This window comes from Rhizobium etli 8C-3 (assembly GCF_001908375.1).
Lineage (GTDB): Bacteria > Pseudomonadota > Alphaproteobacteria > Rhizobiales > Rhizobiaceae > Rhizobium > Rhizobium etli_B.
Window position 1 is genome coordinate 459,367 of record NZ_CP017241.1, and the last position, 56,297, is coordinate 515,663.

A 56,297-nucleotide genomic window follows, 5' to 3' on the forward strand; every position below is an offset into this window, starting at 1 on the left:
GCGTCACCGGTGACTTGTCGGTGAGCTTGGCGCCTTCAGGCGCCGTCCATACGGTTGAGGGACCGGGAACTGCTCCGGTCTGGTCGCTGCCGATATAGCCGAGTTCGGTGAAGTAGCCGTCCTTGGTGTCAGCCGGCGAGAAAAGCGTGATGATCGGGCTGCTCTTGTCGACCGTCTCGTGATAGCCTTTGAGCTTCAGGTCGTCGAGGCGAGCACCTGCCAGGTTGATGGAGCCAGAGAGCGCTTCGGTGTCGATGGCGATGCGCGGCGCCTTAGCAAGCGCTTCCTCGCGCGTTGCGGTCGCTGCGGCCTGGCCGGTCGGGGCAGCGCCACTTGTCTGCGGTGCGGGCTGGCCGCCTGCAGCAGGAGCCTGTGTTTGCTCGCTCTGCTGCTGCGCTTTCTGAGCTTCCTGCGCTTTGCGCTGTGCTTCGATGCGCGGGTTCATGTAAAGAAACTGCCAGCCGAGAACGATCAGCACCGAGAGAGCGATCGCAATGAAATAATTGCGGTTGTTTTGCATCATACGTTCCTGGGGCGTCCGTCGGAGGATCGCCTGTGTTTCGGCTTGTTTTCGACGCGTGCCTTAAGCTCCGCGCTCAATTCCTTGAAGGACGCTGTCAGGCAGTCTCTTCGCGCGACAACCACATAGTCGTGTCCGGGCTGCATTGCAAACCCCACATGAAGCCGCACCGCCTCTTTGATGCGGCGGCGCATGCGGTTGCGCTCGACCGCGTTGCCATGTTTTTTTGTGACGGTGAAGCCGACGCGGGCTTCGGTTTCGGGCTCTTTTCGGTCGAGAACCTCGAGCAGGAAGAGGCGGCCCTTGCGTTTTTCGCCGTTGCGGACAGCAAGAAACTGCGGGCGGCTTTTCAACCGCCCTGCAGTGTTTTTTTCAGTGGTCGTCAATTCGCCCGCCATCTGTTATCGGGCAATCCGGCCTCAGGCCGAAAGACGCTTGCGGCCACGCGCGCGGCGGGCAACGATGACCTTGCGGCCGCCCTTGGTAGCCATACGCGCACGGAAACCGTGGCGGCGCTTGCGGACAAGCTTCGATGGTTGGTAGGTACGCTTCATTTATTTAAACACCGCGGAGTGCGGCCCTTCTTGAATTTGCATATTGCAAGGAGCGTTGTTTTTCGAACGGGCGAGGCCAAAGACCGAAGTGACCGAACGTGCGGCGGCTTATACGGATGAAGCCCCAAAGAGTCAATTATCGCCGTTTAATCATCTCTCGGCCGGGCCAGACAGCAATAATTCGCATTCTGGTGTTAACGATTGCGTTGAACACGTCGAAAAGTTGAATTTTGCTGATTTTGGCGTGGCAGACATGCCATCGATGATATTTTTACTCGAGTCCATGCAATTTTTGCGAAGAATGGCGTCGATGGGCGGATAATATGGGTAATTTTTTGTAGTACTAAACCATCGCATTCGAAATGTAACATTAAGACATTTAGCCGATCTTCATTCTATCGGCTGGGAATTTGCTTTCCAGACTGTCGTTAGACCCTCAGGAGGCATTCCGTTGAAAATCCGCGGCAAGATCAATTTGCTCGTTTCCGTTATGGCAGCTGTCGCCCTTGTGATTGGCGCAACTGCCCTTGTCGCCATGAACGAGTACAACAACAAATTCAGCGCCTACAAGAGCGCCTCACAGCGTGCCTATGCCGGCGAGCGGCTCAACCGCTTCGTGACTGCGACAGTTATGGAAGCCCGCGGCATCTACGCGGCGAAGGAAATCAAGGATACCGGCAACTTCGCCAAGGGGCTGATGGCGAATCTCGACGAGATCGACAAGGTGATCGCCGGATGGGCGCCGCTCGTTCCCGAAAGCCAGAAGGAAAGCTTCGGAAAGCTCGTCGAGCGCGCCAGGGAATTTCGCACCTTCCGCACCGAAACGGTCCGTCTCGGCACTGAAGTCGGGCCGGCAGCCGCCAACACCCAAGGCAATAATGAGGCCAACCGCGCGAACCGAAAGGCCTTCCAGGCCGAGATCGATGCGATCGTCAAAACCGACAAGGCCGAGTTGCAGGCCGTCGACGCCGAGATCGAAGATTTCCGTGCCTCGCTGTTCTGGCTCGTGCTTGCCATTGCCGGCGTCGGCATTTCGACGGGCGTCGGCATGGGCTTTTACATCGGTACCAGTCATCTCAGCCGTCCGATTAAGCGTGTAACGACCGCCATCAATGAGGTCGCCAACGGCAATTTCGACGCGGATGTGCCTTATGCCGGCCGTAAGGACGAGATCGGCGAGATGGCAGCCGCCGTCGCCGTCTTCAAGGAGAACGGCTTGGCCATCAAGCGCCTGCATGCACAGGAAGCGGCCATGCGCACCAAGAGCGACGACCTGCAGTCGAGCATGTCCGTCGTGGTCGCAGCCGCGGCTGCTGGTGATTTCAGCCGTCGTATCGAAAAAGACTATGAGGACGAGAATCTCAATCAGTTCGCAGGCAATATCAACACACTGCTTTCCAGCGTCGATGCCGGCGTCGGCGAAACCCGCCGCGTCATTGCAAGTCTTGCGGATGGCGATCTGACACAAACCATGCGCGGCGACTTCCAAGGCGCATTTGCCGAGTTGCAGCAGAACGTCAACAACACGTTCCAGACGCTGCAGACGACCATGCGCGAGATCCGCGAGACCACCGAAGCCATCAACGGCAACACCAACGAGCTCCGCGTTGCCAGTGACGACCTTTCGAGGCGCACGGAACAGCAGGCGGCAGCACTCGAAGAGACTTCCGCAGCGCTCGACGAGATCACTGCCGTCGTGCAGAACTCGACGGAACGGGCGCAGGAGGCCACCATCATGGTCTCGGAAGCGAAGGAAAATGCGGGCCGCTCCGGCGTCGTCGTCCGCAACGCGGTCGATGCGATGGGCCGTATCGAACAGGCATCGCGCGAAATCAGCCAGATCATCAACGTAATCGACGAGATCGCTTTCCAGACCAACCTTCTTGCACTCAATGCCGGCGTCGAGGCGGCACGCGCGGGAGAAGCAGGCAAGGGCTTCGCGGTCGTGGCGCAGGAGGTTCGCGAACTCGCCCAACGCTCGGCAACGGCCGCAAAGGACATCAAGGCGCTCATTACCAAATCCGGCGATGAAGTTCATGTCGGTGTGAAGCTGGTGCAGGCAACCGGCGAGGCGCTGGGCGAGATCGAAACCCGCGTCATTGCGATCAACGATCACATTCATTCGATCGCGACCGCGGCAAAGGAGCAATCGACCGGTCTCAAGGAGGTCAACACTGCCATAAACCAGATGGACCAGGTGACGCAGCAGAATGCGGCGATGGTCGAGGAAACCTCGGCGGCGACCCACAAGCTCTCCGCGGAAGCCGACGGTCTTGTCAATCTTATTGCCCATTTCAGGATATCGAATGCTGCTGCAGTGCCGCTCGCCGTTGCCCGGAGCGAAGAACACCGCCCTGTGGCCTCGCCGGCGCGCCGTGTGATGAAGACCGTGTCGCGGGCCTTCAACGGCAACACGGCGGTTGCCGGGCAGAATTGGGAAGAATTCTGAGCATCTTCGACAGTCAGAAATCGCCGCCTTGGGGCGGCGTTTTCTTTTGTGGCGGCTTGGCATTGCTCGCGAAGATTTGAAAGCGCGCTTCGATCGGCTAATATAGAAGTCTGGTTTCAGGCGCTTAGCCGATCGGAAATGACGATGCCGGAGCAACAGCAAGGCGAAAATTCGACTGTCGACAGCGCCGCGGACGGCGCAAACCGTCCGGCGGGTGCGTTCGGCGGCCTGTCGGGGAAGCTGCTTTGGCTGACTGTCCTGTTCATCATGCTCGCCGAAGTGCTGATCTTCTTCCCTTCCATCGCCAGCATGCGCATACGCTGGCTGGAGGACAAGCTGAACACGGCTGCTGCCGCCGCCATCGTTATTGATGGCCTGCAGCCCGTCGAACTGCCGTACGCATTGCAGAAGGAAACATTGGCGGCGACCGGCACGAAGGCGATCGTTCTTCGCAAGGAAGGCACCTCCAGGCTTCTGGCGATGAGCAGCATGCCGACATCCGTCGATGAGCAGTATGACCTGACCAAGGCCACGCCGATCAGTTCCATGGGAGACGCATTGGATACGCTGCTTTTTGGCGGCAACCGCATCATCCGCGTTTACGGTCCGGTCGGCGAGACGAACATGGGCGTCGAAGTGCTGATGAAGGAAAAGCCGTTGCGCACGGCGATGCTCGTCTATGCACGCAATGTTCTGCTCCTCTCCGTGCTGATTGCGCTCTTCACCGCGACGCTGATTTTCTTCGTCATTAATCGCATCCTGATCCGCCCGATCCGTAGGCTGACCGGCAACATGCAGCAGTTTTCGGCCGATCCGGAAAACCCGCAGCATATCTTCGTGGGCGATGGCGGGCGCGATGAACTGGCGGTCGCGGGACGGCGTCTGACGGCAATGCAGATGGAACTACAAAAGACGCTGAAGCAGCAGAAGAATCTTGCGGCACTTGGCCTTGCGGTTTCAAAGATCAATCATGACATGCGCAACATCCTTGCCTCGGCACAGCTGATGTCAGATCGTCTCGTAGATGTCGATGACCCGATGGTTAAGAGCTTCGCACCGAAGCTTCTGCGCACCATCGATCGCGCGGTCGGCTATACGACGGAAGTGCTCTCCTTTGGTCAGGCAAGCGAATCGGCGCCCCGCCGGCGGCGGGTCAGGCTCTACGATCTGACGCAGGACGTTCGGGATATGCTGGCGATCGATCCGCAGAGCGGCGTTGAGTTTGCCGAGCAGATGCCGCCGGACATAGAGATCGATGCCGATAGCGAGCAACTCTTCCGTGTGATTCACAATCTCTGCCGGAACGCGTTGCAGGCGTTGACCGGCGAAACTGCCCCTGACGGCGTCAAACGCATCACTGTATCGGCCCAGCGGGTCGGTAGCGTCGTCAGCATCATTGTTGACGATACCGGGCCGGGCATGCCGATGAAGGCCCGGCAGAATCTCTTTGCGGCCTTCCGCGGTTCGGCCCGCAGCGGCGGCACAGGCCTCGGACTTACGATCGCGCGCGAACTGGTCCTGGCGCATGGCGGCACGATCGCCCTCGTCGAGAAGCCCGCGGCCGGCACGCAGTTCCGCATCGAAATCCCGGACCGGCCGGTTTCGCTGGAGGACTACCGTTCGCGCACCCAGGCGGAAAAGTGATGCAAATTCCGCATCTCAGCCATCTGCAACCAAAGTCGTGATTTTTTTCGAATTGCTATTGCATTCGCCAAAAGGACGCTTTAGAGGATCGCCCACGCAAGCGGCACGGCCGCTTTGGTACGCACCCGTAGCTCAGCTGGATAGAGCACCAGACTACGAATCTGGGGGTCAGGAGTTCGAATCTCTTCGGGTGCGCCATTACTTCCCATAAACAAATACTTACGCAGAGCCCTTTGGGCTATTGTTCTGTGCCCATTCACGCACATGGGCGTCGTCGCGCGCTTCGAAGCCAAAGGACGATCGCGACGAAGCATCCCGCATCGCGCTTGTCCGCCGTCTTTGGTGCGAAGCAACCGACCCGCGTGTGCCGCTTGTCTTTCACGACTAAAAAACGGCCGCGGGTCATGACCTCATCAATTCAGGCCTGGAAGAGCTGCAGGCGCAATCTGAGGCAATGGACGATCCCTTGATCGCCAAAAAGCACACATAGTGGGAAAGCAATGGCCATGAGACGCGCCGCATCTGCATCGTCTCGCACGTCGGCTGCTGCGTGAACGGAACGTTCGACCGAGAACCCCTCGCTTGGGATTGCGACATTCTCAGGAGAAGGCGCCGGCGGTCATCCGCTGGCAAACGGATCAAACCGGCCTCCTCCCTTCCGCTAGTCTGACCCGTCTTTTTTTGCCCGCTCGATGAATTTCCCAGCGACCGCTTTGCCAAGTGCGGCACCGGCCTGGTTGACCGCAGGCGCGTGCGCTGTATCCGCCGCCCGCTGAGGAACAGGCGACCGTCCCGCGTTGGCCCCAGAAGTACGGCGCTTGCGGCTGACAGGTAGGCATGGGGATAGAGGTATCTTGCGATCCGGACGGCGTGTCTCAGCACGGTCGCCTCGATATCCTCGCCAGCATCGACATAGATGCCGCGCATGAGCTGGACGAGTTTTCCCGTCTCAGCCTGGTAGTGGCTACGAGCCTTATCGATGTTTTCTCCGACCAAATGCAGCGGCATTTTCCAACTTTCGCGTATCTCACATACGGGAAAGTTGGCATCTACGATGTCGAGAAAACAAGATTTTCTAACTTTCGCGTGTTTCATATACGCGATAGTTATAAATCGCGACGTAACTGCCAAGCATAATGTCGATCCAGGCGATGACATCACCTTTGTTAGTTTCGGATCACCAGAAGGCGTGACATACACGCCTCTATGGCGGTTGGGATGAAGTCAAGCTTTGTTCATTTGATTGGTCATAAGACCGGTTTGTCACCAGAATTATATACATATTTCCGCGCGCCGGGCGCGACGGTTGAGAAGTCCGGGGTGTCATGAAGTTGGTTGTACGGAGTTCGTTGGCTAAGCCTTCACGGAAAATCTGATCCGTGGTTCGGCTTCGGCCCCACAGGCGCGCATCGAACGCCAAACGGCTGCCCCCGCGCCGATCTAACTCCTTGGCCGCCCTTGGGCCTCAGCATGGCATAGGACATGAGGCGTGGGACCGAGCCCGCAGACACGTCACCCCTTCACTCGTCGATCTGATCGCGCGCCAGCTGCTCTGGATTCTTGTTGCTGTCGTTCACGTTGGTTGACTCCGGCAATTGCTCGTTGACTCCACCGGCGTACAACCTAGACGACTCATCGGAAAAGTTATACAGCCACTTCATCTGCGGCCGGCTGTCCATGAAGTCAATGAGGGCCCACCCTGTCGACCGGGATTGTGTGATCTACGGCCGGTGGCTGAAGCGGGCGATTTGCGCATCTTTCATCAGACTGCGAAAGTTAGGCCCACTGACATGCACCAGTGTCTTGTGGTCACCGCCTTCGAAATAGACGTCACTCGCCTCGCCGAGGCTCTCGTCGAGGATGACAGGCACATCGTAAGCAGATCCGATGGGTGGTACCGCGCCAATGTCGCAATCGGAAAAAAGCGAGCTAACCTCCTCCTCCGAGGCGAGACCAAGGCGCCTGTTCATCAGATCCTGCAATGTGGAGAGCTCGATCCGGTGTGTGCTCGGAACAACGGCAAGGACGTAGCCCGTTTCGTGATGGACGACCACGGATTTGGCCAGCCTGCTGCCCGGAATGTGTGCGGCTTGCGCCGACTGGCTGGTTGTTGCAGTGCGGTGATGAGCGACGGTGTCGTAAGCGATACCCTCACCGGCGATATAGTCCTGAAGTTTCCCCGCGATCGTCATCGTAGGCACTCCCTATGTTTGCCTGGGACGCATAAGGACATTTTCCTCTCATCATCCGGGAAGTCAACGACGAATGGGCGGCTGCAAGTGTAGGCGGTTGGGAGGCCGTCCTCGATCAACTTGCTTAGTTTCGCGCAATCTTGCGCAGGTATCGTCGTCCAGCGCCGAAGTGGTGCGGAGCGGGGCGCGGGGAGAATTATGAAGGCGAGAACCCAGGTTGTGATTTCGATGGCGGCGGTCGCGGTCGTTCTTGCCGGATGTGTCACTTATGACGCCAAGCCGGTTCTCTATCCCGTGGCAAGCCCGGTCAATCCGCCGTTCATTGCTCACGTGATGTGCATCGGCGAAGCCAACGCGATGTATAGCGAAGCGGCGCAGCAGTACAAACTGCGTGCACAGATGACTGGTGACTATGATAGCGCCGAAGCCGAAGCGCTCTCGCGCGATGCTGCGCGCAGGCAATATGATGCCTGCGCCTCGTCCGAAGGTTATCGCGCCGTCTACGAACGATCTGGCAGTCCGTAACGCTCTTATTGACGGTGGGGAATTGCTTGCCGGCTGGTGTGGCGGCATCTGCCCGCGACCATCTCTTGCACTAAGTGCAAAAATGCAATAGGTAAAAAAGTGCAATAAGGGATCCTTTGCCGATGGCGTCTGCAAATCGATGTTCGGGAAGCGGTGCCTGGCAGGTAAGGGCGTTTGATTCAAAAGTGGGGCCAATCAACATGACAGCGGACATGGCATGCTCGGATTTCCTGCACTTCTTCCGTTCGTGGATCACCAATCCACTTCGCGTCGCTGCAATCGCTCCCTCCGGCGTTTCGCTTGCCAAGCTGATGACGAAGGAGATCGCCGCGCTTGACGGGCCGATCATCGAACTTGGCCCCGGTACGGGAGTTTTCACCAGGGCGCTGCTTGCGCGCGGCCTCAAAGAGGCGGATCTAACGTTGATCGAGTATGGCCCGGAATTCATCGATGGCCTCAAGGCCCGCTTTCCGGCCGCCCGTGTCCTGCAGATGGATGCGGGGCATCTGGCACAGGCCGAAATCTTCCAGGGCGAGCCAGTTGGGGCAGTGGTGAGCGGCTTGCCGTTGCTTTCGATGTCGCCGCGCAAGATCACCGCCATTCTCGCTGGCGCTTTCAGCTACATGCGGCCAGGCGGTGCGTTTTACCAATTCACTTACGGGCCACGCTGCCCTGTGCCGCGGCCAATCCTCGACCGGATGGGACTCAAGGCAACGCATATCGGCGGCACGATGCGGAACCTGCCGCCTGCCGCAGTCTACAGAATTTCGCGCCGCAAGCCGCTTGAGCTGTCGCGGGAGCGCTGCAAATATCATAGCAGGCAAGCGGAGGTAAAAACGGCCGCTGGAGAGATTGGCGGCTGATGCAATCGAACGCAGATGGCTGAATCGAAGACCAGAACCGCCGAAGGGCGCCGCGAGCGCAAGCGACGCCAGACGCGCGAGCGTATCGAGCAGGCGGCAATGACGCTGTTTCTCGAACGTGGATTCGACGCCACGACGATCGAGGACATCACGGAATCAGCCGACGTGTCGAAGCGCAGCTTTTTCGATTATTTTCCCTCCAAGGAAGAGGTCGTTTTCGCCTGGCAGGATTCCTTTGCCGACCGGCTGATGGCTGCCATCGCCGCAAGGCCGAAGAGCGACTCGCCGCTCAAGGTCGTTGAAGAAGCAATCGTGGAAACGGTCGCCGCTTCCGCCAATGAACGTGGTCTCGCCCTTGGTGAACTCATTCGTCGCACGCCCGTGCTAAAAGCGCGCGATCAGATGAAATATGCAAAACTTGAGCACAAGCTGACCGAAGCCATGGTCGCAAGAGGCGGCGCAGGCAAGGACGTCCGGGCGCGCATGCGCCTTCTCTCTGCGATTGTCATCGGTGCATTGCGTGTCGGCGGAGAACGTTGGCAGGAACGTCCGCCAGAAGGCCAGCTCGAGGCTTTTGCGAGGGAGCTTTTTGCCGATCTTTGGAAGACGCTGGCGGATTTCGGCGACGAAGCGAAAAATCGGCGTTAGCCAGCTGCACTTGACAGAATTATTTTTAACCAATTGATCAAAATTGCTGCAAAATGAGGCGTCTACGTGATGCCATATAGGGAGCCATGCGTGGCGTGCATTGCTGCATTGCGGTAATAACCCTATTCTCGATCAAATCAATCGGCTATTTATAGCTTCGTAAGCAGCGCACTCCTCCTCCCAGCGCTCTTACGCAGACTGGTAACACTCCTCCTCCCAGTTGCCAGTCAGGATCAAGAGCCCGGTGCACCTCCTCCCGCGCCGGGCTCTTTTCTATTTTCAGCCCCGAAAATCACTCTGCCCATCTTTTGCGAAGCGAACCGGCTGTGTGCCTTATTTGACTCCCCTTGCGCCCGCGGCTTATTTGAGCGGCAGCCGTAGAGCGTTCAGCCAGGTGTCGATGTTGGAGTAGGGATGTTTGACGGATCGGGGGCCATGCGGAAGATGCTTGCGAGCCTGACGCTTGCTGCCTTGCTGCTATCGGCCTGCGGCGGACGGCACATCGGCGTGATGACGCCGGTTGGATCCGTGCTGCCGGGCACGTCGAAAGTCGACCTTCTCGTCGCAACAACGCGCGCACAGGACAAGGATCCCGCCGTCCTCTTTTCCGGCGAGCGCGGCACCGGCCTGATGGTCAATGCGGTCAAGGTTTCGATACCGCCGGATGCCAATCGCAAGGCAGGTCAGGTGCAATGGCCGAAGCGCCTGCCGGCAGATCCGCTTCGCGATTTCGTCACAGTGTCGGTCGATCCGCTCGAAGGAGAGCGGGCAGGCGAGGTTTGGTTGAAGAATCACATGCCGAAGAGCCGCCGCGTGCTGGTCTTCGTCCACGGCTTCAACAATCTCTACGAGGATTCCGTTTACCGTTTCGCGCAGATCGTTCACGATTCGCATGCCGACGTGGCGCCGGTCGTCTTCACCTGGCCGTCGCGTGGAAGTATCTTCGACTATAATTACGACAAGGAAAGCACCAATTATTCCCGCGATGCGCTGGAAGAGCTGCTGCGCCGCACCGCTCAGAACCCAGCCGTCAGCGATATCACCATCATGGCGCATTCGATGGGCACCTGGCTGACCGTCGAGGCGCTGCGCCAGATGGCAATCCGGGATGGGCATGTTGCAAGCAAGATCAATAACGTCATCCTTGCCTCGCCCGATCTCGACGTTGATGTTTTCGGGCGGCAATTCGTGAGCCTCGGCAAGGAGAGACCGCATTTTACCATCTTCGTTTCGCGCGACGACCGCGCGCTGGCGCTTTCGCGCCGCATCTCCGGCAATATCGATCGCCTCGGCCAGATCGATCCTTCTGCCGAACCCTATCGCAGCAAGCTCGAGGCGGCGGGCATAACGGTCCTCGATCTCACCAAGCTCAAGGGCGGCGACAGGCTGAATCACGGCAAGTTCGCCGAAAGTCCGGAAGTCGTGAAGCTGATCGGCGACCGGCTGATCGCCGGCCAAACGATCACCGATTCGCAAGTCGGTCTTGGCGAAGCCGTTGGTGCGGTTGCGATCGGCGCTGCGCAGACGGTCGGCAGCGCAGCCAGCGTTGCCGTGAGCACCCCGATCGCGATCTTCGATCCACGCACCCGCCGCAACTATGATGCCCAGTTGAAGCGCTTCGGCCGGTCGGTGGAAAATACCGCGGGCTCGGTCGGCGATACGGTCGGTGCCGGTTTGCCGGCACAATAAAATTCCTCATAGGCATTCACCTCTTTCTGATATATCACAACGCAGGTCATGCCGGCCTTGCGTTGATGGATGATGATATGACGAATGAAAGGAAGCAGACGGTCGCCGTTGTCGGCGCAGGCGTAATCGGAGCATCGATCGCCTTCGAAATGCAGCGACGCGGTTTTCAGGTGACGCTGATCGACAAGGGCGAGCCCGGCCGTGGCACGTCCTACGGGAATATGGCGAGCATCGCTCTCGATTTCGCCGCCGGTTCTGGTCCGGCGACCTGGAAGAAAATCCCCCGCTGGCTGATAGATGCCGAAGGGCCGGTTTGGTTGCGTCCGTCTTACGCACCGAAAATACTTCCGTGGTTCCTGCGTTTCCTCGCTGCTGGCCGCCCGTCCCGTTTGCGCCGGATCGAAGATGCAGGCATGAGCCTGACCCGCCGGGCGCTGGGCGATTTCCGGATCATGCTTTCGGCAATCGGCGCACCGGATCTCATGACGGAGGAGGGCTGCCTTGCCGTCTATGAGACGGAAGCCGAATTTTCTGCCGACCACGGCCATATCGAATTGATGCAGCGCTACGGCTTCAATTTCGAGATCTTGAACAGCGGAGCGATCCGCGACTACGAGCCGGAACTTTCGCCCTCGATCGCCAAGGCCGTGCTCTTGCCGGACAACAAGTCGATCCGGGATCCCTACCAATTGGTGGTCAACCTTGCGGACGCCGCTCAGGCGGCCGGCGCGCGTTTTGTCCCAGGTGTCGTGCGCAATATCGAACGCAAACCGGCGGGCAATGCTGTCGTGCTGCTCGAGGACGGCGGCCGCATCGAGGTTAATTCCGTGATCCTGGCAGCCGGCGTGCACACGCGCGAGCTTGCCGCAAAACTTGGCGAGCCGATCCCTCTGGAGACCGAGCGCGGCTATCACACGCAGATCATGAAGCCCGGAATCTCGATGCGCTATTCGGTCATCTGGCCGCATCGGGCTTTCATGGTGACGCCGACGGCCGGCGGTATTCGCGTCGGCGGCAACGTCGAACTGGCGGGGCTCGACGCGCCGCCGGATTTCCGTCGCCCGCGATTGCTCGTGCGCCATGCGCAGCGTGCGCTGCCGGGTTTGAAGATCGAAGAGGCAACCGAATGGATGGGGCATCGCCCGGCGCTGCCGGATACGATCCCGATCATCTCGCCTTCATCGAAGATGCCGGGGATATGGTATGCAACCGGCCACGGCCATCTCGGCCTGACGCTTTCGGCGACGACAGCGCAGCTGATCGCCGATATGGTGATGGGGCGCGAACCAACGGTCGACATGATCCCCTTCCGTATAAACCGATATTAGGAGGAACCGATGCCCGATAATACGAAGCCTGTAGCGCTGATTACCGGTGGCGGCCGCGGGATGGGCGAGGCGATTGCCCGCGAGCTGGCCGCGCAGGGCTATCTTCTGGCCTTGATGTCGCCCTCCGACAGCTGCGAAAAGCTCGCCCTCGAGCTTGGCGGTGTTGCCTCTCGCGGCGTGGCGGAAAAGGCCGAAGACCTCCAGGCGATTTTCGACCTGACGATGGAGACTTATGGCCGCATCGACGCTGTCGTGAACCACACAGGTCATCCGCCGAAGGGTGACCTCCTGGACATCACCGATGAGATGTGGACGCTTGGTTCCGACATGATGATCCTGTCGCTGGTGCGTATGGCCCGTCTCGTGACCCCCGTCATGCTCAAGCAGGGCAAGGGCGCTATCGTAAACATCACGACCTTCGCCGCCTATGAACCGTCACTGATCTTCCCCGTTTCCTGCACCTATCGCGCGGCGGCAGGCGCCTTTACCAAGCTTTATTCGGATCGCTATGCTGCGGATAATATCCGCATGAACTGCATCCTGCCCGGCTATATCGACAGCCTTAACCACAAGCCTGAAACCGCCGACAAGATTCCGATGAAGCGCATCGGCCACATGGAAGAGATCGCAAAGACCGCGGCTTTCCTGCTTTCCGACGGCGCGGGCTACATCACGGGTCAGAATATCCGCGTCGATGGCGGCGTCACCCGTCACGTTTGATAGGAGATAAAATGAGGTGGAAGCGTACCATCCAGCTTCTGGACGTTCACTGTGAAGGCGAGATCGGCAAGGTCGCAATTGGCGGTGTGCCGAAAATTCCCGGCGAAACCGTTGCCGAGCAGCTTCATTGGTTGAATACCGATCCCAAGGGCAGCGAGCTTCGCCGTTTCCTCTGCCTCGAGCCGCGCGGCGCGCCGATCGGCTCCGTCAATCTGCTCTTGCCGGCCAAGCATCCCGATGCCGATGCAGCCTTCGTCATTCTGCAGCCGGATCAGGCGCATGCGAGTTCGGGTTCGAATTCGATTTGCGTCACGACCGCGTTGCTCGAATCCGGCATCGTCGACATGAAGGAACCTGAAACCGTCGTCACACTGGAGACTGCGGCCGGTCTGGTAAGGGCGGTGGCAACCTGCCACGATGGCCGCTGCGAAAAGGTGCGGCTCACCATGGTTCCGGCTTTCGTCCATCAACTGGACGTCGAGATCCAAACGCCGCATTGGGGCAAGGTCAAAGCGGACATCTGCTATGGTGGCATCTTCTACGCACTGATCGACGTCCGCCAGATCAACCTGACGATTGAGAAGACGAATGCCGCAGGCCTCGTTCAGGCAGGCATGATCCTCAAGGAGATCATCAATCGCGAGATCTCGGTCATACATCCGGAAATACCGGCCATCTGGGGTGTTGCCTATGTGATGTTCCGCGATATCGAGGCGGATGGCGCGGTGCGCACCTGCACGACCATGTGGCCGGGCCGCGTCGACCGCTCGCCCTGCGGCACCGGCAGCTCGGCGAACCTGACTGCGCTCCATGCACGCGGCAAGGCCAAGGTCGGCGATATCTTCAGGTCGCGCTCGATCATCGGCTCGGAATTCGAGGTAGGCTTGCAAGCGGTGACCGAAGTTGCAGGCCGCCCGGCCATTATCCCGACGATCACAGGCCGCGGTTTCACCTTCGGCCTGTCGCAGGTCGCGCTCGACCCCTTCGATCCGCATCCACACGGCTTTGCGCTGACGGATGTCTGGGGGCCGCAGGCGGGCGAGATTTAAGGGTCAATAGTCGAATGGCTCGACCTCGGCCCTGGCGCCTTCGCCGGCAGCCTTCGGGTAGATGACGCCCTTGCGCAGGATGACGTTGGCGTAGAGACGCGGCTCGCTAGTCTGAATGACGGCGTGGGCGGCGCGAACGCGGTTATAGAAATCCTGTCCGACGAGCGGCGTCACCTGACGATGCGGCTCGTGCCTGGCGCAGCAGTCGATGATCTCCTCGTGCACGGGATCGAGCTTTTCGCGCTCGGCCTTGACTGTCGAGCGGAAGATTGCTTCCGGCACGAAATCGTCGATCGGCAGCACGCTCAGAACCGCATCGAGCACCGGTATGATGCCATGGCCGTCGAGACGGATCAGGCGCCGCCCATGCTCGAGGCCCGGATAATTGCCGTCGACGATGGCGATCTCGTCGCCGTGGCCCATTTCGCGCAGCGTCGAAAGCAGTTGCGGACTCAAGAGCGGATCAAGTCCCTTCAGCATTTTCGATCTCCTTGAATAGTACATTCTGGTCGGTCAGATAGCGCGCGAAAATCGGCAGGCTCGCGCCACCGATCGCGCGCGCTTGCGCCCCCACCGCACCCTCGATGATTTCTGGCATCACAACACCCTGCAGGTCGAGTTTCGCGGCCTCGCGGATTGTTGCGCTTACGATACGCTTGCGCACCCAGCCGGGGAAGCCGCCGTCTATGACGGCTGCGCTGAAATCGATGATCGAGGCGGCGGCAACGATCGCCTGCGCAAGGGCTTTCGCGGTATCCTGGATCCAGGTCTCCATCGGCGGGCCGAAGTCCACCCAGTCATCGGCGGAATACCAGAGCGGCTGAGGATCGATGCCTTTCTCGCGCAGCATGTTTTCGAGCACGAAGATCGAGGCAATGTCGAGAAGCTGGCGGTTCTCGCCATTCTTGCCGCGCACCGGAAGCGGGCCGATCGCGCCGGCAGTGCCGGTTCGGCCGGAGAAGATCGCCGAGTTGAGGACGATGCCACCGCCGATGAACGAGCCTATGAAAAGATAGACGAAATCCGGGTAGGATGGGCCGACGCCGAAGACGAGCTCAGCGCCGCAGGCGCTGGTGGCATCGTTTTGCAGATAGACCGGATGTGAAAGGCTGGCGGCAACTTCGGCCTGCAGGTCGAACCCGCGCCAGACATCCATCGCGCCGGCGGGCGCACCGACCTCGTCTGCCCAGTTCCAAAGCTCGAACGGCGCGGCAATGCCGATGCCTGCGATCCGGCTCCGTTGCCTCTCTTCGAGCTTGCTTTCAAGCTCCCGGATGCCGGAAATGATGAAGGCGAGAATTTCGTCGGGCAGGGGATAGGCATAGGTGCGGTGCAACTGCATGCGGATGCGCCCGACGAAATCCATCAAAACCAGATCGGCGCTGCGCCGGCCCATCTTTACACCGAAGGAATAGACGGCGTCGGGATTGAGGTGCATCGGGATCGACGGCTGTCCGACGCGACCGCGAACGGGTTCGCCTCTTGAAAGCAACCCCTCTCTCTCCAGTTCCCTCATGATGACGGAAACGGTTTGAGCAGAAAGGCCGCTGCGGCGTGCGATGTCGGCCTTCGAAAGCGAGCCGTAAAGGCGCACCAGCGAAAGGACCAGCCGCTCGTTATAGGCGCGCACCCTGACCTGGTTCGCGCCTCCCGCCGGATTTAGAATAGGTGGTGTGCCCGGCGCGTGCGTCGGACCGTCCAAGGACGACATTGGCCCACTCCTCCCGTTCATTGGCCTATGCCTGATTTGGAATCAACATGCCACATGGAATTAATAATTCAATTGGATTTATTTATTGACAAGCGAATTTCTTTTCGTTCTTAATTGCGGTCGTCAACAGTGTGGGACGGCTTCGGAGGAGGCCTTGACTGACTCTGAGGTGTCGTCCCGTGTCTCAATTCCGGTATGCCATGCGGGCGTTCCGGCTAATCTCTGGGAGGAGTTCATGAAGAAATCAGTTCTGGCTTTCGGCGCGCTTGCACTCGGCGTTGCTTTTTCCGCTCCGGCCATGGCCGCGGATGTTTCGGCCTGCCTCATCACCAAGACGGACACCAATCCGTTTTTCGTCAAGATGAAGGAAGGCGCGACGGCCAAGGCGAAGGAACTCGGCGTTACGCTGAAGTCCTACGCCGGTAAGATCGACGGCGACAGCGAAAGCCAGGTTGCTGCCATCGAAAGCTGCATTGCCGATGGCGCTAAGGGCATTTTGATCACTGCATCGGATACCAAGGGCATCGTTTCGTCGGTTAAGAAAGCGCGCGACGCTGGCCTGCTGGTCATCGCCCTCGACACGCCGCTCGATCCCGCCGATGCCGCTGACGCGACCTTTGCGACCGACAATCTGCTCGCCGGCAAGCTGATTGGTCAGTGGGCCAAGGAAACGCTGGGCGACAAAGCCAAGGATGCCAAGGTTGGTTTCCTCGATCTGACGCCGTCGCAGCCGACCGTCGACGTTCTGCGCGACCAGGGCTTCATGATGGGCTTCGGCATCGACCCCAAGGATCCGAACAAGATCGGCGACGAGGACGATCCGCGCATCGTCGGCCACGACGTGACCAACGGCAACGAAGAAGGCGGCCGCAAGGCCATGGAAAACCTTCTCCAGAAGGATCCCAGCATCAACGTGATCCACACGATCAACGAACCGGCCGCCGTTGGTGCCTACCAGGCGCTGAAGGCTGTGGGAATGGAGAGCAATGTGCTGATCGTATCGGTTGACGGCGGCTGCCCGGGCGTCCAGTCGGTCAAGGATGGCGTAATCGGCGCCACTTCCCAGCAGTATCCGCTGATGATGGCGGCTCTGGGCGTCGAGGCGATCAAGAAGTTCGCCGATAGCGGTGAAAAGCCGAAGCCGACCGAAGGCAAGTCCTTCTTCGATACCGGCGTTTCGCTCGTCACAGACAAGCCGGTTTCCGGCGTCGAATCGATCGATACCAAGGTCGGCACCGACAAGTGCTGGGGCTGAGCCTGGCTATCTAGCCATAACGACGGCCGGGGCTTGATCCTCGGCCGTTTTCGACAGACGATAAGCTCTTGCCTCATGAACCGGCGTACGAAGACCGGAGCAATATGGGCAATAGCTTCCGCGCGCGGTTCGGCGCGAAAGCGGAGGAGAAAAAATGACCGGAGCACAGGAATTCGAACGGGTTCTTGACGGCAGCGACAAGAATGTCGCGTCGTTCGAACACCAGGACATCTCATTTCTGAAACGTGCGCAGCACTTCCTGCACTCGACGCCGGCAGCGGTGCCGCTGATCGTGCTGGTGCTGGCGATCATCATTTTCGGCATGGCGATCGGTGGGCGGTTCTTCTCGTCCTACACGCTCACGCTCATCCTGCAGCAGATCGCCATCGTCGGCATCCTCGGCGCGGCGCAGACGCTGGTCATCCTGACCGCCGGCATCGATCTTTCGATCGGCGTCATCATGGTCATTTCCGCCGTGATCATGGGCAACTGTGCCATCACCTACGGAATTCCAACGCCGATTGCCGTCATGCTCGGCATGCTGGTCGGCGGCCTATGCGGGCTGCTCAATGGTTTTCTCGTCGCCTACATGAAGCTGCCGCCGTTCATCGTGACGCTCGGCACGTGGAATATCGTTATGGCGACGAACTTCATCTACTCGGCAAACGAGACGATCCGCGATGCGGACGTGGATGCGCAAGCGCCGCTGCTGCATTTCTTCGCGCTCAGTTTCAAGGTCGGCAATGCGGTCTTGACGCTCGGCGTCATTGCCATGGTGCTGCTGGTGCTTGGACTCTGGTATGTTCTCAACCACACGGCCTGGGGCAGGCACGTCTATGCGGTCGGCGATGATCCGGAGGCGGCAAAGCTCTCCGGCATCCAGACCAAGAGCGTACTGCTCACTGTCTATGCAATCTCGGGCGTCATCGCAGCCTTTGCAGCCTGGGTATCGATTGGCCGCAACGGATCCATCTCGCCGTCTTCTGCGGTCACCGATTTTAACCTGCAGGCGATCACCGCCACCGTGATCGGCGGTATCTCGCTCTTTGGCGGCCGCGGTTCCATCCTCGGCACCTTGTTCGGCGCGATGATCGTCGGCGTCGTGTCCATGGGGCTCAACATGCTCGGAGCCGACCCCCAGTGGAAAGTCCTGCTGACCGGCGTGCTCATTATCGCCGCTGTCGCAATCGACCAGTGGATCAGAAAGGTTTCGGTGTAATCATGGCTGTTGAACCCATCCTTACCGCCCGCGGCCTCGTCAAGCGCTACGGACGCGTCACCGCGCTCGACAACGCAGACTTCGACCTCTATCCAGGCGAAATCCTCGCCGTCATCGGCGACAACGGCGCGGGTAAGTCGTCGCTTATCAAGGCGATTTCCGGTGCAGTTACTCCCGACGAGGGCGAGATCACGCTGGAGGGCAAGTCGGTCCACTTCAGGTCGCCGATGGAGGCGCGAGAGGCGGGCATCGAGACCGTCTATCAGAACCTTGCGCTTTCCCCCGCCTTGTCGATTGCCGACAACATGTTTCTTGGCCGTGAGATCAGGAGGCCGGGCGTGCTCGGCAGTTGGTTCCGCATGCTCGATCGGCCGGCGATGGAAAAACGCGCCCGATCCAAACTCTCTGAACTGGGCCTGATGACGATCCAGAATATCAATCAGGCGGTCGAAACGCTCTCCGGCGGCCAGCGCCAGGGTGTGGCGGTTGCACGCGCGGCCGCTTTCGGCTCCAAGGTTGTCATCATGGATGAGCCGACAGCCGCACTCGGAGTGAAGGAAAGCCGTCGCGTGCTGGAACTGATCCTCGACGTGCGTTCCCGTGGCTTGCCGATCGTGCTTATTTCGCACAACATGCCGCATGTCTTCGAAGTCGCGGACCGTATCCACATCCACCGGCTTGGCCGCCGCCTGACGGTTATCAACCCGAAGGAATATACCATGTCCGACGCCGTGGCATTCATGACCGGCGCCAAGACGGTCCCCACGGATCCGGTTCCTGCATGAGCATGACCATCGCAGAAATCGCCGGCGAGGTGGTCACCCGCGCCGGCGACGCCAAGCGCTTCCTGATCGCCATCGCCGGTCCGCCCGGCGCCGGCAAGTCGACCATGGCAGACAGTCTCGCCGATGCGATAACAGCGCGCGGAGAAACTGCCGAAGTGCTGCCGATGGATGGCTTTCATATGGACAATGCAGTTCTGAGCGAGCGCGGTCTGCTCGCCCGCAAGGGCGCGCCGGAGAGTTTTGACGTCCGTGGCTTTCTAGACATCATCCGCGCCGTGCGTTCAGCCGACCAGGAAGTGCTGATCCCGGTCTTCGACCGGTTGCGCGAGATCGCGATCGCATCGGCCCGCGTCGTCTCGCCGGAACATCGCTTCATCATCGTCGAGGGCAACTACCTTTTGTTCAGCCAGGGCAAGTGGGCGGAGCTTGAGGATATCTTCGACTACTCCATCATGCTTGCACCGCCCATCGAGGTGCTCGAAGAGCGGCTCTTGGCCCGCTGGCGCGGCTACAAGCTGACGCAAGAGCAGGCGAGTGCCAAGGTCTATGGCAATGACCTGCCGAATGGCAGGCTCGTCCTGGAAAACCGCCGCCGCGCGGATGTGACGCTTGAGATCGCCTGACGATTGAAGCGGCAAAATGTTTGCCATGAGCCGTGCCGGGATGATAATGCGCGGGGCGAAATCCTTGAAGGCCGCCTTGCCGGAGTTGTAGCGCATGCAGTCCATCACCATCCGCCGCCCTGACGACTGGCACCTGCATTTGCGCGATGGCGCGATGCTTAAGGGTGTGATCGGCGATACCAGCCGCAATTTCGCCCGCGCCATCATCATGCCGAACCTCGTGCCGCCGGTGGTGACGACGGCGGACGCGAAAGCCTATCGCGCGCGCATCATCGAGGCATTGCCGACCGGCGATCGCTTCGAGCCGCTGATGACGCTCTACCTCACGGAGCATACGAGTGCGGACGATGTCGAGGAAGGCAAAAAAAGCGGTCTCATCACGGCTGTGAAACTCTATCCGGCGGGTGCGACCACCAATTCCCATAGCGGCGTGCGCGACATGGAAAAGGCCATGCCGGTGCTGGAGCGCATGGCCAAGATCGGCCTGCCGCTTTGCGTGCACGGTGAAGTTACGACGCCTGAGGTCGATATCTTCGACCGTGAGGCCATATTCATCGAAACGGTGCTCGATCCTCTGCTGAGGCGCCTGCCGGATCTGAAAGTCACGATGGAGCACGTAACGACGGCAGACGGCATCGACTACATCAAGTCGTCGAAAGCCAATCTCGCAGGCTCCATCACGACACACCACCTGATCATCAACCGCAATGCAATCCTGGTTGGCGGCGTGCGGCCGCATTATTATTGCCTGCCGGTCGCCAAGCGCGAAAACCATCGCCTGGCGCTGCGTGCAGCCGCAGTGAGCGGCGACAAGCGCTTCTTCCTCGGCACTGATTCTGCACCGCATATCGATCCACTGAAGGAGTGCGCCTGCGGCTGCGCCGGCATTTATACCTCCATCAATACGATGAGTTGCCTTGCCCATGTCTTCGAGCAGGAGGGTGCGCTCGACAAGCTCGAAGCCTTCGTCTCGCTGAATGGCCCGGCCTGGTACGGCCTTTTGCCGAACGACGAGCGCGTCACGCTGATGAAGCGTGAAGCGCCCGTGGCGTTTCCGACGAAGATCGAAACCGGTGCCGGTACGGTGACGGTGTTCGATCCGATGTTCCCGCTGCACTGGGACGTCGAGCGCTCTTGATCGTTCGATTTTTCTAGGGTCGTTTCAGGCAGGACGCGGCCAGCCGTCTCGTCGCCTGCGAGCGCTAAGGTGAATGCGTCCAGACGCTTCCATCAGAGGATCATCACGGCCCGGACGAAGGCAACTGCCGAAAGCAGGGACGCGATCGTGCGGCGTGATTCCACCAGGTCCAATCCTTCAGATAGGTATTCCAGACGCTGACGGCTTGCGGGCCATTGCCGCTGACCTTTGCCAGGGCGTCATTCATCGGCACGTTCAAGGCGATCGTCGAAATAAAGGATGCGATAACATAAAGCCCGGCGCCAGCCAGCATCCAAATGCCTGCGCTACCCCGCCAGTCGATGACCGCCAGGACGGCGATCAGGACGGACAGGACGGCAGTTGGAATGAAGACGAGCATGAACGGCGAGCGCAGGATCGTCACGTTGATCGAATTCATTGCCGCGATGCCCTGCTCCGGCGCAAGGCGGGCAAATGCGGGCATGATGAAGGTCGAGAAGGCAAAGAAGATGCCGGCGACAAGGCCGCTGCCGATTGCAGCGGCGACAAGGGCGACGTTGAGGATCATTCCCATGTTCATGTCCCCCAAATGCCGGTCGCCGCTGTCTCGCGGGCATATTGGCTGAAGTCTTTCGGCGGCCGGCCGAGGATTTCGGCAACGCCGTTCATGACGCGCGAATTGCGCCCGTCGAGAACCTTGCCGAAGAGCTCTTCGAGAAGATCGATCATTGCTGCCGGCAGCTCGGCCGAAGAGAGCCCGACCTTGAAGTCATCCATGGAAACCTTGCGGTAGCGGATGGTCCGGCCGGTCGCCGTTGCGATCTCCGATACCGCTTCGCGGAAGGTAAGCGCGCTCGGCCCCGTCAATTCGTATGTTTTGCCGAGGTGCCGCTGGTCGGTCAGCGCGGCAACGGCAGCATCGGCGATGTCGTCGGCATCGGTGAAGGGCTCCTCGATCTCACCCGCGGGCAGGACGAGCTCTCCCGAAGCGATCGAATCCCTGAACGCGCCTTCGCTGAAGTTCTGGCAGAACCAGGATGCTCGCAGGATCGTGTAGCCGATGCCGGCGGCCTTGAGCATCTCTTCGCTGCGCTCGGCACCGTCTTCACCGCGGCCGGAGAGGAGTACGATATGGCGCAAACCGCAATCGACGGCCATTTTCGCCAAGGCGCCGATTGCGTCGGCCGCCCAGGCGACGGCGAGATCGGGCTGAAAGGTGACATATGCGCTGGTGGCGCCTTTGAGCGCCGCTGGCCAGGTTGCTTGATTCTCCCAATCGAAGGGACGTGTCGTGGAGCGCGAAGCCAAGCGCGACCTGATGCCGCGCTCCTTGAGGCGGGAAGCGACGCGCCCGCCTGTTTTTCCCGCGCCGCCGACTACGATGATTTCGGAATTCTGCATTTGACTGCTCCTTCCACAAAACAAGAGAAATTCTCGTATTTGCATAATGAGATAAACTCTCTTATTTTGCCCGTCAATAGAAAAATGGAGTGCCGGATGCCGGAACAGACCGTGGTAAGGCGTAAACCAGGATTGCAAACGGCCGGTCAGCCCCGACGCATCCCGCGCCAGAAGCGGGGTCGTGAACGCTTCGAGAAGATCTTGTCGGTGGCGACGGAACTGATCGAAAAGAATGGCAGCGACGCGTTGAAGATGAGCGAAATCGTTGAAAAGGCCGAGCTTTCCTTCGGCGCTCTCTACCAGTATTTCCCGGACAAGAGCTCCATCATCCGGACGCTCGCCGAACGCTTCAACGAGCAGGGCAGGCACTGCGTAGAAGAAGAGCTCGCCAAGGTGACGAGCACCGCAACACTGCAGCTGGCGCTTTGCAACATCGTCGATCAATATTTCGATTTCTTTCGCAGAGAGCCGGTCATGCGCGATATCTGGCATGCGACGCAGGCCGACAAGCTGCTGCAGCAGGTCGATGCCGAGGATATGGAGTTTCACTCGCAAAGACTGTTCCATGTCTTGGAAAAACTGTGGCCGGCTCGCGAAGGAGGCGAATTGCTGGCGATTGCGCGGCTGACGATGCATTTGCTTGCAGCGGCGGTACGTTATTCGATCTCCGTCAGCGAGGAAGAGGGGCGAAGCGCGATCGCGCTCTACAAGAGAATGTTGCCGGCCGATATCGGCCGGCTTCTCGACAACCCGTCGTGTTAGTCGGGCATGAAGCTGCGAAGCATGAAATATGCGATGCCTCCCATGGCGATCGCGACTGCTGACGCCAACGCCAAGGCTATGGCGTATTCCCGCTTGCCGGCGGTAAAGGCCAGCCCTGCCTTTGTCACGACATTGACAGCGACGGCTATGAGGATGACGTCGGCGGCGGTTTTGGCATTGATCGCCGTGCCCATGAGGCGCGCCGTCGAAAGTGTGATGGCGTCCACATCGACCAGCCCGGAGATCGCGGCCACGGCGTAAAGTGCCGACGCGCCGATATAGTCGATGGCCATCTTCGATATCAGGCTGATCAACCCGAGCAGCGCGGCGAAGGAGAAGACCATGCGAAGTTCGAACGGGTTCTTCAACTCAATTTGCGGCACCTCCTTCGCGGCACCGGAACGCCAGACCCAGAAGAAGCCCGCAATCAGAAAGCCGATGATCGCCGGGACCAGACCGGCCGAAAGCAGAGGAAGCAAGTCGAGCGACAAGGCGCTGCCGATGGCAAGAACACGCGCAAAGGACAAGGCGCCGGCGACAGCCGCTCCGGCGGCCAGGTGTGTCGAACCTTGCGGCGCCTGCTTGGAGTAACGGGCGAAGGAGAGCGTCAGCGCAGTGGAGGAAACCAATCCCCCGGCTGCACCTGCCAATAGGATGCCGCGGCTCGTGCCCGTGAGTTTGATGGCGAGATAGCCGGCAAAGGAAAGTGCGGCGATGGTAATGGTGAGCACCCAAAGGGAAAAAGGGTTGAGCGCGCCCCAAGGATCGAGGGGCCTGTCCGGAAGCAGCGGTAGGGCAACCACGGTCATGGCTAGCAGCACCAGCGCGGAGCGAAGCTCCGGCCAGGTCAGACCTCTCAGAAAGCCATGCAGGCTATGGCGTGCCGCAAGAATGATGGTCATCACGACGCCGCTCGCAGCCGCAGTCACGATGTCCCCGACAGCCGCAAGAACGCCAAGCCCGAAAACCGCCAGCGCAGCCACGACCGAGGTTATGCTGTAATCTTCGTCTTCCTGCGTCTCCTGCCAGTTCCCCGCTATATAGACGAGGCCAAGCAGCGCCGCGATCGTAGCCGGCAGGAAGGGACCTATCATAGAGTGCAGCGTCCCGGCTATTCCGCCGAGAAAACCGGTGAGGGCGAATGTACGGATACCTGCTGTTCTGCCGCCCGCCCGCACGTCGCGCTCCTGCCAGCCCCGCTCGACGCCGACAAGCAGGCCGATTGCAAGCGCCACGCCCAGACGCTGAAAGATTTCGGTATGTTCCATGGTCTTACGATATTCCTGTCATGCCATCGCACAATCGGAAATGTTTGGACGAGTTGACGCATTCGTTGCTATTCTTGAAGCCGGACCCTCGCAGTTCTGGAATCTTTTGGCGCTTGCTGCTATTGCCCCATGGATTCAAGCGAAGGAGAGAGCGATGATCCACACGACATTTCCCGACCGCGCCGTCATGGCCGAACTGGTGGCGAAGATGCTCTGGGAAATCAGGGCGGTCCATTTCAACGCCGCCCAGCCCTACAAGCTCTCATCCGGCATGGCGAGCCCGGTCTATATCGATTGCCGCAAGTTGCTCTCGTTCCCGCGAATCCGTTCCACGGTGATGGACTTCGCCGCGGGCGTCGTGCTTCGTGACGCCGGTTTCGAGCAGTTCGACTGCATTGCCGGCGGCGAGACGGCGGGGATTCCCTTCGCCGCGTTGCTTGCCGATCGTCTCGGCCTGCCGATGATCTATGTGCGCAAGCAGCCGAAGGGCCATGGCCGCAATGCGCAGATCGAAGGCAATATGGCGGAGGGTTCGCGTGTCCTTGTCATCGAGGATCTGACGACGGCGGGCGGCAGCATGTTCAAGTTCATCGATGCCATCCGCGCGGCTGGCGGCATCGTTGATCACGGCATTGCACTCTTTTACTACGGCATCTTTGACGAAGGCGCGCTACGCTTTGCCGATGGGAAGGTGAAGCTGCATTACATCGCCACTTGGCGTGACGTTCTGGCCGTTGCGAAAACGCAGAAGCTTTTCGACGAGAAGACGCTTGGCGAAGTGGAAGCCTTTCTCGACGCGCCGCTTGCCTGGTCGGGCCGCAACGGCGGCGTTTCGTCGCTTTAAGGACAGATAGGCAAAGTGCGGCTTTGCTTTTGTCACGAAATTATTTAATCGATTGAAGACCGAAATTCACCGATACGTTGGGAGGCCCGAATGATTTTGTGCTGTGGCGAAGCGTTGATCGACATGCTGCCGCGGGAGACGACGCTCGGCGAGAAGAGTTTTGCCCCCTATGCCGGTGGAGCGATCTTCAACACGGCGATTGCGCTCGGCAGGCTTGGCGTTCCGACGTCTTTCTTTACCGGCATCGCCGATGACATGATGGGCGATATTCTGCGCGAGACGCTGGTCGCCAGCAACGTCGATTTCAGCCTTTGCGCCATATCGCCCCGCCCGTCGACACTGGCATTCGTTAAGCTTGTGAACGGTCAGGCGACTTATGCCTTCTACGATGAAGGCACGGCCGGCCGCATGATCACCACAGACGACCTCCCGGTCCTCGGCGAGGATTGCGAGGCGCTGCATTTCGGCGCGATCAGCCTGATTCCCAGTCCCTGCGGCGAGACGTACGAAACGCTGCTCGATCGCGAGGCTGCAAAGCGTGTCATTTCGCTCGATCCGAACATCCGCCCCGGCTTCATCAAGAACAAGGAAGCCCACATGGCTCGCATCAAGCGCATGGCGGCGAAAACCGATATCGTCAAGTTTTCCGACGAAGATCTCGAATGGTTTGGCCTTGAAGGCAGCCATGACGATCTGGCGGCCCACTGGCTGAAGCATGGCGCCAAGCTCGTCGTCATCACCAAGGGCGCGGAAGGCGCATCGGGCTACACCAAGGATCGCAAGGTCGTTGTGCCGAGCCAGCGCGTCACTGTGGTCGACACGGTTGGAGCTGGCGATACATTCGATGCGGGCATCCTCGCTTCACTGAAGATGGACAATCTGCTGACCAAGGCGCAGGTTGCCTCCCTCGACGAAACGGCGCTGCACAATGCCCTGTCGCTTGGGGCAAAGGCCGCGGCCGTCACCGTTTCGCGCGCCGGCGCCAACCCGCCCTGGGCGCACGAAATCGGCCTTTGAACTAGGCGAGCCGATCAAGAAAGCTGAGAATTTCACGATTGAAGTGCTCGGGCCGCTGCAGGGGCGCGAAGTGGCTGACATCGGGCAGCAGGATGAGCTCGGCATCAGGGATATTGCGCGCGAGATAGTCCGCATGCTCGGGCTTGATGAATTCGTCGCGCTCACCCAGCACGACCGCGACTGGCACCTTGATCCGCGCCAGATCGCTCGCTGTGTAGTTGGGCTCGGTCGCCATCATCCTGCTGACGTCTCGAACAAAGGCATCGAACTGATCGGGTGTTGCCGATAGAGCCTCATAGTCCTTCCTGTGCCGGCTGAAGCACCGATCGATGACCGGTGTCGCGACAAACTCTTTCGTGCCGCTCGGATCCATATTGCACGCGAAGAAGAAGACGCCGGAGACGCGGTCCGGATGCTGATCGGCAAGGATGAGTGCCGTGCAGGCTCCATCACTCCAGCCGACGAGGGCTGCTTTGGAAAGCTCTAGATGATCCATGATCGCCAGAACGTCCGTTGCCATCAACCCGTACTCATACGGCTGGCTATCGCGCGTGCTGCGGCCATGCCCACGGCTGTCGATGACCACAACCTGCCGGCCGGAATCGATCAATGCCGGCACTTGATAGCCCCAATTGCCGCTGTTACCAAGCCCGCCATGCAGCAGGATCACCGCTGGACCGTTCCCGTAGGTCGCGTACCAGATGCTGGCACCATCATGCTCGACGAAACCTGCGGATGCTGCGGCCGGCAGCGGCGGCGCGCCCTCTGCCTCAAAGATCTTGAGTTCGTCGTCCATCACGCTCATCCGGCTCTCCCTTCCTGATACAGACGATCAGATGTGGCGCGTTTCGACAGCTTCAATGAGAAATCACACATCCCATCCGAGATTTGAGGCACGGAATCCTTCGAAGCAGGCCGTCGAATTATAATCTGACATAACGCCTGCCAGGTGGGCACGATGCAAGTGAAGTTCGGCGGCATGGGCAGTTGCAGCCAGAAACATTCGCGGACAATAGGCAGGCTAGCGTAGACCTCGAGCTGCGCTACCTCCGCTTCATCCCCTACGGCGATGCCCGCAGTCTTGTAAGCCAGATCGTTCTCTTCACGAACGGTTTCGAGGCGGAGATGTCCCGCGCCAAGGCATCGGTCGCGGCGGCAGATGCTCTTGGCGGCTACCTTTGGGAAGTGGTGCGACAGCCGGCCCTCGACCCCTTCTTCGCGTTTTCGACCGAAGGGCAGTATGAACTCCTGCGCCATCAGGTCGATCACGCCGCCATTAGATCACGGGGAAATCCGGCTGGGCCTGAGGGAGCGACAAACGGAGCAAGATGCCAGCTGGCCACACCTATTCATCAGAATAGGTGGCGGACCTAAGCGGTCGCAGATGAGGGGGCAGACGGAATGTCCCGATTTTGCCCCGAAGCGGACGCTACAATCGCCACAGTCACGGAAACAACATGAATTCAACATTGAAGGTGAAAGTGTGGTTGAACCGATTTCCCAAGAGCATTTTTCAGGGCTTAAGCGGGCTGTCGTGCTGGGGAACGGGCTCCGGCTCGCGTACATCGAGTTGGGCGACCCTAGCGGCGTGCCCATCCTCTTGCTACACGGGTTTACGGACAGCGCCCGAAGCTGGAGCCTCACCGCGCCGTATCTGGCGACGGGTTTTCGCGTCGTAGCCCCAGACCTGCGGGGTCATGGGAATTCGGACAAGCCTGAGGGTTGCTACACTATTCCCGAGATGGCGAATGATGTCCGGTTTCTCATAGAGGTTCTGGACCTTGTGCCGACGCACGTGGTCGGCCATTCGCTTGGAGGGCGGCTTGCGCAAGCGATTGCTGAGCGGTGGCCCCATCTCGTCCGAAAAGTCGTTCTTATGTCCACATCCGCCGTGCTGCGCGAACGTCGGGGGTGGTTGTGGGAAAACATCCACATGCTCCGCGATCCGATCGATCCAGAAAGCGCATTCATCCGGGAATGGTGTTCTGGCGCAGTCCCGGTCGACGAGTATTTTCTCGCCCATGCGCGACGCGAAAGCGCCGCGGTGCCGTCACGAATCTGGCATTCGATTTATTACGAGCAGCTTGCCTATGATCCGTCGCCGCTGCTGCAGGATATTTCCGCGCTGACGCTCATCCTGCGGGGCGAGGAGGACATGATCGCGACTGAAGAGCATCAGGCCCAGATGAAAGATGCGATCGTCGGCGCCGAGTTCATTTCTCTTCCCGGCCAAGGCCATAACATCCATTGGGAAGCCCCTGAGAAGGTGGCCCACTTGATCTTGACCTTTCTGAAGCGTCCGTGACCGCTTCTGGCATCACCCATTTTGCTGGTCAGATCGACAATCTCATTTCACGACAGCGAACTCATGCCCGGTCCTTCCGGGAGTGCGATGTCCTACCTTACAGCAGGTCACCAATCGATTCCATTGCCGCTGTCTGAGACACTTGAAACCTGGTTTCCCGGCGTGACAGACGGTGTCGTGTTCAGAAATTCGATGGCAGGTCGGCCGCTTGTCGGCCTCCACAGCTATATCGATCACACGATGTACAAGGAATGCATGGATGAAGTAGTCTAATCCAGCGTCATCGGTAGCATCCCATCTTGGAAGAAATGATTGTCGATGTCGTCGCCGGGGCCCCACAGTTTGCGAGTAAGGCTTTCGTTCTCGGGTTCGATCCGATCGACGAGCTTTTCGAACGCGCGGCTGGCTTTCTCAATGTGCGGAGCTCTTTCGTCTGCGGTTAGGGGCAGCGCTTCGTTTGGAACTGCGCTTTTCGTGCGAGGTCTGGCTTCATCCGCGAAGACGTTCCTTGCAGATCGTCTCCACAAGCGCCTGCAGGTCCTTCACGCGCGCGACAAGCCATTGCAGATCATCATTGCTGATCGCGTATTTCGACGAGTATCGCGCCTCGACATAAGCCCGGGACAACAGTTCGAATGAGCGGCGGGCAGAGCGAGTGTCGCGCGGCCAGGCGGAAACGAGCCGCGCATCAGCGCTTTCAGCTTGCGAGCGCAGCACCTTGATGCGATGCGATTTTGGGCTGTAGAGGGTTAGGACTAAGAGGACACAGTGGTAGAACGCCTCGCATGATTGATGAAGCAAGAAAGCCGCTTTGTTCATGCTGCCCCGACCTAAGTAAAATTCAGCACCGTCGAGAAACTCCGCAGCGCTTACAAACCACTGGTCATAATGCCGCTGCGCTTCGGCTCTGGCGTCTTCTGATGTCAGCGCTTTCGGCTGGGCGAGGGGATGACCGGGCTCCTCGTAGAGCACGATGCCGTCCTTGGCGATGTCGGTGAAGAACGGCCGGCCGCGGGCCAACTGGTCGTTGACGTCTGAAAGGCAGTGCACGATCGGAATCACCGGCGTTTCGATCCGGTGGCTGATCTGCTCTTGCAGCAGCCGTTCCTCCAGCGCCTCCCACAGCTCGTGCTCCTCGGCAAAGCTCTTGGTGTTGACGACGATCAGAAGGTCATAGTCGGAGCGGTAGCCGCTTGCGCGATCCTCGACCCAGTCGCCGCGGGCATAGGAGCCGTAAAGGATGACCTTGAGGACTTTGCCGGCGGCCTTCTTACCGGACAGCTTGGTGGCGCGAAACTGCTCGACCTCGAAAAACAGGATTTGCAGAATACGGGCGAGCTCCCGGCGCTTCTTGTCGGGCAGATGGTCGAGATGGTCTGTCAGGGTCACTGCCGCGTCGAAGCCTTCGGTGGGAATCGCATCCATCGTAGCGGCTCATCGGTTGTTGCGCATCTAAACTCTTTACGCGCAGGTGTTGTGGATTGCAACCAAATCGTGGCAGTCAGCCCGTCCTTCGGTCGACCAGTTACGATCCACGTTTGTTGCACTGCATATGCGTGCGAACCTCCTAGAGAGTTATGAACTCAGCTAAAACCGTCGAAAAACTATGACAGAACAGTCCCGGCGTCGGGCCGTTCGCGTCGGGAACACCGATGCCATTTGCCGTAACACGGCATAATGAGCGTCCCGAGCCACATTAGGCCCTGCCTGACGAAGCTGGCGATGTCGGCCAGATCGCCGGATATTCCATGTCGCTGGTACATCTCTCCCGGCAAAGCGAAGAGGGCTATCCTTGTCTCCGGCGCAAAATCCAACTTTCGCTGGCTTCTCTTCCGGTTGTGATCGACGCCAGTCCGCTCGGCGAGATGCCTCCCCACATGTGCGGCTGGGAGGAGGATCCGACAGCTATCGCTGAGTGGCGTAAACCCGAAGGATCGGGGTGATCTTACGTGGCAAGCTTCGCCAATGCTGCAACGAGCCCCTGGGTCGAGCTATCGTGTCCTGCCGCGCTCTCCTTGCCTGCAATGACCGGCAGCAGGCCGGTCGCCAGTTCCTTGCCGAGCTCGACACCCCACTGGTCGAACGAGTTGATGCGGAAGAGAACGCCTTCGACGAATACGCGATGCTCATAAAGCGCAATCAGGCGGCCAAGCGCATAGGGCGTCAGGCTGTCATAGACGAAGGTGATCGACGGCCGGTTGCCGGTGAAGACCCGGTGCGGTGCGATGAAATCGGCCTTCTTGTCGTCCATCCCCTTGGCTGTGAGCTGCGCTTTGGCTTCCTCGAAAGTACGGCCCTTCATGAGCGCTTCGGACTGTGCCAGGCAATTGGCCATCAGCAATTGGTGCTGATGGCGCAGTTCCGGCTCGAAGGCGTTGGCGGCGATCATGAATTCGCTGGGAATAATGCTCGTTCCCTGGTGGATGAGCTGGAAGAATGCGTGCTGGCCGTTGGTCCCCGGCTCGCCCCAGACCACCGGGCCGGAATTGCTCTCGACCGGCGTGCCGTCGATCGTCACACCCTTGCCGTTGGATTCCATGTCAAGCTGCTGCAGGTATGCCGGGAAGCGCGCCAGGCGCTGGTCGTAGGGCAGGATCGCACGGGTGGCATAACCCAGCACATTGCGATGGTAAAAGCCGATGAGGCCGAGCAGCATTGGCAGGTTTTCGGTAACCGGATCCTTACGGAAGTGGTTGTCCATTGCATGAGCACCGTCCAGGAACTTGCCGAAGTTCTCCGGCCCGATCGCGATCATCAGCGGCAGCCCGATGGCAGACCAGATGGAATAGCGGCCACCGACCCAATCCCAGAAGCCGAAGACGCGTTCGCTGTCGATGCCGAAGGCGGCGACCTTGTCGAGCGCCGTCGAGACGGCCGCGAAATGGTGCTGCACTGCAGCCTCACCCAGCGTCTTGGCAATGAAGTTGCGTGCTGTCTGCGCATTGGTCATCGTCTCGATCGTGGTGAAGGTCTTCGAGGCAATGATGAAGAGCGTCGTTTCTGGCTGGACCTGCTTCAGGATATCGGCGATATGGGCGCCGTCGATATTCGAGACGAAATGCGCGCGCGGGCCGTCGTGGAAGGGCGCGAGCGCAAGCGTCGCCATGACCGGTCCGAGGTCCGAGCCGCCGATCCCGATATTGATGACGTCGGTGATCTGCTTGCCCGTCGCGCCCTTGAGAGCGCCGGAGCGGATGCCCCCGGCGAACCCACCCATGGCGGCGAGGACACTGTTGACATCCGGCATCACATCCTTGCCGTCGACCATCACGGGCGTGTTGGATCGGTTGCGAAGCGCAGTGTGTAGAACGGCGCGATCTTCCGTAAAGTTGATCGCCTTGCCGGAAAACATTTCCTCGCGCTTCTTCTCGACACCGCCGTCTTCTGCGAGCTTGACGAGAAGCGCGAGGATCTCGTCGTTCACGGCAGTCTTTGAATAGTCCATCAAAAGGTCGTCGAGTGAGGCGGTAAATCGCGAGAAGCGCTTTGGATCGGCCGCGAAGGCGGCGCGGATATCGGTTGCCTTCGTGGCGGCCGCAGTGCTCTTCAGCTGTTCGACGGTGACATTCATTGGAGGCTCCTTTGAAGGCGGAAAGAGTTGCGGAAACTATTCGCTTTGTAGGGCGTAAATCAAGTTCAGCCACTGCCGGAATGCAAAAAAGCCATCCGCGCACAGGCGGATGGCTTCAATTTCATGCGAATGTCAAAATCAGCCGCGCAGATCCTTGCGCAGGATCTTGCCGACCGGCGATTTTGGCAGTTCAGTGCGGAATTCAATATGGCGTGGCCGCTTGTAGTTTGTGAGGTTGGCGGCACAATGAGCCCTCACATCGGCCTCGGTCAGAGCCAGGTCCTTCCGCACCACGAAGAGTTTCACCGCTTCGCCGGAGTGGCCATCCGGCACGCCGATCGCGGCGGCCTCGATGATGCCCGGGTGCATGGAGGCCACTTCCTCGATCTCGTTCGGATAGACGTTGAAGCCTGAAACCAGGATCATGTCCTTCTTGCGGTCAACGATCTTGGTGTAGCCGCGCTCATCCATGAAGCCCATGTCGCCGCTGCGGAAAAAGCCGTCGGCCGTCATCACCTTCGCCGTCTCCTCTGGCTTTTGCCAGTAGCCGGCCATTACTTGCGGACCGCGGATGCAGATCTCACCGATCTCGCCGAGCGGCAGGGAATTGCCGTTTTCATCACGAATGTCGATCTCGGTGGAGGGCAGGGGCAAGCCGATCGAGCCGGTGAATTCCGGCGAATCGAAACGGTTGGCGGTTGCCACCGGCGAGGTCTCGGAAAGGCCATAGCCCTCGGTAATATGCGAGCCTGTCATCTTCAGCCAGCGCTCGGCGACCGGCCGCTGTACGGCCATGCCGCCGCCGAGCGACATGATGAGCGAGGAGAAATCGAGCTTGGCGAAATCGGCATTGTTCATCAGCGCGTTGAACAACGTGTTGAGGCCGGGGAAGATATGGATGTTCGACTTGCCGAATTCCTTGACGAAACCTGGAATGTCGCGCGGATTGGGTATCAGGATGTTGTGCGCGCCGAGCGACATACCCATCAGCGAATTCACCGTCAGCGCGAAGATGTGATAAAGCGGCAATGCGCACATGAAGTTGAGCACGTCCGGCTGCTTCTTTAGCTCGAAAGCGGAATTCAGCCAAAGCTGCAGTTGCCGCTTGTTGGCAAGCAGGTTCTGGTGCGTCAGGACCGCGCCCTTAGCGACACCTGTCGTACCGCCTGTATATTGAAGAAAGGCGATATCGCTGCCCTTGATGGCCTGTGGTTGCAGCGGTCTGCGTGCGCCTTCGCCCAGCACCTCCTTGAATGTCTTGTGCTGTGGGATCGACCAGGAGGGAACCAGCTTCTTCACTTTGCGAACGGCGAAATTGACAATCAGCCCCTTTGGACCCAGCATTTCGCCAAGCGAGGTCACCACCACATTGCGTACATCAGTCTTTGCCAGCACCTGTTCGACTGTGCGGGCGAAGTTTTCCAGCACGAAGATCGTCTTGGCGCCTGAATCGCGCAGCTGGTGTTCCAGTTCGCGCGGCGTATAGAGCGGATTGACATTCACGACGACCAGACCGGCGCGCAGGATGCCGTAGACTGTGATTGGATTCTGCAGCACATTCGGCATCATCACGGCGACCCGATCGCCTTTCTGAAGACCGATGCCCTGCAGCCAGGCTGCGACCTTTCGTGTCTGCTCTCCGAGCTCTCGATAGGTGAGCGTCTTGCCCATGCTCGAAAAGGCAACACGATTCGCATAGGTTTTGCAGGACTTGTCCAGCAGATCCACCAGCGATTCATGTTCCGGTGGCGGCAGTTCGGCCGGAACGATCGCGGGATAGGAGGCAAGCCAAGGCTTTTCCCGCTTCGCGCCACCTGGATGGACGGAAATGCTGCTGCTCATCGTGTCTCTCTCCCTGTCCGGCAATGGCTGCCGGCCTCTGCGGCTGCCGGTCGGATGATCCTCCATCCTCCGAAGAGCAGCTTATGCCAATGCTTGAACGGTTCAAGCCGGATTAAGAATTACACTAACTTTGACGTAAACGTCAACGTGGTTCACGCTTCGATAATCGGGGAACCTTTGAATCCGAAGATGCGTTTTATCTCCATGACTGACAGGTGAGGAGAAGCAGAATGCTCAATGAAGAAGCTGATGTCAGCCGCCGCGATCCCGATGTAAGGGATACGCCGTCGCTGATTGCGAGTGACCGTGTAGAGGGCACTCGTGTCTATGGCGCCGATGGCAGGCATATAGGCTCGATCGAGCGCCTGATCATCGGAAAGCAGGACGGCCGCGTGGCGTATGCGGTGATGAGCTTTGGCGGCTTCCTTGGTATTGGCAATGACCACTACCCGCTGCCTTGGGAAAAGCTGAACTACGACACGCAGCTTGATGGCTACCGTATCGATCTCACGAAGGAGCAGATCGAAAACGCGCCAAGCTACGCGGATGACGACGACAACTGGTACAACGATAACAGCCGCCGGATCTATGACTACTACGGCGTGCCACCCTACTGGATGTAACGTCGTTCGCGCGAATGAGCCGGAACGGGCCCCGCAGCGCTGACCCCCGAAGGTTGATCTCAACTTTTCGGATCGCTCAGCTGGCGGGGCCTTAATCGTATCTTGAGAGGAGATCGTTGGCCGAGCGAAGAACGACGCCCGGCACGATTTCTTCCGGAGAAATTGGCCTTTTCGTGCTCATTGTGAAAACGTGGCTCTCGCCCGGCAGCAGGGAGACAAGCATCGAATCTGCCACTGCACTCGGATCGAGCCGGTCGGCCATCAGGCAAAGATCCTTCAGAAAACTTCTGGCCGTAACCTTCACCTCGCATCCGTCGTCAACCCGGGTTACCGCGACGTCGAACTGCGGCCTCGGCAGCTTCAAGTCGACATCCTCGACGAAATAATGGAAAGCGCGTTTGTCGAGCATCTGCACGACGATCACCTCGTCATCAGCCGCATCCGGAGAAGCGATATCGTCCGGCAGGATGAATTCCTTGGCTTCGAACCTGTCGCAGAGCAGTCGCCAGAATTCGAATTCGGCAAGCACCGTTCCGTCGAGCTTCACGCGCCTGCCGCTGATTTTCGACCGCCAGAAAAGCGTCTGCTCGTTGACGGCTATGGCGGCGAGCTTGTCTCGGCGCGGCTGGATCGTCAGCAGGCGCGGATCAAAAGCCTGTTGCATGGCGTACCAGAGAGGCTTGCGCCGGCCTGCAGAATCCAGTGCGGACCAGGAGGTTACCGGCCAGCAATCGTTGAACTGCCAAACGACTGCACCTTTGCAGATGGCGCGATGCGAGCGCATATGCTCGACGGCGAAGCGGATGGCGCGCGCCTGGTTCAACTGTGTGGCGAAATGCCAGTCGGCCATCGTCTTCGGCACGGGCAGATGCCCGGCAAGCCCGCGAATCAGCCGTTCGTTTCCATGCGTCGCCTTTTGATGATGAAAGACGCCATGTGATTGCGGCGTCAGCGGATCGTCATGCACGCTTTCTTCAAGAGTCGTCCAGCTCGGCGGCGCCTGCCAGCCGAATTCGGAGCAGAAGCGTGGGATGTAGTCGCGATAAACCTCGTATCCGACGTCGTTCCACACATCCCAGATATGCTTGCAGCCGTGTTCGTCCGCATTGGGCGCGATATCCATCGTGCCGGAATATGGACTTCCGGGATAATAGGGACGATCAGGGTCGAGTTCTGCGCACAGCTTCGGGAGCAGATCGAGATAATAGCCAAGCCCCCAGGTAACGCCCTCCTTGATGATTGGGCGCCAGCCCCACTCGTCGAACCCCCAGATATTCTCGTTGTTGCCATTCCAGACGATGAGCGAAGCATGTGACATCAGCCGCACGACATTATCACGTACCTCGGCTTCAACTTCGCTTAGAAGCGGCTCTTCCTCCGGATAGGCAGCGCAGGCAAACAGGAAGTCCTGCCAGACCAGCATCCCGGCGCGGTCGCAAGCCTCGTAGAATTCATCGCGCTCGAAAATGCCTCCGCCCCAGACGCGCAGCATACTGATGTTTGCTGCCTTTGCCTCGCCGATGCTCGTGACATAGCGGTCCGAAGTCACACGGGAGGGGAAGCAATCGTCGGGAATCCAGTTCGCGCCGCAGATGAAAAGCGGCACCTCGTTGACGATAAAGGCGAAGGCTGAGCCGTTTGCGTCCGGCGAAGTATCAAGCCGGACAGAACGAAAACCGATCTCCTTGGAATAGCTATCGAGTAAGTCATCGCTTACGCTGTCGCGCAACTCGATCTTCAGCGGATAGAGTGGCTGGGCGCCGAGATGATGCGGCCACCAAAGCCGCGGAGATGAAACACTGATGTCGAAGCTGGCCTCTGCGGCATCTTGCGCAATCTCGACCGTATGGGATACGCCCGCAATCTCGGCGACGATCCTGCAGGCACCGGATGCGCCATGCCGCGCCAGCTTTGCATGGACCTTTACCAGGCCATCGCCACCTGCAAGCGTTGCCGATACCCGCGTCTCGAAGAGCTGTGCCCGATCCCAGCTTTCCAGCCGCACCGGCTTCCATATCCCCGCAGTCACCAAGGTCGGTCCCCAGTCCAAGCCGAAATTGCATGCCATCTTGCGCATGAGGTTGCCTGGCCCGGGATAATTGTTGGGCCGGTAGCCATAATGCTCCTCCATCTCCGCACCGTACGCATAGGCGGAATGAAAGGTGACGGTGAGTTCGTTGACGCCGGCCTTCAGCAACGCTGAAACATCGAAGCGGTAGGTGCGATGCTGGTTGAAGGTTCGCGCCACCTCCTTGCCGTTCAAGCGGATCGTCGCGATCGTATCCAACCCGTCGAAAACCAGCTCATGAACCTTGCCTTCATCGGCAGCGGCTTCGAAGCTGCATCGATAGGTCCATTCCGTCCTGCCGATCCAGTCGTTGCTGATCTCGTTGACGTCTATATAGGGGTCGACGATCAGACGGTTTGCCAGAAGGTCGAGATGCACGCAGCCGGGAACGGCTGCGGGAATGGATCCGGACAGGTCGGGACGCCCTGTATCGTTGCAGGAAAACGTCCAGCCGCTTTGAAGTTCGGCTTTTTCGATCATGGGAATGCTCTTACCGGAAACGACCGTGGCGCTGCAGAACTTCGATCCTGTAGCCGTCGGGATCGGTGATGAAGAAGAACAGGCCGAAGAGCTTTCCATCGCGGTTGAGTTCGACAAGCTCGCCGGGATTGAGACCGGCTTTCGTCAACCTCTCGTGTTCGACGGCGACCTCATCGACCGAAACGGCGAGGTGACCATAGCCGTTGCCGAGGTCGTAGGATGCTGTACGGCCCTTGTTGATCGTCAGCTCCAGCTCGAATCCGGTCTCGGCATTGCTCATATAGATCAGGGTGAAGGTCTCGAAATCGACCCGATCGGCGACTATCAGGCCCAAAACCTTGCCGTAGAAATCGACGGAGCGCGCCTCGTCGAGTACGCGGATCATGGAGTGGATCATCTTTGCCAAGGCGGCCTCCCATTGCCGGTATTGCGGCAGCCTTGGTAGCTTTCCCGCTATGCGGGGCGCAAGCCAATTTTTTGCGTGATCGCGCTTTCGACGAGGCCCATTGCGTCGTAGATCAGCACGGCCATCAGTCCGACGATGAGACCGCCTTGCAGGATGAAGGCTGTATTGTCCGAAATCAGGCCGGCGATGATGACCTCGCCAAGTCCCTTTGCCGCAACCGTCGAGCCGATCGTCGCCGTACCGATATTGATGACGGTTGCGACCTTCAGTCCCTCGAGGATGAGCGGAAGCGCAAGCGGCAGTTCAACGCGGAAAAGCCGCTGTGTCGCATCCATTCCCATGCCGTCGGCGGCATCAAGAACAGACGGCGAAACCTGGCGCAATCCGGAGACGGTATTCTCGAAGATCGGCAGCAGGCCATAGAGAAAAAGAGCAATCAGCGTCGGAGCGGCACCGAAGCCTGTGGCCGGAACGGCAAGCGCCAGCACGGCGACCGGGGGGAAGGTCTGCCCGGCATTGGCGATGGCGCGCGAGAGCGGAAGGAAATCCTCGCCGCTTTTCCGCGTCACGAAGACACCGGCAAGTACCGCCAGAATGGCGCTGCCGACAATCGAGACGACCACCAGTTCCAGGTGGCCGAAGGCAAGCGATGGAAGGCTGTTTTGCGTGTAGACGGGCGGCGCGTTGTTGTTGGTCAGTGGCACCAGTATGAAGGAAAGCCAATCGGTCCTGAAAAGCAGGACCAGGAGCAGCCCAAGTGCTGCAAAACGAAAGAGGTTGGCAACGATAAGCTTCATGCCTTGCGGCCCAGTTCGAGGAGCCGCGTCATGGAGATCGAGCCGACCGGAGCCCTGTCGGCATCTTGTACAGCTGCTTCCTCGACCCCCTGCCAGATCATTTCCGCGAGAGCGTCACGAAGGCTGATCGATTGCGGCAGCGCGTAAGGCAGCCCTGTCTTGGCCGGCGCCATGCTTGCCTTGAGCGGCAGCAGCGACATCAGTTTCAAGGCCCTGTCGGAGGTACCGGTCAACTGTTGGACGAATGGGTCGGCTGGTTCGGTCAGTATCTTTTCCGGCGTCGAGCACTGCAGCAGCCTGCCCTCGCTCATGACGGCGATCTGGTTGCCGAGGTGGAAGGCCTCGTCCATGTCGTGGGTCACAAGAACAACGGTCGTGCCGAACTGCCTCTGGATCGCCAGAAGATCGTCCTGCGCCTTTCCGCGGATAACTGGATCGAGCGCACCAAAGGGCTCGTCCATCAGCAGCAGTTCTGGCTCGGCGGCAAGCGCGCGGGCCACACCGACGCGTTGCTGCTGACCGCCGGAAAGCTGATGGGGGTACTTTTCGGCAAAACTTGACGGGTCGAGATTGAATAGACCGAGGAGCTCGTCGACGCGTCCGGCGGTTCGCGCGGCATCCCAGCCCAGCAATTCCGGTACGGTTGCAATATTCTGGGCCACGGTGCGGTGCGGAAAGAGCCCGTGACCCTGGATTGCGTAGCCGATCTTGCGGCGGAGGTCGGTTGCGGGCACGTCCATGACATTCTGCCCGGCGACGAAGATCTGCCCTTCGGTGATCGGCACCAGCCGATTGATCATCCGCATCAGCGTCGATTTGCCCGAACCGGACGTGCCGACGATGACGGTGATCGACCCTTTTTCGACACTCATCGAGACACCATCGACCACGGTTGCAGCGCCGTAGCGTTTGGTGACGTTCCTGATTTCGATCATGGTCATGCGGCCGATCCCCGTATGCTGTCGATGACCGCATCGAGGATGACGGCCGATGAAAAGGCGAAGAAGACGGTCGGCACCGCCCCGAGCATCACGAGATCCATGGCGGTCTGCCCGAGGCCCTGGAAAATGAAGATGCCGAAGCCGCCGCCGCCGATGAGCGCTGCGATCGTCACGAGGCCGATGGCCTGTACAAGCACGATGCGGATACCGGTGAGAATGACCGGAAAGGCAAGCGGCATATCGATGCCGGTCAGGATTTGCCGGCGCGTCAGTCCCATGCCGGCGGCCGCATCGCGCACTGAAGGATCAACGCCCTCAAGGCCGACGACCGTATTGGCTACGATCGGCAGCAGGGAGTAAAGCACGAGCGCAATCAGCGCCGGCGCCGTGCCGATCCCGCGAATACCGAGGTCCGCTGCAAGCGGCACATGCGTTGCGATATAGCCGAGTGGCAGCATAAGGATGCCGAACAGCGCAAGGCTCGGGATGGTCTGGATCAGGCTGAGGCCCTGCAGCACGGCAGCACGCAGCTTCGGAACCCAGAAACACAAGATGCCGAGCGGCAGGCCGATGACGATCGCGATCGCAAGCGAACCGAGTGCAAGCAGCGAATGGGCGAGCGCCTCGGACCAGAACTGCGCAGACCGCGTTGAGAACTCCTTCATGATCGACAGGCTGTCGAGCAGGCCGGAAGAAAGGCAACCGGCCAAGAGCGCAGTATAGCCGATTAGCGCGCCGACCCGCATCCACGGCGTGAGGCGGACCTTGACGAGTGCATCCGAAATAATGAGACCGACGACGGCAAGCAGCACCCAGAAACCGGCTCCCGGCGTCATGCGCGCCGCATTGCTGTTGGGCGGGGTAAACGCTGCGGCGACGAGACCGATCGCCGCCACGAGTGCGGCCAGCCCGAGCGTGGCGATCGCAAGCCGCAACGGGGCGCTTTGTGCAAGGAGTGTGGCAAATGCCGTAGCGACCAGCAGAATGGCGAGAATGATGATGGAAGGTTGGTCGAGAAGCTGCGTAAGCAGCATCGGCTTGCCGGAGGCAATGCGGTTTGCCTTCACATAGATGAAGGGCAAAAGGGCCGTGGCGATGATGCCGGCAACCACGAGAACCACGCCAAGCCGATCCAATTTGCGGACCGCTAAGGTTTCTTCCATCGATCCATCCTGTCTGGAAAGCAGCCGCTCCGCCCTGCGATGAGGGCGAAGCGGGAGAAGACTACTTCAGAAAGCCCTTTTCCTTCAGATAGGTTTCGGCAACAGACTTTGCCGGCTCGCCCTCGACCTGGATCCTGGCGTTGAGCTTTCTCAGTTCGTCGGCCGTCAGGCTCTTGAAGATCGGAGCGAGGATTTCCTCGATCTTCGGGTTTGCCTTCAGCACGTCCTCGCGGATGATCGGGGTCGGCGCATAAACCTGCTGCACGTTCTTGTCGTCTTCAAGGACGGTGAGTTCGGCCGCTTCGATTGCGCCGTCGGTGCCATAGACCATGGCGGTGTTGACGCCGTTCGTCTGGTCGGCGGCGGCCTTGATCGTGGCTGCGGTATCGCCACCGGAAAGGACGACCATCTGTTCGGGCTTCAGCTGGAAGCCGTAAGTGCTCTGGAAGGCGGGAAGCGCACCTGCCGAGTTCACGAACTCGGCGGAAGCTGCAAGCTTCGCATCGCCGCCGCCGGCGACCCATTTGCCGAAATCGGACATGGTCTTGAGGTTGTTTGGACCTGCGACATCGTTGCGAATGCCGAGCGCCCAGGTGTTGTTGGCAGGCGAGGGGGCCAGCCAGACGATCTTGTTGGCATCGTAGTCGAGCTTCTTGGCCATTTCATAGCCTTGCTCGAGGTTCTTCCAGGCCGCATCATCGGCCTTGTTGAAGAAGAAGCCGGCATTGCCGGTATATTCCGGATAGATGTCGATTTCGCCGGCCGTGATCGCCTTTCGCACGACCGGCGTCGCTCCCAATGCGATGCGGTCCTGCGTCTTGATACCGTTGGCATCCAGTGCCAGTGCAATGACGTTGCCGAGCAGCGTGCCTTCTGTATCGATCTTCGACGAGACCACGACGTCGGCAGCATGGGCCGCACCCGCTAAAAAAGCTGAAAGTGAGACGGCAAGCGCGAGTTTCTTGAGCATGGAGTGTCCCCTTGGTTACACCGTTTGACCGTCGCGAGGCCCGGCGGGAACCTTCGCGCATGAAATCCGCCGGCCAAAGCGCCTAAGCGATCATGCCGGACATACGAGCATCATGGAAATAGTGTGCGCTCTCGAAAAATCGATGCAACCCCTCTCCAGTATCTGCAGTCGCGGCGCGATTATGGCCGTGAAAGGATCACCGCGCGCGAAATCGCATTTCCTTTTTGCAAGGCCGCTGCGATTTGTTTTTGTCCCCTTGCGTGTTTCCGCAATTTTCCGGTGCTTGTCGGCTCTCCTGCCGCGCCCGGATTTGTTCTCGATAAAGACGATAGCCCGGCAATCCCGCAACAGGGATATCTTTTTTCGTGAACACATCATATCGTCCGGTTTTTCAGTCATTTCCGGAGAATGCCTTGCATCTCGGTGCCATTTTTGTCGCCAGCCACGTTCTCGCCTCGGGTTCGGTTCGCGAAACGGCGCGGCGCTTCTCGCTCGCGGCCTCTACGGTGTCGGCGGCGGTCACCAATCTTGAGGGCGAGCTTGCCATCAAGCTGACCAAGCGCAGTTCCGGTGAACTCGTCAAGCTGATTGCCAGCGGCAAGGTTCGTGATGCGCTGCAGCCCATCATGCTCGGCCTCGAGCAGCTTTATGAAGTTGTCGGCGACCTCGCCGAAGCCTTCGAAAGTTGGGCATCGCGCATTCCGGTCAAGCTCGTGACGATCGAGCGCTTTCTGGAGGTCGCCGACCAAGGAAGCATCAATCGTGCCGCTAGGCGCCTTCAGCTTGGCCAGCCGCAACTTTCATTGCAGATCGCCAACCTTGAGAAGTTCGTCGGTCACCAGCTTTTCGAACGTAAGGCCCAGGGCTCGACGCTGACCGAGAAGGGAAGGCGGGTTCACGGGATCTTTTCGGCTGTGAGCCAAGCCTGGAACGATCTCAAGTCGGCGGCCGACGAACGATACCGGCGCGCGGCGCGTTCGCTTCGTATCGGGTCGATCATTCCGACGGGTGCGGAAAGCTGGGTCGCGCGCTGCCTGGGCGCTCTGGTGGCCGATTGGAATGCGGGGCGCAGCAAGAATGCCATCTCGCTGATCTCCATGACCGCCGATGATCTGCGGGAAGCCCTGAAATCTGGCCGCATCGACGTGGCGATCCTGGATTCTGTATTCGAGCTGGAAAGCTTCGGACATCGCGAGCTCCTACGCACAGATCTGGTCGCAATCGCGCCTCCGGAAAGTACCGGGCTGACCGTCGCAGATCTGGTGGCCGAGCACCCCATCTGCACGCCGAGCGAGCGAACCGGTCTGGGCGATGCCGCAACTGCATTGAGCCACGAGCCGACTGCAAGCCGCCGCTTCCGCAGCCAGGATATCATGGCGGCGGATTCACTGCCCGTGATCGTCGATCTCGTTTCGAACCACGGCTATGTCTCGTTCCTAGGACGAGTCAGCGCGCTGCCGATCGCCGATCGCGTCCGTATCGTCGAACTCGCCGAACACATCCCGATTTCCTATCATGTCGCCTTCAATCATCGAAAAGCATCGGCGGATGCCTGCGCCATGATTGCTGCAGCCGTGCAAAAAATCATCTCGGAGCCCGTCGCGAAAACCGCTGCTGTCGCCTAAAGAGGCTGTGGGCGGATGTAGGAGATTGAAAGATGGCGGCTTTGCTTGAAGTGTGCGTGGACAGCCCGAGAGGCCTTGCTGCCGCAATCGAGGGCGGCGCAGGGCGTATCGAACTTTGCTCGGCGCTCGAACTGGGTGGCCTGACGCCGGTCGCGGGTCTCATGAAAGCCGCAGCCTCAGCACCGATCCCGGTCTACGCGATGATCCGGCCCCATTCCGGGCCTTTCATCTTCGATGCAGCCGACGAGGATGCAATGGTGGCCGATATCGATGCCGTCCGCGCTTTCGGCCTCGCCGGCGTCGTCATCGGCGCAAACCGGCCCGACGGGACGCTGGACATGCCGCTCATACACCGCTTGAAACAGCATGCTGCCGGTCTAGGCTCTACGCTGCATCGCGCCTTCGACCTCGTACCGGATGTTGATGTTGCGCTGGAGCAGGCCATTGAGCTTGGCTGCGAGCGCATCCTCACCTCCGGCTGCGCGCCCAAGGCGATGGATGGCCTCGAGACGCTGAAGCGTATCTCGGCAAAGGCCGGCGGCCGGATTTCGATCATGCCCGGAAGCGGCGTGCGCCACGGCAATGTCGTGCAAATTCTGCAGATCACGGGTGCCCGGGAGGTCCATGGCTCGTGCAGTTCGCCGGCCAAGATCGATCCGCGCTCGGTCTCTTTCGGTTTCGCGGCACCGGTCTCCAATCAAACCGATGTCGCGGTCGTCCGGCAGATGCGTCAGGCGATCGACGCGGCTTAAGCGGCCACTTTGATGACGGCCTTGATCAGGCCGGTCTTTTCATGCGTCCAGCGCGGGAGGTCGCGCGGCGCGTCGGCAAGAGTGGTGCGGTGCGTGATCAGCTTGTCGACCGGCACCAGACCTCTGGCGATCGAATCGGCGACATGCTCGAAGTCCGCCCGCGTCGCATTGCGGCTGCCGATGACCGTCATTTCGCGCTTGTGGAATTCCGGGTCGGAAAAGCGGATGTCGTCCTTGACGACGCTGACCAGCACGAGTGCGCCGCCATGCGCCACGAAACCGAATGCCTTTTCCATTGAAGGACCGTAGCCCGTCGCGTCGAATACGGCATTGAAGCCGTCGCCGTCGGTCTTTGCCATCACGGCTTTAGCGGTTTCGTCATTGGCGACAATACCGGAGACGAAGCCGAACCGCTCCGAAGCCATCTGCAAACGTTCGGCACTGGTGTCGAGCAGCGTGACGTCATGTCCGGCAATCCGTGAGAAGATTGCAGCGCCAAGCCCGATCGGCCCTGCGCCTATGACAAGCGAGCGCGAGCCGGCGGGCGCCATCGATCGGCGCACGGCATGTGCGCCGATCGCCAGGAACTCGACGGTTGCTGCCGCCTCCAGGCTCAAGCCTTTCGCGGCATAGAGATTGCCGGCCGGAACGGCGATTTCCTCGCAGAACGCCCCATCGGTGTGGACGCCAAGCACCTTGATATTCGTGCAGCAGTTCGGTTTGTCTTGCCGGCAGGCAACGCAGTTGCCGCAGGAAAGGTACGGATTGACGATCACTGGCGTTCCGGCAGTCATCGTGACACCGTCACCTGCCTCGAGCACGGTCGCCGAGATTTCGTGGCCCATGACCCGCGGATATTCGAGGAAGGGGTGCTTGCCTTCGAAGATGTGATAATCCGTGCCGCAAATGCCCACGTGACTGACGGCAAGCCGGACCCAGCCCGGGGCAGGCGTTCCGGGGGAGGGGCGCTCGATCGTTTCGAGCACTCCGGGATTCTGGCAAAGCACTGCTTTCATGATGTGTCTCGCATTCAGAACATGAAGAAGCCGGCCACGGCACCGGCTTCACGATCTTTTCTTGCTCTTACTGGCTCCGGCGGCGGCGCAACTGATCGAAATAGACGATCACGATGATCAGCAGACCGGTGATGATGCGCTGCCAGAACGAATTGACGTTCAAGAGGTTTGCGCCATTGTTGATCGTGGCAAGGATGAAGGCGCCGATCAACGGACCGTGAACCGAGCCGATCGCACCGAAAAGGCTGGTGCCGCCGATGACGGAAGAGGCGATCGCCTGCAGTTCCCAACCGTCGGCCTGAGTCGCGTTGCCGATCGCGATGCGCGAGGCGAGCAGCACGCCGACAAAGGCGGCGAAGGTCGCCGAGAGAATGTAGGCGAGATAGATCATGCCGTCGACGCGCACGCCGGAAAGGCGGGCAGCTTCGCGGTTGGAGCCGACGGCGAAGAGATAGCGGCCCCATCGGCTCAGATGCAGAAAGATGAAGGACGGAACCGCAACGAGTATGACCATCCAAAAGAGGCTCGGCACGCCGAGAAAGTCGGCGCGGGCGAAATTCGTGAAGGGCTCGTTGACGATATTGATGGTCGATCCGTTGGTGATGAGCAGCCCGATACCGCGCAGCGACGTCAGCGTCGCCAAGGTGATGATGAACGGCGGCAGACCCATCTTGACGATGCCAAAGCCGTGAAAGGCCCCAATTCCGACCCCGATCAGCAGCGTGATGAGGACGGATGCCCACACCGGCACCCCCGCCTGCAGAAGCCACGCGAGGATGACGCCGGCAAAGCCGACGATGGCTCCGACCGATAGATCGATGCCGGCAGTAATGATAACGAAGGTCTGGCCGAGCGCCAGGATTGCCGTCATCGCACCCTGCCGCAGCAGGTTGGAGATGTTGAGCGGCGTCCAGAAGCTGACGGTGACGATGCCAAGGAGGATCCAGAGGAAGAGAAGCAGCCCGATCAGGGTCAGGCTGAAAAGGATGTTCACTTTTCGGCGCGGCGGCGGGGCGACGATTTCCGTGGGGGTTACAGTCATGGTTTTCTCTCTCCCTCTTGTTCTTTTACTCAGACGCCGATCGCTTCGCCGAGCACTTCTTCGTGGGTTGCGGCGTGGTAGTCGTGGCTTGCGACCAACTGGCCCCGGCGGAACACGTGCAGCCGGTCAGCAAGCTCGTAGACTTCCGGCAGGTAGGACGAGATCAGGATGATGCCTGCGCCGTCCTTCAAGAGCTTGGCAAACAGCCGGTAGATTTCCGCCTTTGTGCCGACATCGACGCCAACCGTAGGCTCGTCGAAGATGAACAGGCGCGCGCCGTGGCTGAGCCACTTGCCGATGACGACCTTTTGCTGATTGCCGCCGGACATGCTGGACGCGAGCACACGGCGGCTCGGGGTCTTGATCGAAAGATTGCGAATCTGCCGGTCGGCGTTTTGCGATTCCTCGCTGTGGCTGATGACCGGGCCCTTGCTCAGCCTTTTGAAGACCGGCAAGTTGATGTTGAGACTGATGGACAGGTTGAGGCAGAGCCCCTGATCGCGGCGGCTCTCGGGTGCAAGCGCGATCCCGAGTTCCATCGCCGTGCGTTCGTTCTTGATATCGACCTGCTTGCCCATCCAGCGGACCTCGCCTGCCGTGGTCTTTTCGCGGCCGTAGAGGCCGAGTGCGAATTCGCTACGTCCCGCCCCGATCAGGCCGTAAAGCCCGACGATCTGACCGGCCTTCACGGACAGCGATACGTCCTCGAAACCGGGCCCGGAAAGCCCACGTACATCGAGGATGGTGTCGCCGATCGGTATTTCTTCCTTGTGATAGATTTGTTCGATGGAGCGGTTGATCATCAGTGCGATCAGCTCCGCCTCGTTGGTCTCGCCGATCGTGCGCGTGCCGACATGCGTGCCGTCGCGAAGCACCGAGACGCGATCGGCCAGCTCGAAGACTTCTTCCATGCGGTGGCTGATGTAGACGATCGTCACGCCTTCGCCCTGCAGGCGACGGATGAGCTTGAAGAGTTGTGCAGATTCCTGTCGGGTAAGATAAGCCGTAGGCTCGTCGAAGATGAGGAACTGCGTGCCGCGCATGGCTGCGCGTGCCGTTGCAACGAGCTGCTGCTGGCCGATGGTGAGCGCACTCAGGAGGACATTTGCGGGCAGGCCGAAGCCGAGATCGTCGAGGACGGCCTGTGCCATCTTGACCATCTGCTTCTTTCGCATGAGGCCGTACTGGTTGACTTCGTCGCCGAGAAAGAGATTTGCTGCAACCGTCAGGTGCGGACAGAGCACCACCTCCTGGTGCACGGCGTTGATGCCGCGCGCAATCGCCTCGTTCGGCGTTGCGAGTGCAACGGGATGGCCGCACCAGAAGATTTCCCCCGCGGTTCGGCTGATCACACCGGTCAGAAGCTTGATGAGGGTCGATTTGCCCGCACCGTTTTCGCCGACTATCGCGTGAATTTCGCCAGCCAGGAACGTCATCGTGGCGGGTTTCAGCGCTTGGACATAGCCATAATTCTTCTGTAATGCCCTGAGCTCGAGGATCGGTGAGCCCGCAGGAATGCGGGTTGCCTCTTTCAGTGTCGCGCTGTCGTCGTGGCGATGACTGACCTCTTCCAGGCTCATGGACGTTTCCTCCTCACGAATTGTTGTCCTCACCAGCGATCCGCGCTCTTTAAGAAAACGATAACACAGGTGAAGAAGTGGCTGCGCGGGATTTCTCGCGCGCAGCCATGGATTGTGCTTACTTGATCTTCGGGTTGAGCAGAGCGTCGATCTTCGGATCGCTCATATTCGCCTTGGTGACGAGGTTGGCGCCGGTGTCGACATTTTCCTCGACCTTTTCGCCCTTCGAAACCGCAAGCGCAGTCTTTATGCCGTCATAGCCCATCCGGTAGGGGTCCTGCACGACTAGTGCGGCAAGCGAACCTTCCTTCAGGAAGCCGACAGTTTTCTCGTCGCTGTCGAAGCCGACGACCTTGATCTTGTCGCCGAGCTTGTTTTCAGCAATCGCCTGGCCAACGCCCTGCGCCATGATCAGGTTGGAGGCAAAGACCCCGACGAGGTTCGGGTTGGCGGTGATGAGGTCGGTCATCATGTTGAGACCAGTCGTTGCCTGGCCGTCACCGTATTTGTCGGCAATGACCTTCAGGCCGGGATACTTGGTCTTCACCTGATCCAGGAAGCCTTCACGGCGCTGCTCGAGCGAGCCGACGCCCGGAAGATTGGTAAGAATCACCACATCACCTTCTTCCTTGCCCGTCATTTCCTTGATGGCTGCAGCCAGACCATCAGCTGCGATACGGCCGCCTTGAACGTTGTCCGTCGTCAGGAACGACTTGAATGCCTTGGAATCGGCGGCAGAGTCGATACCGATGATCGGAACCGACTTGGCGGCTTCGTCGATTGGCTTGCCGAGCGCCTTGAACTCGGTCGGCGAAATGACGACGGCGGCTGGTTTGCCGGCGACGGCATTTTCGAGAATGCTGATCTGGCCATTGATGTCGGATTCGGCCTGCGCGCCGAGTTCCGGGACGTTGACGCCGAGATCCTGGCCGGCCTTGCGGGCACCAGCGAGCACGATCTGCCAGTAGAAGGACGTCGTATCCTTGACGATGATCGGGATCGTCACGTCGGCTGCGAAGGATGGGACCGGCATTGCAGTTGCGATGACGGCAGCGCCCGCGAGAGCCGTGAAGGCTCGACGAGACAGAATGGATTTCATGCGCATGTGGGTTCTCCTCTCAGGTTGCGTTCTCCTCCAAGAAACCAGACCGCTGAACGCAGGCGGACGATTTTTTATCGATAAAAAACAGTTACGCAAGGAAGCTAGCTGAGGCCGTAGCAAATTGCAAGTGGTTAGAGGCCGGCTGCGGCTGTTTCGACTATACTCTCAAGCTCCTGTTTTTAAATAAATTAAACTGCATTCTAAAAGAAATCTCAGCCGCGATAGACTTCATGCGGGTGCACGACGCCTTTCTTCAAAACTAGATTTCCATAAAGCCGGAATTCGGTTGTCGCGACGATATAGGCCGCCTTCCTGGCATGCTCGTAGAATGCGAAGCGTTCAAGCGGGGCGATCCGGAAATCGCCGGCCCGCCTGCTTACAATCTCCTGGAACTCGACGCACACCTCGGGCATGGCGCCGGGATCGCCCACGACCTCCATGCGCCACGCTGTTTCCGGAACGAAAGTGTCGAGCGGCATATGCGCCAGGATCGCTTCGGCCATTTCGGTCGCCGTTACGCCATCGGCACGAATGACCTCCGGTCCCATGGTGCTCGAGGGAAAGTTGGCGTCGGCGATGACGATGTCGTCGCCGTGCCCCATGCGCGCTATGGCACGCAGAAGATCCGGGCTGAGGACAGGATGAATTCCTTTAAGCATCGTCTGGTCCTTAAACGCGCACCGCGTCTTGGCCAAGCGGTGGCGCGACGAGTGTCAGGTGGTCGAATTCAGGAAAGATCGCATCGGGCAGCGCGGGCTCGAAGAGCTCCATGTTGCGCCTGAGGCTGGATGCCTTCGCCGTACCGATCAGCACGGAAGAAACGGCTGGTTCGCGCAGCGGGAATTGCAGCGCCGGGGCGGCGAGCACAACGCCGTGGCGTCTGGCGATCTCTTCCATCGCGCCCACCTTGGCAAGGACTTCAGGTGTCGCGGGCATGTAGTCGAAATGTGAGCCCGGCACCGGGCCGGTCGCAAGGATGCCGGAGTTGAAGACGCCGCCGACAACCAGAGACGTGCCCTTCCTGCGGCAGAGCGGCAGGAGCTCTGCCACAGCGGAGCGATCGAGCAAGGTATACCGCCCGGCCAACAGGATGACGTCGATGTCGGCGTTGCCCATGACGTCCAGACAGACAGGAACCTCGTTGACGCCCAGGCCGAAAGCCTTGATCGCGCCCGATGACTTCAGCTGTTCCAGCGCCTTGATGCCGGAATTGAGAAAATTCTTCAGGTGGACCGCATTCTTTTCGGCACCGTGCGTGTAGCTGCCGATGTCGTGGACGTAAAGAATATCCACGCGATTGAGCCCCAGCCGCGCATAGCTGAAATCGATCGATCGCATGATGCCGTCATAGGAATAGTCGTAGTCGGCGTCGAAGGAGAGTGGATCGACATAGCTGTAGTCCGGCACCGTACCAGTCGGCACGGGCCGCAAAAGCCGGCCCACCTTGGTCGAGAGCACATATTCGTTCTCGGGCTTTGCCCTCAGGAAATCTCCCACGTGACGCTCGGCAAGGCCGAGGCCATACCAGGGCGCCACGTCGAAATAGCGGATGCCGCTTTCCCAAGCCGCTTCCAGCGTTTCCATTGCCTGTTGGCGCGGGCAGGCACGGTAAAGGCCCCCCAGAGCCGCGGCACCGAAGCTGACTTCGGTGACCGTGAGTTCCGTCTTGCCGATTTTCCTCGTCTTCATCTTCCCTCCCCGTGAAGAGCCGGTCTTTGCTAGAGCGTCGCGCCCAAATGCCACGGTACAAACTCGTTGTCGCCGTAGCCGAACTCCTCGCTTTTCGTCTTCTTGCCGGAAGCCGTATCGATGATCAGGTCGAAAATTTCGCGCCCCTTGCCGCTGATCGTCGCATCGCCGGTGGCGATCGTTCCGCAATCGATATCCATGTCCTCTTCCATCGAAGCATAAAGCGCCGAGTTGCTGGAGAGCTTGATCGAGGGCGCGGGACGGCAGCCGAAACAGCTGCCGCGGCCGGTGGTAAACGCGATCAAGTTCGCTCCGCCTGCAACCTGACCCGTTGCCGAAACCGGGTCGTATCCGGGCGTATCCATGAAAACGAGTCCGGGCGCAGTTACACGTTCGGCATAGCTGTAGACTGCCGTCAGCGGAGACCGGCCGCCCTTGGCGACTGCGCCGAGCGATTTTTCAAGAATGGTCGTCAATCCGCCGCGCTTGTTACCGGGCGAGGGGTTGTTGTCGAGCGAGGCGCCATGCAGTCCGACATATTTCTCCCACCAGGCGATCTTGTCGTCGAGCTTTTTGGCCACCTCCTCGTTGATCGCGCGGCTACGCAGCAGGTGTTCGGCGCCGTAGATTTCCGAGGTTTCGGAAAGGATCGCGGTACCGCCGGCTGCGGCCAGCAGATCGGCTGCCACGCCGAGCGCCGGATTGGCGGTAATACCCGAAAAGCCATCCGACCCACCGCATTGCAGGCCGATGATGATTTCGCTGATGGGGATCGGCGTGCGGCGCTCCCTGCCGACATCGGCGGCGATCTCCCGGAGCATCCCCATGGCGCGTTCGACGGCCCGTCGCGAGCCGCCGGCGTCTTGAATGTTGAAGTGCCGCTTGGCGTCGCCGGCACCGCTTTGGCCGTAGAGCGTCAGCTGGTTTACTTCGCAGCCAAGGCCGATCATCAGCACGCCACCGAAATTGACATGGCGGGTGTAGCCGGCAAGCGTGCGGTGAAGGACCGACATGCCGTCACCGGTCGAGCTCATGCCGCAGCCCTGGTCATGCACGATCGGCACGAAGCCGTCGATGCCGTCGTAGGAAGGCAGGATGGTGCGATTGGCCTCGTCTGCAATCGCACGGCAGACGGTGGTGGAACAGTTCACGCTGGCGATGATGCCGATATAGTTGCGGGTGGCCGCCCGGCCATCCGCGCGGCGATAACCCGTAAACGTACGCGCGCGGTCTTGCGCGCTCGCCGCTTCCGGCGCCGAATTTGCAGTTGCCGCCAGGCGGTCGTTCTCGAAATGCAGGTTATGGCTATGGACATGATCGCCGGCCTTCACCTCGGCAGTCGTGCGGCCGATCGCCTGGCCATATTTCACCACGGGCGTGCCGAGCGGGATGTCGGCGATCGCGACCTTGTGGCCGGGTTCGATTTTCTGCCGGGTCTGGATACCTGCGACGGTCGCTCCGGCTTCGATCGAGGCCGTTGCGACGGCGACGTTGTCTCCCGCAGACAGGATGAGCCAAGGCAGTTTGTCCAATTGTCTTCTCCCTGAAAAACGCGCCTGCTGCGTGGGCAAAATGCGCATTGATTTTGTTTTTTATCTACAATAAACATTTTCAAGTCAACGGGAATATTGTTCCTGTGGGCAAGGGAGGCAAACAGCCGCAGATGGTCAGAAAATAGAATAAAGGTCGCATTCGAGTAGCTCCTGCGCTTGGGATTTTGCGGTTTTGCAAAGTTCAAAGACGCGAGGAAAGAGCGGGGTGGCATGGCAAGGCAGAACACGGTCTTCAAGGAAGCCTATAACAGGTATGCTGCCGCACTGCGCCCGGATGCCGCCTTGCCTTCCGAACCCGAAATCGCCGCCCAGCTCGGCATCAGCCGCAGCACGGCCCGCGCGATTTTGACCCGCCTCAACGATGAAGGCATCATCCGCTGGAACAAGCGCCAGAAGATCGTCCTGCGCGTTCCCACGGAAAAGGATTTCTTTCCGTCCGAAGAGACGGATTCGCTGCACGATATCATCGAGCGCAGCTTCATGCAGCGCATCCTGTCCGATGATGCCGCGCCCGGCATGCAGATCAACGAGCTGGAACTGGCTCGCGAGATCGGCACCGGCACGACGAGCGTGCGCGAATTTTTGATCCGTTTCTCGCGCTTCGGCCTCATCGAAAAGCGACCGAACAGCCACTGGATCCTGAAAGGTTTCACCCGCGAATTCGCACTGGAACTTGCCGATGTCCGCGAAATGTTCGAGCTCCATTCGGCCGCCGAATTCGGCAAGCTGCCGCCCGAAAACGAAGCATGGGCGGCATTGGCCGACATCAAGGCCGAGCATCTTGCGATGCTCGACGATTTCGACGCACGCTACAAGGAATTCTCGGCCCTCGACGAGCGGTTCCATCTCCTGATCCACGGTGCGGCGAAAAACCGGTTCATCGCCGACTTCTATGACGCGATCGCGATCATCTTCCACTATCACTACCAGTGGAACAAGGCTTTCGCCCGCCAGCGCAACGGACGCGCCATTCACGAGCATCTCGACTATATCGCCGCACTCGAATCACGCGATCAGGCGGCGATCGACTTTTCCTGCCGCCTGCATCTGCGTTCTGCGCGCCAGACCCTCCTTCAGTCGCTGCCGCAAAATCCTGCCGGGCAGTCTCCAGCTTAGGCAGGCGCTGTCGCCCGCGTGCAACTAATGGGCGGTATAGGCCCCGTCCACGAGATGGTAGCTTCCAGTGATGAAGCTTGCCTGTTCGGACAGAAGGAAGCAAACGAGGGCTGCGACTTCCTCGGGCCTGCCGCGCCTGCCCATCGGTTGAAGCGCTTCCATGCGCCGACTTCCCGCAATCGCAATGTGCTCGGTCAGAAGCGGTGTTTCGATCCAGCCGGGGCCGACGGAATTGATGCGGATGCCAAATCTCGCATATTCGATCGCGGCGACCTTGGTGAGGCCGACAACCCCGTGCTTGGCGGCCGTATAGGCTGCTGTGAATGGCAATCCAACCGAACCAAGGGCGGAGGACATGTTGACGATGGCCCCTCCGCCGCGTTGCAGCATGGCGGCGATCTCATGCTTCATGCAGTAGAAAACGCCGTTCAGGTTGACGTTCATCAGGTTGTGCCAATTGTCGAGCGGGTAGTCTGCCGTCGCCTTTCGGGGGCCGTCTACGCCTGCGTTGTTAACCGCCAGATGCAGACCGCCGCACGTCTCGACAGTGTAGCCGATCAGCTTTTCCACAGCCCCGGCGTCGGTGACGTCGACGGCAAAGTCACGCGCCCGCCCACCCACCGAACGAATCTCCGCGGCAAGGTTGCGTGCGGAGTCAGCATCGAGGTCGGCAACGACAACTTCTGCTCCCTCGTCGGCGAGCTGCCGGCAAATGGCTGCACCTATACCGGACCCTCCGCCGGTTACGAGCGCGACTTTCCCCGTAAAGTCAGGCGTCGTCATCATGTTTCTCCTCATTTCCCCTGCCTCTAGTCGAGCAGAGGCATGCCATCGATGCAAGACCTTTCATGAGCGCAAGCAACGGCAGCCGCCCGTTCTGCTTCACCCTGAACGCTTCCGGTTGGTCAGCGCCCCGGCCCTTGAGGGACGGCGGCGCAGGTTCAAGGTGGACGAGGGCGTTTGCAGCTTTCACCTTTGGCGCGAGGCTTGGCCGGCTGGCGCCGGGATGTTAAGACAAGAACAGGGTCGATGATTGCTTAGCAGGTAGAGATGGAAAAAAAACATGTTGCGCGCCGGGGGCTCCTGCTGGGCGGTCTGGCGTTGATGGTATCTGGATGTGCATCAACGACGGGATGGCAGGTGGGGTCGATGTTTTCGTCGACGCCGCGAATCAGTTCTCGTTACCGGCGGCGGCGCGTGCCATACGACGGAAGCGAGCCGCCTGGAACGATCGTGGTCAACACCTACGAGCGCTACCTTTATCTGGTCGAAGGCGGCGGCGAGGCCCTGCGCTATGGCGTTGCAGTCGGCGAGGAGGGGCTGACGCTCAAGGGAAGGGCGACCGTCGGGCGGAAGGCGGAGTGGCCCTCATGGATGCCCACAGCCAGCATGATTCGGCGCAAACCGCACCTGGCGCAGTATGCGGGCGGTGTTTCGGGCGGACCCCATAATCCCCTTGGCGCCGCTGCCCTTTATCTCTACAGGGGCGGACAGGACACCTTGTTCCGGCTGCATGGAACGAACGAGCCCTGGCTGATCGGGCAGGCGGTTTCCAATGGATGCATTCGCTTGACCAACGAGGACATCGTAGACCTCTACAGCAGGACTCCGGTGGGCACGCCAGTATTGGTCATATGATGCTTACATTTTGCAACGATAACGCCACGGTCTGTTAGGCATTATGGGGCGCTGGAGGTTGCGCAGAGGCAAGGTGTGTCCTTTCTGCACTTGGCTTAGGCGTATTTTGCGGCTATTAGTAGAAGCGTTGCCTTCGATAACCTATTCCGTGCTAAGGAGAGGACTACTGATGAGCAGAATTCTGATCATGTGCCTAGTTGCGTTGTTTTCCGTTGCAAGCTTGAGCGCTTGCGGGTCGATCGGTAAGGGCAAGGGGAAAGCCCCGCCGCCCGTAGCGGAAACGGCACCGGCACCAGTATATAAGTAGCAACTAACTGTTGCTGAATGGGAGGGGGCATTCGTGGCCCTTCCCCACGTCGTGCAGTCCGGGCTGGACCTGCCTTGCAGCTTGCAGCGCAAAGATTGGCGTCAAGCGGGGCATGCGTCGATGCTCGCTCGATACCGGGAGATGAAGTGTAGCGATGACGCTTGCAAAGGGCCGTCTATCACTTGTAATTCTATTCGCTCTCGCGCTTACATCATGCCAGACAGAAGACAAGCCACCGCAGCCGCGTTTCGTTTCGGATGCGCGGGGGGGCTATGTCAGCGAATCATCGCAGAAAACAGATGGCCAGTACTTTGTCGAATTCCGCTCGCGCTACGCGCTGAGCTACGGCCACACCTACGTGATATTCGGGCGGTTGAACAAAGCTGGCGGGATGGTCAATCCGGAGGTCGCGGGGCTTGCTCCGGCGACCAACGATACCGGCCCCTACGTGCTCGGCCACTTCGTGCCGGTACCGGCCGAAACCGGGGCCAGTGACGGCGACCTGGAGGAGGCCTACAGGTCGGCGAGCTGGCGCGTTCTTCTCACTCCATCCGAATACAATGAAACCGTTGCCTTCATCCGCAAGCTGAAGGCCAAATCCAAGTTCTGGCAGGCTACGGTTTACAACTGCAATGCTTTCGTAGCAGAAATCGCTCGCTCGATGGGCTATAAGGCCCCCAGCATCTGGCTCCGTCCGCAAGAATTCGTGACGCAGCTTCGCGAAATGAATACGTAAGTGCGAGGCGGGCAAGCTGTTATACCGATTCTCCATCCAGTCGGTTGCAGGACGCAGAAGGGCTCTGGAGACTTAAATTGAGCATAGCTGTTGTCGGCAAGATCCTGTGGGTGCTCGGCGTCGTTGCCTGGTATGTCATCCGATATCCTTTCGAGCGCCGCGCCAAGCGCGTGCGTGTCGTCAGTCACCGCCGTTCGTCCATCGAGAAGATCGGGCTTGCCTCGGCGCTGCTCGGTCTTGCTATCGTGCCGGGGTTCTATGTCGCCACCGGCATGCCGCAAGCAGCCGATTATCCCGCCAGCGCCCTGGCGGTGGCCGTCGGAGCGGTGCTCTTTGCCGCCGCCATGTGGGTCTTTCGCAGGACCCACAAGGAACTCGGCCGCAACTGGTCGATCACGCTGGAGATTCGCGACCAGCATCAACTGATTTCCAGCGGTCCCTACGCTTTCGTCCGCCATCCCATGTACTCGTCTTTCCTGCTGATGGGCCTCGGCCAGGCTTTTCTGCTGTCGAACTGGTTCGTCGGGCTGGCTGGCCTGGTTGGCTTTGCAGTCCTATTTTTTCTGCGGGTGGACAAGGAAGAGCGTATGATGTTGGAAATTTTCGGTCCGCAGTATCGCGCCTATATGGACAGGACCAAGCGGATTATTCCCTTTCTTTACTAGAGGAGGCATGATGCGGGGCCGTATCATCAAGCTTTCGGCGGCACGGCGCCTTGTCGGAGATCTGATGCGGTTCTCGATCGGAGTACCACGGGTCACCGTGCAGCGG

At 59.7% G+C, this 56,297-nt stretch carries 55 protein-coding genes, 1 tRNA gene and 2 pseudogenes (2 of these 58 only partly in view); 29 read left to right on the forward strand and 29 right to left on the reverse strand.

The genetic code is table 11. The features are described 5' to 3' along the window. The 3 genes in view from yidC to rpmH are tightly spaced (at most 21 nt apart) and all read right to left on the reverse strand, a layout consistent with a single transcriptional unit that may run on beyond the window. A protein-coding gene (gene yidC, locus AM571_RS02315) for a membrane protein insertase YidC (RefSeq protein WP_074060009.1) crosses the window boundary here: on the reverse strand, positions 1-520 show its start. Its footprint begins 1,271 nt before the window's first position; only the first 520 of its 1,791 coding nucleotides appear in the window; its start codon is at positions 518-520; its stop codon lies off the left edge, out of view. After that, the gene (rnpA, locus tag AM571_RS02320) at positions 520-918 is read right to left on the reverse strand and encodes a ribonuclease P protein component (protein ID WP_074060010.1); all 399 of its coding nucleotides are present in this window, start codon (positions 916-918) and stop codon (positions 520-522) included. The genes yidC and rnpA overlap by 1 nt, the downstream gene beginning before the upstream one ends. A gap of 21 nt (positions 919-939) precedes the next feature. After that, positions 940-1,074: a 50S ribosomal protein L34 gene (gene rpmH, locus AM571_RS02325; RefSeq protein WP_016552555.1), complete on the reverse strand. Its 135-nt coding sequence runs from the start codon at positions 1,072-1,074 to the stop codon at positions 940-942. An 88-nt stretch (positions 1,075-1,162) separates the two neighbouring features. Here rpmH and AM571_RS36045 point away from each other — a divergent pair, with 88 nt between their 5' ends. The 4 genes from AM571_RS36045 to AM571_RS02340 all read left to right on the forward strand — a co-directional run bounded on the left by AM571_RS36045 (position 1,163) and on the right by AM571_RS02340 (position 5,365). After that, the gene (locus tag AM571_RS36045) at positions 1,163-1,396 is read left to right on the forward strand and encodes a hypothetical protein (protein ID WP_132660304.1); all 234 of its coding nucleotides are present in this window, start codon (positions 1,163-1,165) and stop codon (positions 1,394-1,396) included. 129 nt (positions 1,397-1,525) lie between these two features. Next, on the forward strand, positions 1,526-3,523 hold the full coding sequence (locus AM571_RS02330) for a methyl-accepting chemotaxis protein (protein WP_074060011.1): 1,998 nt from the start codon (positions 1,526-1,528) through the stop codon (positions 3,521-3,523). Between the two features lie 144 nt (positions 3,524-3,667). After that, a complete protein-coding gene (locus AM571_RS02335) occupies positions 3,668-5,167 on the forward strand; it encodes an ATP-binding protein (RefSeq protein WP_074060012.1) in 1,500 nt (499 codons plus the stop codon). Positions 5,168-5,288: 121 nt separating this feature from the next. Then, positions 5,289-5,365: transfer RNA gene (locus AM571_RS02340), tRNA-Arg, on the forward strand. Between the two features lie 516 nt (positions 5,366-5,881). Here the strand turns inward: AM571_RS02340 and AM571_RS37200 are convergent. Together AM571_RS37200 and AM571_RS02350 are read right to left on the reverse strand one after the other, a co-directional pair. Beyond that, positions 5,882-6,175: pseudogene (locus AM571_RS37200) on the reverse strand (type II toxin-antitoxin system HipA family toxin); the annotation flags it as partial. Positions 6,176-6,888: 713 nt separating this feature from the next. Beyond that, positions 6,889-7,359: an aminoacyl-tRNA deacylase gene (locus AM571_RS02350; RefSeq protein WP_074060013.1), complete on the reverse strand. Its 471-nt coding sequence runs from the start codon at positions 7,357-7,359 to the stop codon at positions 6,889-6,891. Positions 7,360-7,557: 198 nt separating this feature from the next. Between AM571_RS02350 and AM571_RS02355 the strand changes: the two genes are divergently transcribed. The 7 genes from AM571_RS02355 to AM571_RS02385 all read left to right on the forward strand — a co-directional run bounded on the left by AM571_RS02355 (position 7,558) and on the right by AM571_RS02385 (position 14,181). Continuing rightward, a complete protein-coding gene (locus AM571_RS02355) occupies positions 7,558-7,884 on the forward strand; it encodes a hypothetical protein (RefSeq protein WP_074060014.1) in 327 nt (108 codons plus the stop codon). 200 nt (positions 7,885-8,084) lie between these two features. Continuing rightward, positions 8,085-8,747, forward strand: coding sequence for a class I SAM-dependent methyltransferase (locus AM571_RS02360; protein WP_074060015.1), 663 nt, complete (start codon positions 8,085-8,087; stop codon positions 8,745-8,747). 15 nt (positions 8,748-8,762) lie between these two features. Next, positions 8,763-9,395: a TetR family transcriptional regulator gene (locus tag AM571_RS02365; RefSeq protein WP_074060016.1), complete on the forward strand. Its 633-nt coding sequence runs from the start codon at positions 8,763-8,765 to the stop codon at positions 9,393-9,395. A 435-nt stretch (positions 9,396-9,830) separates the two neighbouring features. Continuing rightward, a complete protein-coding gene (locus AM571_RS02370; RefSeq protein ID WP_237358524.1) occupies positions 9,831-11,084 on the forward strand; it encodes an alpha/beta hydrolase in 1,254 nt (417 codons plus the stop codon). A gap of 77 nt (positions 11,085-11,161) precedes the next feature. Beyond that, a complete protein-coding gene (locus tag AM571_RS02375; protein WP_074060018.1) occupies positions 11,162-12,412 on the forward strand; it encodes an NAD(P)/FAD-dependent oxidoreductase in 1,251 nt (416 codons plus the stop codon). Between the two features lie 9 nt (positions 12,413-12,421). Further along, positions 12,422-13,132 (forward strand): SDR family oxidoreductase, encoded by a 711-nt coding sequence (locus tag AM571_RS02380; protein ID WP_074060019.1) that lies wholly within the window; start codon positions 12,422-12,424, stop codon positions 13,130-13,132. An 11-nt stretch (positions 13,133-13,143) separates the two neighbouring features. Further along, positions 13,144-14,181, forward strand: coding sequence for a proline racemase family protein (locus tag AM571_RS02385; protein WP_074060020.1), 1,038 nt, complete (start codon positions 13,144-13,146; stop codon positions 14,179-14,181). Between the two features lie 3 nt (positions 14,182-14,184). Here AM571_RS02385 and AM571_RS02390 read toward each other — a convergent pair whose 3' ends face one another. Both AM571_RS02390 and AM571_RS02395 read right to left on the reverse strand, forming a co-directional pair. Beyond that, the gene (locus tag AM571_RS02390) at positions 14,185-14,661 is read right to left on the reverse strand and encodes an RbsD/FucU family protein (protein WP_074060021.1); all 477 of its coding nucleotides are present in this window, start codon (positions 14,659-14,661) and stop codon (positions 14,185-14,187) included. After that, entirely contained in the window at positions 14,645-15,892 is a 1,248-nt protein-coding gene (locus tag AM571_RS02395) for an ROK family transcriptional regulator (protein WP_074060022.1), read from the reverse strand. The genes AM571_RS02390 and AM571_RS02395 overlap by 17 nt, the downstream gene beginning before the upstream one ends. 235 nt (positions 15,893-16,127) lie before the next feature. On the opposite strand from AM571_RS02395, the gene AM571_RS02400 reads away from it, so the two are divergent. From AM571_RS02400 to pyrC, 5 genes are all read left to right on the forward strand, one after another. Next, a complete protein-coding gene (locus AM571_RS02400) occupies positions 16,128-17,147 on the forward strand; it encodes a sugar ABC transporter substrate-binding protein (protein ID WP_022713541.1) in 1,020 nt (339 codons plus the stop codon). A 154-nt stretch (positions 17,148-17,301) separates the two neighbouring features. After that, on the forward strand, positions 17,302-18,366 hold the full coding sequence (locus AM571_RS02405; protein ID WP_074060023.1) for an ABC transporter permease: 1,065 nt from the start codon (positions 17,302-17,304) through the stop codon (positions 18,364-18,366). 2 nt (positions 18,367-18,368) lie between these two features. Beyond that, complete coding sequence (locus AM571_RS02410; protein ID WP_074060024.1) at positions 18,369-19,151, forward strand: ATP-binding cassette domain-containing protein; 783 nt, start codon at positions 18,369-18,371, stop codon at positions 19,149-19,151. Further along, entirely contained in the window at positions 19,148-19,774 is a 627-nt protein-coding gene (locus tag AM571_RS02415; protein ID WP_074060025.1) for a nucleoside triphosphate hydrolase, read from the forward strand. The genes AM571_RS02410 and AM571_RS02415 overlap by 4 nt, the downstream gene beginning before the upstream one ends. Before the next feature lie 94 nt (positions 19,775-19,868). Further along, positions 19,869-20,912 (forward strand): dihydroorotase, encoded by a 1,044-nt coding sequence (gene pyrC, locus AM571_RS02420; protein ID WP_074060026.1) that lies wholly within the window; start codon positions 19,869-19,871, stop codon positions 20,910-20,912. A gap of 92 nt (positions 20,913-21,004) precedes the next feature. Here pyrC and AM571_RS02425 read toward each other — a convergent pair. Together AM571_RS02425 and AM571_RS02430 are read right to left on the reverse strand one after the other, a co-directional pair. Next, positions 21,005-21,492: pseudogene (locus AM571_RS02425) on the reverse strand (DUF1772 domain-containing protein). Continuing rightward, positions 21,489-22,313, reverse strand: a complete 825-nt coding sequence (locus AM571_RS02430) for an NmrA family NAD(P)-binding protein (RefSeq protein WP_074060027.1) — start codon at positions 22,311-22,313, stop codon at positions 21,489-21,491. The pseudogene AM571_RS02425 and the gene AM571_RS02430 overlap by 4 nt, the downstream one beginning before the upstream one ends. Before the next feature lie 96 nt (positions 22,314-22,409). Here AM571_RS02430 and AM571_RS02435 point away from each other — a divergent pair, with 96 nt between their 5' ends. Then, positions 22,410-23,075 carry a TetR/AcrR family transcriptional regulator gene (locus tag AM571_RS02435; protein ID WP_074060028.1) on the forward strand — a complete coding sequence of 222 codons (666 nt, stop codon included), beginning with the start codon at positions 22,410-22,412 and terminating at the stop codon, positions 23,073-23,075. Here AM571_RS02435 and AM571_RS02440 read toward each other — a convergent pair. Next, positions 23,072-24,343: an MgtC/SapB family protein gene (locus AM571_RS02440; RefSeq protein WP_074060029.1), complete on the reverse strand. Its 1,272-nt coding sequence runs from the start codon at positions 24,341-24,343 to the stop codon at positions 23,072-23,074. The genes AM571_RS02435 and AM571_RS02440 overlap by 4 nt on opposite strands. Positions 24,344-24,497: 154 nt before the next feature. On the opposite strand from AM571_RS02440, the gene AM571_RS02445 reads away from it, so the two are divergent. Together AM571_RS02445 and AM571_RS02450 are read left to right on the forward strand one after the other, a co-directional pair. Continuing rightward, positions 24,498-25,187: an orotate phosphoribosyltransferase gene (locus tag AM571_RS02445; protein ID WP_074060030.1), complete on the forward strand. Its 690-nt coding sequence runs from the start codon at positions 24,498-24,500 to the stop codon at positions 25,185-25,187. A 90-nt stretch (positions 25,188-25,277) separates the two neighbouring features. Then, positions 25,278-26,204: a carbohydrate kinase family protein gene (locus AM571_RS02450; RefSeq protein ID WP_074060031.1), complete on the forward strand. Its 927-nt coding sequence runs from the start codon at positions 25,278-25,280 to the stop codon at positions 26,202-26,204. 1 nt (position 26,205) lies between these two features. Here the strand turns inward: AM571_RS02450 and AM571_RS02455 are convergent, their stop codons facing one another. After that, positions 26,206-27,009: an alpha/beta fold hydrolase gene (locus AM571_RS02455; protein WP_074060032.1), complete on the reverse strand. Its 804-nt coding sequence runs from the start codon at positions 27,007-27,009 to the stop codon at positions 26,206-26,208. Further along, entirely contained in the window at positions 27,006-27,473 is a 468-nt protein-coding gene (locus tag AM571_RS02460) for a hypothetical protein (protein ID WP_155774404.1), read from the reverse strand. Before AM571_RS02460 ends, AM571_RS02455 begins: the two co-directional genes overlap by 4 nt. 214 nt (positions 27,474-27,687) lie before the next feature. Here AM571_RS02460 and AM571_RS02465 point away from each other — a divergent pair, with 214 nt between their 5' ends. Further along, on the forward strand, positions 27,688-28,509 hold the full coding sequence (locus AM571_RS02465; protein ID WP_074063033.1) for an alpha/beta fold hydrolase: 822 nt from the start codon (positions 27,688-27,690) through the stop codon (positions 28,507-28,509). Between the two features lie 489 nt (positions 28,510-28,998). Here the strand turns inward: AM571_RS02465 and AM571_RS02475 are convergent, their stop codons facing one another. The 3 genes from AM571_RS02475 to AM571_RS02485 form a co-directional block, all read right to left on the reverse strand. Beyond that, a complete protein-coding gene (locus AM571_RS02475) occupies positions 28,999-29,934 on the reverse strand; it encodes a HEPN domain-containing protein (protein WP_074060035.1) in 936 nt (311 codons plus the stop codon). Between the two features lie 520 nt (positions 29,935-30,454). After that, positions 30,455-32,080, reverse strand: coding sequence for a glucose-6-phosphate isomerase (gene pgi, locus AM571_RS02480; RefSeq protein ID WP_074060036.1), 1,626 nt, complete (start codon positions 32,078-32,080; stop codon positions 30,455-30,457). Positions 32,081-32,218: 138 nt separating this feature from the next. After that, the gene (locus AM571_RS02485; protein WP_074060037.1) at positions 32,219-33,922 is read right to left on the reverse strand and encodes a long-chain fatty acid--CoA ligase; all 1,704 of its coding nucleotides are present in this window, start codon (positions 33,920-33,922) and stop codon (positions 32,219-32,221) included. Positions 33,923-34,152: 230 nt separating this feature from the next. Here AM571_RS02485 and AM571_RS02490 point away from each other — a divergent pair, with 230 nt between their 5' ends. Continuing rightward, positions 34,153-34,545, forward strand: a complete 393-nt coding sequence (locus AM571_RS02490) for a PRC-barrel domain-containing protein (RefSeq protein ID WP_074060038.1) — start codon at positions 34,153-34,155, stop codon at positions 34,543-34,545. 91 nt (positions 34,546-34,636) lie between these two features. On the opposite strand, the gene AM571_RS02495 is transcribed toward AM571_RS02490, so the two are convergent. The 6 genes from AM571_RS02495 to osmF all read right to left on the reverse strand — a co-directional run bounded on the left by AM571_RS02495 (position 34,637) and on the right by osmF (position 41,370). Continuing rightward, positions 34,637-37,093, reverse strand: a complete 2,457-nt coding sequence (locus AM571_RS02495) for a glycoside hydrolase family 2 protein (protein ID WP_074060039.1) — start codon at positions 37,091-37,093, stop codon at positions 34,637-34,639. Between the two features lie 10 nt (positions 37,094-37,103). Continuing rightward, complete coding sequence (locus AM571_RS02500; protein WP_074060040.1) at positions 37,104-37,499, reverse strand: VOC family protein; 396 nt, start codon at positions 37,497-37,499, stop codon at positions 37,104-37,106. 47 nt (positions 37,500-37,546) lie between these two features. Further along, positions 37,547-38,296, reverse strand: a complete 750-nt coding sequence (locus AM571_RS02505; RefSeq protein ID WP_074060041.1) for an ABC transporter permease — start codon at positions 38,294-38,296, stop codon at positions 37,547-37,549. After that, complete coding sequence (locus AM571_RS02510) at positions 38,293-39,237, reverse strand: ABC transporter ATP-binding protein (protein WP_074060042.1); 945 nt, start codon at positions 39,235-39,237, stop codon at positions 38,293-38,295. Before AM571_RS02510 ends, AM571_RS02505 begins: the two co-directional genes overlap by 4 nt. Further along, on the reverse strand, positions 39,234-40,400 hold the full coding sequence (locus tag AM571_RS02515; RefSeq protein ID WP_074060043.1) for an ABC transporter permease: 1,167 nt from the start codon (positions 40,398-40,400) through the stop codon (positions 39,234-39,236). Before AM571_RS02515 ends, AM571_RS02510 begins: the two co-directional genes overlap by 4 nt. A gap of 61 nt (positions 40,401-40,461) precedes the next feature. Next, complete coding sequence (gene osmF / locus AM571_RS02520; protein WP_074060044.1) at positions 40,462-41,370, reverse strand: ABC transporter substrate-binding protein; 909 nt, start codon at positions 41,368-41,370, stop codon at positions 40,462-40,464. Positions 41,371-41,783: 413 nt separating this feature from the next. On the opposite strand from osmF, the gene AM571_RS02530 reads away from it, so the two are divergent. Next, entirely contained in the window at positions 41,784-42,995 is a 1,212-nt protein-coding gene (locus tag AM571_RS02530) for a LysR family transcriptional regulator (RefSeq protein WP_074060046.1), read from the forward strand. Between the two features lie 32 nt (positions 42,996-43,027). After that, a complete protein-coding gene (locus AM571_RS02535) occupies positions 43,028-43,747 on the forward strand; it encodes a copper homeostasis protein CutC (protein ID WP_074060047.1) in 720 nt (239 codons plus the stop codon). Here AM571_RS02535 and AM571_RS02540 read toward each other — a convergent pair. The 7 genes from AM571_RS02540 to AM571_RS02570 all read right to left on the reverse strand — a co-directional run bounded on the left by AM571_RS02540 (position 43,744) and on the right by AM571_RS02570 (position 51,708). Beyond that, positions 43,744-44,763: a zinc-binding alcohol dehydrogenase family protein gene (locus AM571_RS02540; RefSeq protein WP_074060048.1), complete on the reverse strand. Its 1,020-nt coding sequence runs from the start codon at positions 44,761-44,763 to the stop codon at positions 43,744-43,746. The two genes, AM571_RS02535 and AM571_RS02540, sit on opposite strands and share 4 nt — an antisense overlap. Positions 44,764-44,830: 67 nt before the next feature. After that, positions 44,831-45,805: an ABC transporter permease gene (locus tag AM571_RS02545; protein ID WP_074060049.1), complete on the reverse strand. Its 975-nt coding sequence runs from the start codon at positions 45,803-45,805 to the stop codon at positions 44,831-44,833. 29 nt (positions 45,806-45,834) lie between these two features. Then, positions 45,835-47,385 carry a sugar ABC transporter ATP-binding protein gene (locus tag AM571_RS02550; protein WP_074060050.1) on the reverse strand — a complete coding sequence of 517 codons (1,551 nt, stop codon included), beginning with the start codon at positions 47,383-47,385 and terminating at the stop codon, positions 45,835-45,837. 118 nt (positions 47,386-47,503) lie between these two features. Next, positions 47,504-48,490 carry an ABC transporter substrate-binding protein gene (locus AM571_RS02555; RefSeq protein ID WP_074060051.1) on the reverse strand — a complete coding sequence of 329 codons (987 nt, stop codon included), beginning with the start codon at positions 48,488-48,490 and terminating at the stop codon, positions 47,504-47,506. Positions 48,491-48,699: 209 nt separating this feature from the next. Then, positions 48,700-49,146 carry an RbsD/FucU family protein gene (locus AM571_RS02560; RefSeq protein WP_074060052.1) on the reverse strand — a complete coding sequence of 149 codons (447 nt, stop codon included), beginning with the start codon at positions 49,144-49,146 and terminating at the stop codon, positions 48,700-48,702. Positions 49,147-49,156: 10 nt separating this feature from the next. After that, entirely contained in the window at positions 49,157-50,176 is a 1,020-nt protein-coding gene (locus AM571_RS02565) for an aldo/keto reductase (RefSeq protein WP_074060053.1), read from the reverse strand. Positions 50,177-50,205: 29 nt separating this feature from the next. Further along, positions 50,206-51,708, reverse strand: coding sequence for a UxaA family hydrolase (locus tag AM571_RS02570; protein WP_074060054.1), 1,503 nt, complete (start codon positions 51,706-51,708; stop codon positions 50,206-50,208). Between the two features lie 231 nt (positions 51,709-51,939). On the opposite strand from AM571_RS02570, the gene AM571_RS02575 reads away from it, so the two are divergent. Continuing rightward, positions 51,940-52,845, forward strand: a complete 906-nt coding sequence (locus AM571_RS02575) for a GntR family transcriptional regulator (RefSeq protein ID WP_074060055.1) — start codon at positions 51,940-51,942, stop codon at positions 52,843-52,845. A 24-nt stretch (positions 52,846-52,869) separates the two neighbouring features. Here the strand turns inward: AM571_RS02575 and AM571_RS02580 are convergent, their stop codons facing one another. Then, entirely contained in the window at positions 52,870-53,628 is a 759-nt protein-coding gene (locus AM571_RS02580; RefSeq protein WP_074060056.1) for an SDR family NAD(P)-dependent oxidoreductase, read from the reverse strand. Between the two features lie 267 nt (positions 53,629-53,895). On the opposite strand from AM571_RS02580, the gene AM571_RS02585 reads away from it, so the two are divergent. The 5 genes from AM571_RS02585 to AM571_RS02605 form a co-directional block, all read left to right on the forward strand. Continuing rightward, the gene (locus tag AM571_RS02585) at positions 53,896-54,483 is read left to right on the forward strand and encodes a L,D-transpeptidase (protein WP_074060057.1); all 588 of its coding nucleotides are present in this window, start codon (positions 53,896-53,898) and stop codon (positions 54,481-54,483) included. Between the two features lie 169 nt (positions 54,484-54,652). Continuing rightward, positions 54,653-54,790: an ABC transporter gene (locus AM571_RS37205; RefSeq protein WP_074060058.1), complete on the forward strand. Its 138-nt coding sequence runs from the start codon at positions 54,653-54,655 to the stop codon at positions 54,788-54,790. 154 nt (positions 54,791-54,944) lie between these two features. Next, entirely contained in the window at positions 54,945-55,526 is a 582-nt protein-coding gene (locus AM571_RS02595; RefSeq protein WP_074060059.1) for a hypothetical protein, read from the forward strand. Positions 55,527-55,603: 77 nt separating this feature from the next. Then, positions 55,604-56,191 carry a protein-S-isoprenylcysteine O-methyltransferase gene (locus AM571_RS02600; protein WP_074060060.1) on the forward strand — a complete coding sequence of 196 codons (588 nt, stop codon included), beginning with the start codon at positions 55,604-55,606 and terminating at the stop codon, positions 56,189-56,191. Between the two features lie 10 nt (positions 56,192-56,201). Next, on the forward strand, positions 56,202-56,297 hold the start of the coding sequence (locus tag AM571_RS02605; RefSeq protein ID WP_074060061.1) for a hypothetical protein. It continues 693 nt past the right edge of the window; the window shows 96 of its 789 coding nt (coding positions 1-96); the start codon lies at positions 56,202-56,204; its stop codon lies off the right edge, out of view.

Bases quoted from the DNA above. Each gene is read 5' to 3' on its own strand.
- AM571_RS02495 (WP_074060039.1), bottom strand. From the start codon at position 37,093: ATGATCGAAAAAGCCGAACTTCAAAGCGGCTGGACGTTTTCCTGCAAC.
- rpmH (WP_016552555.1), bottom strand. From the start codon at position 1,074: ATGAAGCGTACCTACCAACCATCGAAGCTTGTCCGCAAGCGCCGCCAC.
- AM571_RS02580 (WP_074060056.1), bottom strand. From the start codon at position 53,628: ATGACGACGCCTGACTTTACGGGGAAAGTCGCGCTCGTAACCGGCGGA.
- AM571_RS02350 (WP_074060013.1), bottom strand. From the start codon at position 7,359: ATGACGATCGCGGGGAAACTTCAGGACTATATCGCCGGTGAGGGTATC.
- AM571_RS02335 (WP_074060012.1), top strand. From the start codon at position 3,668: ATGCCGGAGCAACAGCAAGGCGAAAATTCGACTGTCGACAGCGCCGCG.
- AM571_RS02445 (WP_074060030.1), top strand. From the start codon at position 24,498: ATGATCCACACGACATTTCCCGACCGCGCCGTCATGGCCGAACTGGTG.
- AM571_RS02450 (WP_074060031.1), top strand. From the start codon at position 25,278: ATGATTTTGTGCTGTGGCGAAGCGTTGATCGACATGCTGCCGCGGGAG.
- AM571_RS02575 (WP_074060055.1), top strand. From the start codon at position 51,940: ATGGCAAGGCAGAACACGGTCTTCAAGGAAGCCTATAACAGGTATGCT.
- AM571_RS02395 (WP_074060022.1), bottom strand. From the start codon at position 15,892: ATGTCGTCCTTGGACGGTCCGACGCACGCGCCGGGCACACCACCTATT.
- AM571_RS02475 (WP_074060035.1), bottom strand. From the start codon at position 29,934: ATGGATGCGATTCCCACCGAAGGCTTCGACGCGGCAGTGACCCTGACA.
- AM571_RS02545 (WP_074060049.1), bottom strand. From the start codon at position 45,805: ATGACTGTAACCCCCACGGAAATCGTCGCCCCGCCGCCGCGCCGAAAA.
- AM571_RS02430 (WP_074060027.1), bottom strand. From the start codon at position 22,313: ATGCAGAATTCCGAAATCATCGTAGTCGGCGGCGCGGGAAAAACAGGC.
- AM571_RS02565 (WP_074060053.1), bottom strand. From the start codon at position 50,176: ATGAAGACGAGGAAAATCGGCAAGACGGAACTCACGGTCACCGAAGTC.
- AM571_RS02415 (WP_074060025.1), top strand. From the start codon at position 19,148: ATGAGCATGACCATCGCAGAAATCGCCGGCGAGGTGGTCACCCGCGCC.
- AM571_RS02360 (WP_074060015.1), top strand. From the start codon at position 8,085: ATGACAGCGGACATGGCATGCTCGGATTTCCTGCACTTCTTCCGTTCG.
- pyrC (WP_074060026.1), top strand. From the start codon at position 19,869: ATGCAGTCCATCACCATCCGCCGCCCTGACGACTGGCACCTGCATTTG.
- AM571_RS02515 (WP_074060043.1), bottom strand. From the start codon at position 40,400: ATGGAAGAAACCTTAGCGGTCCGCAAATTGGATCGGCTTGGCGTGGTT.
- osmF (WP_074060044.1), bottom strand. From the start codon at position 41,370: ATGCTCAAGAAACTCGCGCTTGCCGTCTCACTTTCAGCTTTTTTAGCG.
- AM571_RS02440 (WP_074060029.1), bottom strand. From the start codon at position 24,343: ATGGAACATACCGAAATCTTTCAGCGTCTGGGCGTGGCGCTTGCAATC.
- AM571_RS02505 (WP_074060041.1), bottom strand. From the start codon at position 38,296: ATGAAGCTTATCGTTGCCAACCTCTTTCGTTTTGCAGCACTTGGGCTG.
- AM571_RS02595 (WP_074060059.1), top strand. From the start codon at position 54,945: ATGACGCTTGCAAAGGGCCGTCTATCACTTGTAATTCTATTCGCTCTC.
- AM571_RS02510 (WP_074060042.1), bottom strand. From the start codon at position 39,237: ATGACCATGATCGAAATCAGGAACGTCACCAAACGCTACGGCGCTGCA.
- AM571_RS02390 (WP_074060021.1), bottom strand. From the start codon at position 14,661: ATGCTGAAGGGACTTGATCCGCTCTTGAGTCCGCAACTGCTTTCGACG.
- AM571_RS02410 (WP_074060024.1), top strand. From the start codon at position 18,369: ATGGCTGTTGAACCCATCCTTACCGCCCGCGGCCTCGTCAAGCGCTAC.
- AM571_RS02540 (WP_074060048.1), bottom strand. From the start codon at position 44,763: ATGAAAGCAGTGCTTTGCCAGAATCCCGGAGTGCTCGAAACGATCGAG.
- AM571_RS02385 (WP_074060020.1), top strand. From the start codon at position 13,144: ATGAGGTGGAAGCGTACCATCCAGCTTCTGGACGTTCACTGTGAAGGC.
- pgi (WP_074060036.1), bottom strand. From the start codon at position 32,080: ATGAATGTCACCGTCGAACAGCTGAAGAGCACTGCGGCCGCCACGAAG.
- AM571_RS02375 (WP_074060018.1), top strand. From the start codon at position 11,162: ATGACGAATGAAAGGAAGCAGACGGTCGCCGTTGTCGGCGCAGGCGTA.
- AM571_RS02585 (WP_074060057.1), top strand. From the start codon at position 53,896: ATGGAAAAAAAACATGTTGCGCGCCGGGGGCTCCTGCTGGGCGGTCTG.
- AM571_RS02550 (WP_074060050.1), bottom strand. From the start codon at position 47,385: ATGAGCCTGGAAGAGGTCAGTCATCGCCACGACGACAGCGCGACACTG.
- AM571_RS37205 (WP_074060058.1), top strand. From the start codon at position 54,653: ATGAGCAGAATTCTGATCATGTGCCTAGTTGCGTTGTTTTCCGTTGCA.
- AM571_RS02485 (WP_074060037.1), bottom strand. From the start codon at position 33,922: ATGAGCAGCAGCATTTCCGTCCATCCAGGTGGCGCGAAGCGGGAAAAG.
- AM571_RS02490 (WP_074060038.1), top strand. From the start codon at position 34,153: ATGCTCAATGAAGAAGCTGATGTCAGCCGCCGCGATCCCGATGTAAGG.
- AM571_RS02535 (WP_074060047.1), top strand. From the start codon at position 43,028: ATGGCGGCTTTGCTTGAAGTGTGCGTGGACAGCCCGAGAGGCCTTGCT.
- AM571_RS02555 (WP_074060051.1), bottom strand. From the start codon at position 48,490: ATGCGCATGAAATCCATTCTGTCTCGTCGAGCCTTCACGGCTCTCGCG.
- rnpA (WP_074060010.1), bottom strand. From the start codon at position 918: ATGGCGGGCGAATTGACGACCACTGAAAAAAACACTGCAGGGCGGTTG.
- AM571_RS02380 (WP_074060019.1), top strand. From the start codon at position 12,422: ATGCCCGATAATACGAAGCCTGTAGCGCTGATTACCGGTGGCGGCCGC.
- AM571_RS02560 (WP_074060052.1), bottom strand. From the start codon at position 49,146: ATGCTTAAAGGAATTCATCCTGTCCTCAGCCCGGATCTTCTGCGTGCC.
- AM571_RS02455 (WP_074060032.1), bottom strand. From the start codon at position 27,009: ATGAGCGTGATGGACGACGAACTCAAGATCTTTGAGGCAGAGGGCGCG.
- AM571_RS02355 (WP_074060014.1), top strand. From the start codon at position 7,558: ATGAAGGCGAGAACCCAGGTTGTGATTTCGATGGCGGCGGTCGCGGTC.
- AM571_RS02435 (WP_074060028.1), top strand. From the start codon at position 22,410: ATGCCGGAACAGACCGTGGTAAGGCGTAAACCAGGATTGCAAACGGCC.
- AM571_RS02365 (WP_074060016.1), top strand. From the start codon at position 8,763: ATGGCTGAATCGAAGACCAGAACCGCCGAAGGGCGCCGCGAGCGCAAG.
- AM571_RS02405 (WP_074060023.1), top strand. From the start codon at position 17,302: ATGACCGGAGCACAGGAATTCGAACGGGTTCTTGACGGCAGCGACAAG.
- AM571_RS02400 (WP_022713541.1), top strand. From the start codon at position 16,128: ATGAAGAAATCAGTTCTGGCTTTCGGCGCGCTTGCACTCGGCGTTGCT.
- AM571_RS02370 (WP_237358524.1), top strand. From the start codon at position 9,831: ATGCGGAAGATGCTTGCGAGCCTGACGCTTGCTGCCTTGCTGCTATCG.